Here is a 56,767-nt window from a genome sequence, read left to right as displayed (position 1 = left end):
AGGAACTCAAGATGATGACCCGGGTCTGCGAGCCAGGCGTTCAGGTCAGAGGGCCCCAGCTCAAGCAGATGGCGCGGCTCGCGCACACCGAGTACTTCATCGAGGGGCGAACCGTCAGGGGCATCCCCGACATCCTCCGCGAAACCATGTTCGCCCCGACCGTCACCGGCAGCCCTCTGGAGAACGCATGCCGTGTCATCCAGAGCTATGAGTCCGGTGGCCGCGGCTACTACAGCGGGGTGGCGGCCCTCATCGGACGGGACGGGCAGGGGGAGCGAACCCTGGACTCGTCCATCCTCATCCGCACCGCCGAGATCGACGACGGCGGAAGGGTCAGTATCGGCGTCGGTTCCACGCTCGTCCGTCATTCCGACCCCGTGTCGGAGGTCGCGGAGACCCGGGCCAAGGCAGCTGGGCTGCTCTCGGCGATGGAGCGCGACCAGGGCGGGGACCTCGGTGCGCACCCTCAGGTGCGCGAGGCGCTGAGGCAGCGCAAGGAGAGCATCGCCGACTTCTGGGTGGCGGGCGGGGGCGGTGGGGACGCCGTGGAGTTTCCGGGCCTGAAAGGCCTCCGGACACTCATCGTCGACGCCGAGGACACCTTCACCTCGATGCTGAGCCACCAGTGTGATGACCTGGGTATGTCGGTTACGCTCCGCTCGCACGACGACATCCCGGCCTTCGACGGATACGACCTCGTCGTGCTCGGTCCCGGGCCCGGGGACCCCCGCGACGCCGGGCACCCCCGGATGGCGAACCTGCGGGCAGCCGTGGACTCGCTGCTCGCCCAGCGCAGGCCCTTTCTGGCGGTCTGCCTAAGCCACCAGATCCTGAGTTCGCGGCTGGGCTTCGAGCTCCGGCGCCGCCCGTCTCCCAACCAGGGCGTGCAGAAGGAGATCGACTTCTTCGGGGAGCGGCGGCGCGTCGGCTTCTACAACACCTTCGCCGCGTGGTCCGAGGCGGACGCCGTGGACATCGACGGCGTCGGTGCGCTGCAGGTCTGCCGGGACCAGGAGTCGGGTGAGGTGCACGCCCTGCGGGGGGACCGCTTCTCCTCGATGCAGTTCCACGCCGAATCCGTACTCACCCGCAACGGTCCCCACATCATTGGCTCCTCCGCGGAGAGGACGTTGAGCGCATGACCGACCGTCCGGCCCCCGGGGAGGGGGAACACTCCTATGTCGTCGTCGACGCGTTCACTGACACGCCCCTGAGGGGCAACCCCGTCGCGGTCTTCTTCGGCGCCGAGGACCTGCCCGCCTCGCGCATGCAGGAGGTGGCCAGGGAGATGAACCTTTCGGAGGTGACCTTCGTGCTCCCGCCGGGAGAGGACGGTGACGCACACATCCGAATCTTCACCCCGGTCAACGAGCTGCCCTTCGCGGGGCACCCCCTCCTGGGAACCGCGGTGGCCCTCGCCCGGTCCTTCGGCAAGGACGAACTCCACCTGGAGACGGCGGTGGGAACCGTCGCCTTCCGCATCCGACGCTCCGACGCTGGGACCACCACCGTCGAGATGGGGCAGCCGATCCCCGCCTGGAAGCGGTTCGACCGCGCCGAAGAGCTGCTGGTGGCCCTCGGGGTGCCCGAGCCCGACCTGCCGGTCGAGATCTACACCAACGGCCCCCGGCACGTCCTGGTGGGACTGCGCAGCATTCCCGGGCTCTCGGAGGTCAATCCCGACCACCGCGCCCTCGCCGAGTTCCCCGACATGGCGATTAACTGCTTCGCCGGTACCGGAGCGCACTGGCGCAACCGCATGTTCTCCCCCGCCTACGGCGTGGTCGAGGACGCGGCCACAGGGTCGGCCGCGGGTCCGCTCGCCGTCCATCTGGCCCGCCACGGCCGCGCGCAGTACGGCGAGTGGATCGACATCCACCAGGGAGTGGAGATCGGTCGGCACTCCCTGATGCGCGCCTGGGCCGCAGGGGCAGGCGACACCGTCACCGAGGTCAGGGTCAGGGGCGCCGGAGTCGTCGTCGCGAGCGGGACCATCTATGTCTGACTGGCTACAGGAGCGCGTATGAGCAGTAGGTTCGAGACATTGACCGGGGTTACGGACCGTGGGTTCGCGGAGTACGAGGCACCTCCGGCCGCCCCGATGAGCCTGGTTCGGCAGTGGATCGAAGCGGCACGGGAGGAGAAGGTCCGGGAGCCGCTGTCCCTCGCGCTCGCCACGGCGGACGCCCGGGGCCGCGCCTCCAACCGGATGGTCACCGTCGTCGAGCTCTCCGGGCAGGGGCTGGTCTTCACCAGCCACAGCAGCAGCCAGAAGGGGAAGGAGATCGCGGCCACTGGCTGGGCGTCGGGGCTGCTGTACTGGCGGGAGAACGCCAGGCAACTCATCGTCTCCGGTCCCGTGGAAACCCTCCCGGAGGCCGAGTCGGACCGGTTGTGGGCCGCTCGAGCCGCACCACTGCACCCCATGACCACGGTCTCCAGGCAGAGCGATCCGCTCGACGACGCCGATCGGCTCCTGGCCCGGGCGGGTGAGCTGGCAAAGAACGGGGTTCCCCTGCCCCGGCCCGAGCGGTTCGTCGGCTACCACCTGAAACCGGACGTGGTCGAGTTCTGGGCCGCCGACCCCGGACGACTCCACCGGAGGCTGCGCTACGACCGCACCGCCGAGGGCTGGAGCACGGTGAGGCTCCAACCCTGAGCGGGAGCTCCGCCCGATACGCCCCCATGACGCCCGAGCCCTGGCCCCGTTCTGCAGCCTGCCCCGCAACCTGATCCGGGCCGTGCCGTCTGTGGGCCCGTGCCCTCGACGGCCCCCGCCGATTCCCCACCACCTGGTAACCATCCACCCCCACACCACGAGGAACCGCACTGTGAGCAACAAGAAGAACGCCGACTTCGACGCGATAGTCATCGGTGCCGGATTCGCCGGCATCTACGCGCTGTACAAACTCCGCAACGAACTGGGCCTCTCCGTCCGGGTCTTCGACAAGGCCGGCGGAGTCGGAGGAACCTGGTACTGGAACCGCTACCCCGGCGCGATGTCGGACAGTGAGGGGTTCATCTACCAGTACTCCTTCGACCGCGATCTGCTCCGGGAATGGACCTGGGAGAAGCGTTACCTGTCACAGAAGGAGATCCTGGCCTACCTTGAGAGGGTCGTCGAACGCCACGACCTCTCCGAGGACATCCAGTTGCGCACGAGTGTCGAGTCAGCGGTCTACGACGAGACAGAAGGCCTGTGGACCGTGGCCACCGGTACGGGTGAGGCTTTCACCTCCCGCTACGTGGTGACCGCGCTCGGTCCGTTGTCCACTTCCCATTTCCCCGACTTCAAGGGCCGGGACAGTTTCGAGGGCCGCATCGTCCACACCGGTTCCTGGCCCGACGACCTCCAGATCGAGGGCAAGAGGGTGGGGGTCATCGGCACCGGTTCCACCGGGACACAGTTCGTCTGTGCGGCCGCCAAGGTGGCCGGACACCTTACGGTGTTCCAGCGGACGCCTCAGTACAACGTGCCCTCGGGCAATGCTCCGTTGGACGAGGATTACTTCATCAAGCTCCGGGAGGACTACGACCGGATCTGGGACCAGGCGAAGAAGTCGCGTGTGGCCTGCGGCTTCGAGGAGAGCCAGACAGCAGCGATGAGTGTTTCGGCCTCGGAGCGCCAACGCGTCTTCCAGGAGAACTGGGAGCGCGGGAACGGCTTCCGCTTCATGTTCGGCACCTTCTCGGACCTCATCTTCGACCCCGAGGCCAACAAGGAAGCCGCCGACTTCATCAAGTCGAAGATCGACGAGATCGTTGAGGACCCCGAGACGGCGCGCAAGCTTCAGCCGACCGACTACTACGCGAAGCGGCCGATCTGCAACGAGGACTACTACGAGAGCTACAACCGTGAGAACGTCAGCCTCGTCAGCCTGAAGGAGACCCCGATCCGGGAGATCACTCCGAAGGGCCTCGTGACCGAGGACGGTGTCGAGCACGAGCTCGACGTCCTCGTCTTCGCGACCGGGTTCGAAGCGGTCGAGGGCAGCTACCGGCAACTGGACATCCGAGGCCGGGGCGGGGTGACGCTGGAGGAGCACTGGGGCGACGCGCCTTCCAGCTACCTCGGAGTCAACGTCTCCGGATTCCCCAACATGTTCATGGTGTACGGCCCGAACAGCGTCTTCAGTAATCTGCCGACGGCTATCGAGACCCAGGTCGAGTGGATCACTGACCTGGTCAGCATGGTGGAGGAGCGGGAACTGCCCTCTATCGAACCGACCCTGAAGGCAGAGGAGGAGTGGACCGACCTCTGCGCGGAGATCGCCGGCAACTCCTTGTTCCCCAAGGTCGACTCCTGGATCTTCGGTGCCAATATCCCCGGGAGGAAGAAGAGGGTCCTGTTCTACTTCGCGGGTCTCGGCAACTACCGTCAGAAGCTCCGTGACGTGGCTGAGGCCGACTACGAGGGCTTCCTGCTGGGGGAAGACAGGGAAGCGGTCTCCGCCTGATCGGGCTGCCCGGCTGGAGGAGCCCGCCGGCCGGGCAGCGAGTCATGTCAGCGCGCGGTCGCTTCCCGCCTGTTCAGGCGCTCGGGTAGCTCGGCCATCCGTGACTCCGCCTGGGCCCGGGAGCGCTTGGCCAGATCCTGGAACCGAGCCAGCTCGGGGACGTCCGCGGCCCTGGTCAGCTCGGCGTGGATGATGTGCACGTCCTCTTCCCGGACGCCCATGCCCTCGAAGTACGCGCGTAGGTAGGGCGTCTGAAAGTCGAATGCTTCCTTCGGAGCTCCCGGACCGTAACCGCCTCCCCGCGCTGCGGCTACCACCACCTGCTTCCCCCTCAACAGAGGGCTCCCGGTTTCGGGGTTCGTGAACACCCCGGGGAAAGTGATCCGGTCGATCCAGGCCTTGAGTGAGGGGGGGACCGTCAGGTTGTACATGGGGACACCGAGGAGGAGAGTGTCGGCTTCCAGGACCTCCCTGACCAGGGGAACGGTCCTCGACCACTCGCGTCGCTCGGATGGGGTCCCCGCCAGGGCCGCCACCGCGGCCAGAGGCAACGCACCGTGGCTCTGCACCCTCTGCGCGAAGGAGCAGTAGGCGGAGGTGATCATCGGAACCTGTTCGGCGGCCACGTCCCGGTAACGATAGTCACCGTATCCGTGCAGCTGGCGCCATGCCCGGGCGAACAGGCCGGTCAAGTGTCTGCTCACCGAGTCGTTCGAGTGGCTGGAATCCAGGTGAAGCAGAGACGTCATCGTTCTTCCCCGTCCGGTGAGTGATGCGTTTTCCCTCGTGTCCTGCGGGCACTCCTGCGCGCTTCCTGTGCTGGTGACGGGTGTCTCCCCACAGGTGCGACCGGTGAGCGTCCCTGACCTATTGACGGAGGGCGAAGGCCGGAGGTGACCCGGGTCCGCTTCCACTCGCTGCGAGGGCGCACCCAATGTCACACAATCGGAACTATCCGTTCGTCGGTGTTCGGGTCGGCTCCTCCGCTTCCGTCGGCAAGGAGAGGTCCAGCTTCCCCAGACGCTCCGGGGCGCCGATGATCTCGACCTCACTGACACGGTCACCGCGGATCTCGACCTTCAGCACGAACAGGAGCCGTCCGTTCGGAGCGACGACAGCGCCCGGGGAACCGTCCACGAGCAAAGGCTGGGCGAACCGGGTCCGGTGGGAGTTGCTGGTGGTCTCTTCTGCGACAGGGCGGGCACCGTGAAGGCTCGCGGGCTCGCCTTCACGTAGCGCGAAAGCGTCCGCCCTGCGGACGACGTCCGGAGCCAGGACCCTCAGCAGGCCGTCGAGGTCGCCCGCGCGCGAGGCATTGAGAAAGGCGTGCACGACCTCATATTTGCGGGTGCGATCCGGTTGGCAGGGATCGGTGCCCGACCGTACCCTCTGGCGGGCGCGGCTCGCCATCTTCTTGGTCGCCGCAGGGGAGCGCTCGACGATTTCGGCGATCTCGGCGAAGGGCACCGCGAACATGTCGTGCAACACGAAGGCGACACGTTCGGCTGGTTGGAGCCTGTCCAGGACCACGAGTAGGGCCAGCCCCACGGAGTCGGCCAACACGGCTTCGTCTTCGGGCCCCAGCTCCTGGTGCTGAGAGAGGATCGGCTCGATCTCACTGATCTCCGCGTTCTCCTCGTGACGGCTCCTGCGCGCTCGGAGCATGTCGAGGCAGATGCGCCCGATGATCGTTGTCAGCCATCCCGTCATGTTGGAGATGTCGCTGACATCGCTCCGGTATGCCCGCAACCATGTCTCCTGTAGGGCGTCATCGGCGTCAGCGGCGGAACCGAGCATGCGGAAGGCGACTCCTCGTAGGTGCTCCCGGGATCGTTGGAAGTTCTCTTCGAGCTTGATCGGGTTGTTCATCTCCGGCCTTCCTTTCGCTGTGCCTGCGAGTGCGCTTCGGGTGTCATGAGGAATGGGAAGCGATGCGGTTATCTGAAATGGGTGTTATGTATCTAATTATTGGCTTTTCTTGGCCGGTGGTCTCTTGCGTGTGCCTTCCGGGGCCTGTTGGTGGCGCGTCGAATTGGATACACCCAGGTTAGACGCGCCCAGGGCTATGGCTCGGGTTTTGGGGGAACTGTCGTGAGTTCGTGAGGGCTGGTGATCCAAGTCAGAACGGCGATCGGGCTTCTTCATGTTAAAGGGAGGGTTGAAGTTGTGTCAGGTGGGGCCTTAATAAGGGTGTCTGTGCACTACAGGGCGATATGATGCTTCGCTGGGGTCGCGCCACTTCTCGCGCCTACTGATCTTTGATTAGGTGTTTTGCGGAATGGGCTCGGGATCCAACCCGATCGATCGGATGGACCCGCGCAGCAACCCCGGCCGCCGCTGGGTCGGACGCAGGTGAGGCCTCATCATCCGTTCCAGCTCCTCCAAGATCTGGAACACCCGGTTCGCCAGATGGTCCTTCTGACCACAGCGTCCCGGCCGGGTTCAGCTCAGGGGAGTGTTCGGGCAGGTGCACCACGCTCGACCATGCCCGCTACGACAGTCGCGCTTCCGTTCTGCCCTGCTCTGGTGCCGTCTGGGTCCTGGTCGGACGTGACCTCGCTGATCTGGGCGTTTGCCGGTGGCGGCGATGGCCGGGGCTCCGTGGGTCCACCGCAGAAAGGATCCCCCGCAGTCGGCCGTGAATACTCCGCCTGGCACACGAGGGAGGTCTTCCAGGGGGCGCTGGCAGGGAACCCGGGTTGAACTTGAAGATAACGAAGTGGTATCGATGGGGGGTGCGAGTCGAGAGAGCCCCAGCGGACGGCCAAGCCCCAACCCCCACCGTTCCGGTCACGTCCTGGATGGAGTTCGCCCGCGTCGCCGCCATGGTCGCGGTCATCCTCGTGCACGCCTACTCCCCGTTGGTGAGCACCCTCCAGGCCGAACTCGGCGGTCCCACGTGGTGGACGGCCAACGTCGTGGACGCCGCCGTGCGCTGGTGCGTCGCGGTGTTCGTGATGATCAGCGGCGCGCTGCTGCTGCGCCCGCGTGAGGAGAGCGCGGGTGACTTCTACCGCAAGCGGTGGGCCAGGATCGGTGTGCCCCTGCTGGTCTGGAGCGCCGCCTACCTGCTCTGGCACTACTGGCGCGAGGGCATCGACGCCGCCCAGGCCGCCGCCCAGGCCGCCTCGGGCTCGCCGTCGATCCACCTGTACTTCCTCTACGTCATCGCGGGCCTCTACCTGTTCACCCCGTTCCTGCGCACGGTGGTCGCACACACCTCGCGCACCGGACTGTGGTGGCTGACCGGGGTGGCGTTCGCGGTGGGGGTCGCCGACCAGCTGCTGTCACTGGTCGAAGGGGCCGGCGGGGCGAGCGCCGTCACCCGCTTCCTGCCGTTCCTCGGCTACTACCTGCTGGGTTGGCTGCTGCTGACCACCGACACCGGCCCCCGGGCCACGCGCTACGGGGCCGTCGCGCTCGTCCTGGGGGTGGCCGGCACCGCCGCGGGCGCCGGGACGGCCGCCCACATGGCGGGGGAGTGGGGTCCCGGCGGCACGTACTTCTACGGCTTCCTCTCCCCGCCGATGATCCTCGCCGGGGCGGGCGCCTACCTCGTGCTGCGCACCGCGGGCACCCGGCTGGCCATGGCGCAGAGCCCGGCCGCCGCGGCCACCAGACGCGCCGTCCGGGTGGCGTCCGGACTGAGCCTCGGCGTCTACCTCGTGCACGTCATGGTGCTGTACACGCTGCGCGACCTCTGGGGTGTGCCCGACGGCTTCCTCGCGCTGTTCGCGGCCGCGGGCTACGCGGTCGCGACCGCCGCGATCAGCCTGGTGCTGGTGGCTCTCGCCCAGCGGGTCCCCCTGCTGCGCGTCATCGTCTGATCCGGGCGGCGCCCGCGACCGCTCCCGCGGGCCGGGTCAGCCGTGTCCCGCCTCACGGATCGCGTCGAGGCGCTCGCGGTACTCCTTCGTGTCGATCTCCCCGCGCGCGAAGCGCTCGGAAAGCACCGTTTCGGGAGTTCGAGCGTCCTTCGACGCGGTGGACCGGCTCTCCCGCAGCAGATACTTGGCGAGCGCGACGATCGCGAGGACGATCAGGATCCACAGCAGGATCATTCCGACGGTCATGAAACCGAACGCCCAGCCACCCATTCCTTCGTATCCCCAACCCCAGCCGTGCATGATCGAAGTCCTTTCCGAGGCTTCCCCTCTCCTCACCAGGGTGCGCCTTCGCAGTTCAGGGTGTCCAGTGCCGGAAGACCCCCGCGAGCTGCGGGAACCAGACATACTTGGATGAGACGGCAGAACTCGGCAGATGGGTGCCCGGTGCCGCCGGAGGAGGACACGGTGACAGGTGAGAACGGCTCGCACAGGTCCGGGCCGCGAGTCGGCTCGGCTCCGGAGCAGGCCCTGCACCACGCCACACAGCAGATCCAGGAGCTGGTGCGCGCCCAGGGGCGGATGAACTCCTTGCTTGAGGCGGTGCTGGCGCTCAGCCAGGACCTGGAACTGTCCGCCGTGCTCCGCCGGGTGGTCACCACCGCGATGGACCTGGTGGGGGCCCGGTACGGGGCTCTCGGAGTCCTCCACGAACAGGGTGGGGGCCTGTCCCAGTTCATCCCGGTCGGGTTGAGCCAGGAGGAGATCGGGGACCTGACAGGGATCGACCACCCGACCGGGCAGGGCCTGCTCGGCAGGATGATCCACCAGCGTGAACCGCTGCGGGTCCAGGACATCGGCGCACACCCCGACTCCGCCGGGTTTCCGCCCGGCCACCCGCCCATGCGCACCCTGCTCGGTGTCGCGATCAGTGTGCGCGGACGCGTCTACGGCAACCTGTACCTGTCCACCCGGCACGACGGCCTGCCCTTCGACGTCCAGGACGAAGAGGTGGTCACCGCCCTGGCCGGTGCCGCGGGGATGGCCATCGAGAACGCACGCCTGTTCGAGGAGGTCCGCTCCGGGGCCGAGCGCTTCCAGCGCCTGCTGCTGCCGCGCCTGCCCGACCTGTCGCCCTTCGACGTGGCCGCCGTCTACCATCCAGCCAGTGAGGGCCGCCACCACCTCGGCGGGGACTGGTACGACGCCCTGATGCTCCCCGACGGTGCCTGCGCGGCGGTGATCGGCGACGTGGTCGGCCACGATCTGGTCGCCGCGGCGGCCATGTCCCAGACCCGCAGTATGCTGCGCGCCCTGCTGTACGACCGGGGCACCCCCGCCAGCAGAGTGCTGGCCCAGCTCGACCACACGCTGCACGCCATCACCGATAACCCCGTGACCACGGCTTGCCTGGCCAGGATCGAACCCGCGGACCACGGCTGGGACCTGTGCTGGAGCACGGCCGGCCACCCGCCGCCCCTCCTGCTGGCCCCGGGCCGCGAACCCCGCTACCTGGAGGGGGAGCCCGGACTGCCGCTCGGAGTGGACGCGGCCTTCGACCGCCCGGACCACCGGTGTCCGCTGCCCGCGTCAACGACGGTGGTGCTCTACACGGACGGCCTGGTCGAGCATCCCCGCCACCACCTCGACCGGGGGATGGACGCCCTGGCCGAGGTCGCCGCCAAACACGCGGAGGGGTCCCTGGAGGATCTGTGCCGCGCCCTGGTGGAGAACGCCCCCGGGGACGGTCACGACGACGTCGCCGTCCTGGCTCTGCGCACGCCGGCTGTTGTGCCCGGAGAAGCCTAGGACGCCTCCCGAGCGGGCCCTCGGCGCCTGCCCCCCGCCCGCCACGGAGACGCAGGGAGGCCCCTTGGTACCCTGCGGGGGCCAGTCGTACCACTCAGGTGGTCAGGGAATCCGGTGCGAATCCGGAACTGACGCGCAGCGGTGTGGGGGACGGGCGGGGTACGCGAGCCACTGGGGCACGGGTGCGCGGGCGGCAGCGGCCGCGCGGCACCGCTCCGGGAAGGCACCCCGTCCGGAGGAACCCGAGTCCGAAGACCTGCTGGCCCCTCCGCGTCGAGTGCGCGGAGGCGAACCCGTGCCGGGCTCCGCGTTCGAGCCCCGAACCCGAGGCGTCCCCATGCCGCGTCACGCGCTCCCGTCCTTCGCCCTCCTGCTCGTCCCCGCCCTCGCCCTCACCGCCTGCGGCGGCCCGGGAGACCGGGAAGACGACAGCACCGAAGCGGCCACCGCATCCGGTTACCCCCGTACCATCGACAACTGCGGCCACGAGGTCACCCTCGACGCGCCCCCGGAACGGGTGGTCTCCCTCAACCAGGGTTCCACCGAGATCCTGCTGTCCCTGGGCCTGGAGGACCGGGTGGTCGGCACCGCCACCTGGACCGACCCGATCATGACGGGGCTGGAGGAGGCCAACGCCGACATCCCCCGGCTGGCCGAGAACAACCCCTCCTTCGAACGGGTCCTGGAGGCCGAACCCGACTTCGTGACCGCCTCCTTCGTCTCCACGCTCGGCACCGGCGGCGTCGCCACCCGCGAACAGTTCGAGGAACTGGGCGTCCCCACCTATGTCTCCCCGACCGACTGCGCCGCGGGCAAGGACAACGAGAGCGGCGAGGACGGCTCCCGGAGCGAACCGCTCACCCTGGACTCCGTCTACGGCGAGATCCACGACCTGGCCGAGGTGTTCGGGGTGCAGGAACGCGGGGAGGAACTGGTCTCGCAACTCCAGCTCCGGGTGGACACCGCGACCGGGGACCTGGAGGTCTCGGACGTGAGCCTCATGTACTGGTTCGCCAACTCCCAGTCGCCCTACCTCGCGGGCTGCTGCGGCGCCCCCGGCGCCATCACCGGCGCCGTCGGCGCCCGGAACGCCTTCGACGACACCCACGACGAGTGGCCCCAGATCAACTGGGAGACGGTCGCGGACCGCGACCCCGACGTCATCGTGCTCGGCGACCTGACCCGTGAGTCCCAGACCGCCGAGACCGCCGAGGCCAAGATCGCCTTCCTGGAGACCAACCCGGCCACCCGCAACCTCACCGCGGTGCGGGAGGAACGGTACGTCCTGCTCAGCGGCCAGGCGATGAACCCCTCCATCCGCACGGTCGAGGGCATCGAGCTGCTCGCGGACGGTCTGCGCGAGCTCGGGTACACCCGGTGAGAGGTGCCCGCCCGGCACTGCTCATCACCTCCGGCCTCCTGCTCCTGGCCCTGTCGGTCTCGGTCGCCGTCACCATCGGCCCCGCCGACATCACCCCGGACCAGGTCTGGCGGTCGGTCGCGGCGCGGTTCGGCCTCGGCGAGAGCCCGCTGTCGCAACTGCGCGAGGGGATCGTGTGGAACCTGCGCATGCCCCGCACCCTGCTCGCCGCCGTCTGCGGGGCGGGGCTGGCCCTGTGCGGCGCGGTGATGCAGTCCCTGCTGCGCAACCCGCTGGCCGACCCCTTCGTCCTGGGGGTCTCCTCCGGGGCCTCCACCGGTGCGGTCGCCGTGATCGTGCTCGGCTGGGGCGCCGGTGTGGTCTCGCTGTCGGCGGGTGCCTTCGTGGGCGCCCTGCTCTCCTTCGCCATGGTGATGCTGCTCAGCCACTCCCTGGGCGGCAGCATGGACCGGGTCGTGCTGTCCGGGGTCGCGGCCATGCAGCTGTTCTCGGCGCTGACCTCGTTCACCGTGCTGACCTCAGCGGACGCCGAGACCACCCGCGGGGTGCTGTTCTGGCTGCTGGGCTCCCTCAGCGGCGCGGGCTGGACCGACGTGCTCCTGTGCGCCGCCGTGCTCGCACTGGTGCTCGCCGTCTGCCTGGCGAACACCACCACCCTGGACGCCTTCGCCTTCGGTGAGGAGGCCGCGGCGAACCTGGGCGTCCAGGTGGGCCGGGCCCGGGTACTGCTGCTGAGCGTCACCGCACTGCTCACCGCGGTACTGGTCAGCTCCGCGGGCGCGATCGGCTTCGTGGGCCTGGTCCTGCCGCACGCCGCCCGTGCGCTCACCGGCTCCTCCCACGCCAGGCTGCTGCCGGTCACCGTGCTGGCGGGCGCGGTCTTCCTGGTGTGGGTGGACACGGTCGCCCGGACCGCGCTGGACCCGCAGGAGATCCCGGTGGGGGTGGTCACCTCCCTCATCGGGGTGCCCGCCTTCGTCGCCGTGCTGTACCGCGTGAGGAGCAAGACGTGAACCACCCCGTCCGGACCTCGGAGGAGGGGCTGCGCGCCGACCGGGTCAGCCTCGGAATCGGCGGCCGGATCCTGCTCGACGGCGTCACCCTCGTCCCCCGTCCGGGGGAGACCATCGGCCTGCTGGGTCCCAACGGGTCGGGCAAGTCCACCCTGCTGCGGCTGCTCGCCGGGGTGCTCGGACCCTCCGCCGGCGTGGTCACCCTGGACGGGAGCCCCCTGAACCGGGTCGGGCGCCGGGCCGTGGCGCGGCGGGTGGCCACCGTCCAGCAGCACGCGCACACCCAGACCGAGCTGACCGTCCGCGACGTGGTGGCCCTGGGCCGCATCCCGCACCGCCGCTCCTGGTCGCCCATGACCCCGGACGACCTGGCGGCCGTGACGCGGGCGCTGGAACGCACCGGCCTGACCGACCGGGCCGACCAGTCCTGGCACACCCTGTCCGGCGGGGAGCGCCAACGCGCCCAGATCGCCCGGGCCCTGGCCCAGGAACCCGGCGAGCTCCTGCTCGACGAACCCACCAACCACCTCGACATCCAGTACCAGCTCGACCTGCTGGAGCTGGTCACCGGCCTGCCGGTGACCGCCGTGATCGCCCTGCACGACCTCAACCTGGCCGCTATGTACTGCGACCGCCTGGTGGTGCTCAAGGACGGCGGGGCCGTCGCCGAGGGCACGCCCTCCCAGGTCCTGACCCCCGCCCTCATCGAGGATGTCTACGGGGTCCCGGTCGAGGTCACCCCGGGTTCCGACCACCCGGTGGTCCGCTTCCTGCGCCGGGGGTCCGCCCCACCGGGCCGGACCGGCCCCGACCGGCCTCCCCGCGCCCCTGACCTCCCCGCCGGGGCGGCGCAGGAACGGCCCGGCTAAAGTGTGAATCCTTTGCTCGTGGTACAGGAACCCGGTGCGAGTCCGGGGCGGTTCCGCCACTGTGACACCCCGATCCGGGGTGCAGCCAGACACTGGCCCCGGGCAGTCCGACCGCCGATGGGGCGAGAACCCCGAGGGAGGAGCCCGGCCATGACGGTCCGGATCGCTCTGCTGTCCACGTCCGACACCGACCTGCTGTCCGCGCGGGCCAGCGGCGCCGCATACCTGTGGGCCAACCCGTCCCGCGCCCGTGACGCCGAACTCACCGACACCGTCGAGCGAGCCGACCTCGTGGTGGTGCGCCTGCTGGGCTCCTCGCACGACCTGTGGCCCGGCCTGGCCGCCGTCCGCGAGCGGGGCACGCCCCTGGTGGTGCTCAGCGGCGAGCAGCAGCCCAGCGCCGAGCTGATGGAGCACTCCACCGTGCCCATCGGGCTGGCGACCGAGGCCCACCGCTACCTCGCCGAGGGCGGCCCCGCCAACCTCGCCCGCCTGCACGCCTTCCTGTCGGACACCGTGCTGCTGACCGGCGAGGGCTTCGAACCCCCGGCGGCCCTACCGCTGTGGGGCTTCGCCGAGCGCGAGCGCCCGCGCGATCCGGACCTGCCGAAGGTGGGCATCCTCTACTACCGGGCCCACCAGGCGGGCGGCAACACCGCCTTCGCGCACGCCCTGGCCGACGCCGTCGACGCGACCGGCCGGGCCGTGGGCGTCCCCGTCTTCGCCGGGTCGCTGCGTTCGGCCCCCGACGACCTCTACGAGGCGCTCCGCGGCCTCGACGCCCTGATCGTCACCGTCCTCGCGGCGGGCGGCAGCGTGCCCGCGTCCGCGAGCGCAGGGGGCGACGACGAGGCCTGGGACGTGGAGCGCATGGCCGCCCTGGACGTCCCCGTCCTCCAGGGCCTGTGCCTGACCAGCCCGCGTGCGGACTGGGAGGAGTCCGAGGACGGGGTCACCCCGCTCGACTCGGCCACCCAGATCGCCATCCCCGAGTTCGACGGCCGGATCATCACCGTGCCGTTCTCCTTCAAGGAGATCGACAGCGACGGCCTGCCGCGCTACGTCGCCGATCCCGAGCGCTGCACCCGCCTGGCCGGGGTCGCCGTCGCCCACGCCCGGCTCCGGCACGTGCCGCCCGCCGAGAAGCGGCTCGCCGTGGTCCTGTCCGCCTACCCCACCAAGCACGCGCGGATCGGCAACGCCGTCGGCCTGGACACCCCCCGCTCGCTGGTACGGCTGCTGCGCCGCCTGCGAGAGGAGGGCTACGACCTGGGTGAGCCCGACGCCCTGCCCGGTCTGGACCTGCCCGACGAGACCGAGGCGGGCGACGCCCTGATCCACGCCCTGATCGAGGCGGGCGGCCAGGACGAGGACTGGCTGACCTCCGTCCAGCTCACCGAGGCCCACGTACGCATCACCCCCGAGCAGTACGCCGAATGGACCCGGGAGCTGGACCCGGCCCTGAAGGAGGCGATGACCGAGGCGTGGGGCCCCGCGCCCGGCAAGCTGTACGTGAACGAACAGGGCGAACTCGTGCTGGCCGCGCTCCGGGCGGGCAACGTCGTCGTGCTGGTCCAGCCGCCGCGCGGCTTCGGTGAGAACCCGATCGCGATCTACCACGACCCCGACCTGGCCCCCAGCCACCACTACCTGGCGGCCTACCGCTGGCTGGAGCACGGCTTCGGCGCCCACGCCGTCGTGCACCTGGGCAAGCACGGCTCCCTGGAGTGGCTGCCCGGCAAGAACGCCGCGCTGTCCGCGGCCTGCGCCACCGACGCCGCCCTCGGTGACCTTCCGCTGGTGTACCCGTTCCTGGTCAACGACCCGGGGGAGGGCGCCCAGGCCAAACGCCGCGCCCACGCCACCGTCGTCGACCACCTCATCCCCCCGATGGCCCGCGCGGAGAGCTACGGCGACATCGCCCGCCTGGAGCAGCTCCTGGACGAGTACGCCAACATCGCCGCCATGGACCCGGCCAAGCTGCCCGCGATCCGGGGCGAGATCTGGGCCCTGATGCGCGCCGCCGAGATGCACCGCGACCTGGGCCTGGACGAGCGGCCCGACGACGAGGAGTTCGACGACTTCCTGCTGCACGTCGACGGCTGGCTGTGCGAGATCAAGGACACCCAGATCCGCGACGGCCTGCACGTGCTGGGGGAGGCCCCCGCGGGCGAGGCCCGGGTGAACCTGGTCCTGTCCGTGCTGCGCGCCGCCCAGGTCTGGGGCGGGGTCGGCGGGGCGGTGCCCGGACTGCGGGCCGCGCTCGGCCTGAAGGACGAGGCGCCCACCCACGAGGTCGACGGGATCGAGGCGCTGGCCCGCGGCCTCGTCGAGCGCATGGAGGCCGCGGACTGGGACCCCGCCGCCGTGACCGGTATGCACGACGACCCCCAGGTGCGCAGCGTCCTGGAGTTCGCCGCCGAGCAGGTGGTGCCCCGGCTGGCCCGCACCACCGACGAACTCGACCACGTCCTGCACGCCCTGAACGGCGGTTTCATCCCGGCGGGCCCGTCCGGCTCGCCGCTGCGCGGCCTGGTCAACGTGCTCCCGACCGGCCGCAACTTCTACACCGTCGACCCCCGGGCGGTGCCCTCCAGGCTCGCCTGGCAGACCGGGCAGGCCATGGCCGAGTCACTGCTGCGCCGCCACATGGAGGAGACCGGCACCTACCCGGAGTCGGTCGGCCTGTCGGTGTGGGGCACCTCCGCCATGCGCACCTCCGGCGACGACATCGCCGAGGTGCTGGCCCTGCTGGGCGTGCGGCCGGAGTGGGACGAGGCCTCCCGCCGGGTCGGTCAGCTCGACGTGGTGCCGCTGGAGGAGCTGGGGCGCCCGCGCGTCGACGTCACCGTGCGCATCTCCGGTTTCTTCCGGGACGCCTTCCCGCACGTGGTCGCGATGCTCGACGACGCGGTCAACCTCGTCGCCGACCTCGACGAGCCCGACGAGCAGAACTACGTGCGCGCTCACATGCACGCCGACCTGGCCGAGCACGGCGACCAGCGCCGAGCCACCACCCGGATCTTCGGCTCCGCCCCGGGCTCCTACGGCGCCGGGATCCTCCAGGTGGTGGAGTCGGGCAACTGGCGCGACGACCGGGACCTGGCCGAGGTCTACACGGCCTGGGGCGGCTTCGCCTACGGGCGCGGCCTCAACGGCGTTCCGGCCGCCGACGACATGCGGGCGAACTACCGAAGGATCAAGGTCGCCGCGAAGAACATCGACAGCGCCGAACACGACATCGCCGACTCCGACGACTACTTCCAGTACCACGGCGGCATGATCGCCACCGTCCGCGCCCTCAGCGGGGCGGACCCCAAGGCCTACGTCGGTGACTCCACCTCGCCCGACGCGGTGCGCACCCGCCCCCTCGCGGACGAGACCGCCCGGGTGTTCCGCGCCCGGGTGGTCAACCCCCGCTGGATCGCGGCCATGCGCCGCCACGGCTACAAGGGCGCCTTCGAGCTGGCCGCGACCGTGGACTACCTGTTCGGTTTCGACGCCACGGCCGGGGTCGTGCACGACTGGATGTACGAGAAGCTCGCCGCCGAGTACGTGCTGGACGAGCAGACCCAGGAGTTTCTGCGCCGCTCCAACCCCTGGGCGCTGCACGGCATCGTCGAGCGGCTGCACGAGGCGGCCCGGCGCGGTCTGTGGGAGGAGCCGGACCCGGCCACCATGGAGGCCCTCACCGAGGTCTACCTGGAGGTCGAGGGCGATCTGGAGGAGAAGTCCGAGTGAGGGTGCGGATCCTGGGGATCGGGATGGGTCCCCAGCACGTCACCGGGGAGGCGGCCGAGGCGCTGCGGGGCTGCGACTACGCCGTCGCCGTCCGCAAACGGGACGACGACGGCCTGTTCGCCCTGCGTCAGGAGGTCTGTGACGCCTTCGGCCTGCCGCTGGTGGCCGTGGCCGACCCCGAGCGCGACCGCGACGACCCGGCGGACTACCCGGCGGCGGTAGCCGACTGGCACGAGGCCCGGGTGGCCGCCTTCGAACGGGTGCTGGGCGAGCGCGGCGGCACCGCGGCCTTCCTGGTCTGGGGCGACCCCTCGCTGTACGACTCCACCCTGCGGATCGTGGTGCGGATCGCCGAGCGCGGGAACGTCGCCCTGGACTACGACGTGCTCCCCGGGATCAGCGCACCGCAGATCCTGGCGGCGCGGCACCGGATCGTGCTGCACGGGGTCGGGCGCCCGGTGCACGTCACCCCGGCGCGGCGGCTGCGCGAGGCCGTGGAGGCGGGGCAGGACAACATCGTCGTCATGCTCGGTGGCCGGCACGGCTTCGAGGGTCTGGAGGACTGGTCCCTGTGGTGGGGCGCCAACCTGGGCGCCGACTCCGAGGAACTGGTCGCGGGCAGGCTCGGTGACGTGCTGCCGGAGATCGGGGCGGCCCGGCGGCGGGCCAAGGAGAAGGCCGGTTGGGTGATGGACACGGCGCTGCTGAGGAGGCCCGGGTGAGCGGGCTGCTGGTCGCCGGGACCACCTCCGACGCGGGCAAGAGCGTGGTCACCACCGCCCTGTGCCGGGCCTTCGCCCGCCGGGGCGTGCGGGTGGCGCCGTACAAGGCGCAGAACATGTCCAACAACTCCATGGTCTGCCACGGCCCGGACGGGCGTCCTGCGGAGATCGGGCGGGCCCAGTGGGTGCAGGCGCTGGCCGCCCGCGCCGTCCCCGAACCCGCGATGAACCCGGTGCTGCTCAAACCGGGCAGCGACCGGCGCAGCCACGCCGTGCTGATGGGTCACTCCGCCGGGGACGTGTCCTCCTCGAACTGGGAGAACGGACGGCGCCACCTGGCCGGGGCCGCGCACGCCGCCTTCGACGACCTGGCCGGCCGTTACGACGTGCTCGTCGCCGAGGGTGCGGGCAGCCCCGCCGAGATCAACCTGCGCGCGGGCGACTACGTCAACATGGGCCTGGCGCGGCACGCGGGGATGCCCGTGGTGGTGGTCGGTGACATCGACCGGGGCGGGGTGTTCGCCGCGATGTACGGGACGGTGGCGCTGCTGGAGCCCGCCGACCAGGACCTGATCGCCGGTTTCGTGGTCAACAAGTTCCGGGGCGACCACGGCCTGCTCCGGCCGGGCCTGGACGACCTGGAACGGATCACCGGCCGTCGGGTGTTCGGGACGCTGCCGTGGGACCCCGGGCTGTGGCTGGACTCCGAGGACGCCTTGGACCTGGAGGGGCGGCGGGCCGACGGGGAGGCGGCACTGCGGGTGGCGGTGGTGCGCCTGCCACGGGTCAGCAACTTCACCGACGTGGACGCGCTCGGCCTGGAACCCGGGCTCGACGTGGTCTTCGCCTCCGGGCCGCGCGACGTCGCCGACGCCGACCTGGTGGTGCTGCCCGGCACCCGCTCCACACTCGCTGACCTGGCCTGGCTACGCTCACGCGGGCTGGACGCCGCGATCACCGAGCACGTGCGCCGGGGGCGGCCGCTGCTCGGGATCTGCGGCGGATTTCAGATGCTCGGGCGCACCGTCACCGACCCCGAGGGGGTCGAGGCCGCGCCGGGTTCGTCGGCGGAGGGGTTGGGGCTGCTGGACGTGCGCACCGACTTCACCGCCGAGAAGACCCTGCGGCTGCCCGAGGGCGAGGCGCTGGGCGCGCCCGCCAGCGGCTACGAGATCCACCACGGACGCGTCACCGTGGGCGCGGGAGCGGAGGAGTTCCTGGGCGGAGCGCGTTCGGGCAACGTCTTCGGCACCATGTGGCACGGCAGCCTGGAGGGCGACGCCTTCCGGGCGGCCTTCCTCGACCGGACGCTGGGGCACGGGCCGTCCGGGACGGAGTTCGCCGCCGCGCGCGAGCGGCGGATGGACCTGCTCGCGGACCTCGCGGAGCGCTATCTGGACGTCGACGCGCTGCTGGAACTGGCCCGCGAGGGTGCGCCCGCCGAACTTCCCCTACTCGGTCAGGAGTTCGCCCGATGAGGATCCTGCTTCTGGGCGGCACCTCCGAGGCCCGTGAACTGGCCGCGCTGCTGGTCGAGTCCGGTGTGGACGTGACGACCTCGCTGGCCGGACGGGTGGCCAGGCCGCGCCTACCGGTGGGGAAGGTGCGGATCGGCGGGTTCGGGGGAGTGCCCGGACTGCGCGCGGCCCTGGCCGACTACGACGCGGTGGTGGACGCCACCCACCCCTTCGCGCTCGGGATGACCGCGAACGCGGCGGCCGCCTGCACGGATCTGCCGCTGCTGCGGCTGGAGCGGCCGGGGTGGGAACCGGATCCGGCATGGCACTACGCCGACACCCACGAGGAGGCGGCGGAACTGGCGGCCGGGCTGGGGGAGCGGCCGTTCGTGACGGTCGGCCGCCAGGAGCTGGCCCGGCTCGTGTCCGCCTTGGGCGAGCGCGCGGTCCTGGCCCGGGTGGTGGACGTGCCCGATCTCGAACTCCCGGGTGCCTGGCGGCTGTTGACCAGCCGGGGCCCGTACCGGCTCGAAGGTGAGCTGGAGTTGATGGCTGAGCACCGGGCGGACGCGCTCATCACCAAGGACTCCGGAGGCACCTACACCTGGCCGAAGATGGCGGCTGCCGGGCGGCTCGGCGTTCCGGTTGTGGTGGTGCGGCGCCCGGCCGGGCCGGAGGGTGTGCCCACGGTCCACAGGGTGGCGGACGCCTTCGACTGGGTGACTGAACTGGGGTGAGTCCTCGGGGGATTCCCGAGGAATCCTGGTGTCTGGTGTCTGGTGTCTGGTGTCTGGTGTCTGGTGTCTGGTGTCTGGTGCCCGGTGCCTGCTTGCGGGTGGGGTGTGGGTTGTCCCCCCTTCCCCGCCGCGTGATGGTGGCCGTCTTTCGCTTCGCGCGTCAAGGTCGTACGTCCTCGCTTCGCTCCGGGCGCTCCACCTTGACCCGCTTCGCTGCGACGGCGAGTTGGCGGCTATCGGGGAAGGGGGGAGGGTGGTCGGGGCGGCAGACGCCTCCCGGGCTTCGCCCGGGCAGGCTGAGTAGGCCGGGCCCCGCCGGGGACAGCCGGGACAGGCCGGACAGCCTGGGCCCTGCCGGGCCCGCTGTCCCGGTCTTCGGCTGCACGGCCTTCGGCCTCGGTCCGAGCAACCCCCTCTTCCCCAGCCCGCCGCTCAACGCCTGGGCGTGTCGCGGCCGGTCATTCGCTCCTGCGAAACAGCGGCGGCGGAGTAGCGGCAGAGGCAGGATGTAGGGGCAGGGGCAGGAGCAGGAGCAGGAGCAGCGGTCCGCAGGGCGGATAAGGGCTGTTCGGGCCGGTGAAAGGCCGGGGCCGGTGGCCCGTGGGCCCGAAACCCGCATCTCTGTCTGTCCGCTGCTTCCGAAACCCCTCTATCCCCGGTGATCTTGCTACCAGGGGCAACTTCGGCGCCGAAGTTGCCCCTGGTAGCAAGATCACCGCGGAAAAGGGACCGAATCCGCCCCGAGGACCCGGGGGACGAGCCGCCTCCGCCACCCCCGGGCCGGTCAGCCCGGTGGGACGCGCCCGGCCCCTACCCGGCGGCTCGGGCCCTTCGTCGCCTACCCGTCACTGGATGGGGACGCGCCTGCCGAGAAAGCCAGAGGGATGGGCGGGAATCCGGCCGGCCACGGCCGGACCGGGGTCGGGCGAAGCCCGGGCACCGTTCGCCACCCGACCACACCTCCCCGTTTCCCGATAGCCGCCAACCCGCCGCCCGTGGCGTGCGGGTCAAGGTGGAGCGCCCGGAGCGAAGCGAGGACGTACGACCTTGACGCGTGCGGTGCGGGCGGCCACACTCACGCGGCGGGAAAGGGGGGACCCCAGGCGTGCCCGCCTTGAGAAGGGAAGAAGGTAGGAGCGCCCGGTTGCCCATGGGGGAGCAGCGATAGCCGGGCGCTCCTGCTCTCGGCTGTTCAGGGGGAGAGGGCGGAGTGGAGGAAGGCCGTCCACTCGGAGCTGGGGAAGGGGAGGTGCCCGGCGGTGGGGTGCTTGGAGTCGCGGACGGCGGCACCGCAGGGGAGGTCGGCGACCTCGACACAGTTCTGACCGGCACCGCTGTAGGTGCTCTTCCGGAAGCTGGCGGGGATGTGTGCGACCTCGACGCAGTTCACATCCTGCGCGCTGTAGCTGCTCTTACGGAACTCCAGAATCATCCTTGTTCACCCTCCATCGACGCCTTGACGCTCGCGATGCTCCGCATGGACGCGGTCGACGATAGCGCGATGCCCTGAACATTGCTGAAAGCCATGTTGTAGCGCTTGATGTCGCTTTCTTGTTCAAGATACAGACCGTCTGCGGCTGTACTGACGTAGACGATCGTAGGGTCCCTGGGCTCAGGGAAGTCCAGGATGGTGAATGCGCCTGCCATGCCGAGATGGGCTCCGCTGCTCAAGGGAAGCACTTGGATGTCGATGTTGTGCCGGATCGCAAGGTGTTCCAGGTGCTCCAACTGTTCGATCATGACCTGACGGTTGCCCACAAGGCGGAGCAAGACGGCTTCGTCGATGACCGCTGTCATGTGAGGGGCGTTGACGCGGGAGAGGATCTGCTGGCGCGCGAGTCGAGCTTCGACCTGCCTGCCGATGCTCGGATCTTCGGTGGCTCGACCTCCCTTGAAGATCTCTTCCGCGTAGTCAGGTGTTTGGAACAGGCCAGGGAGCACCTGGGCTTCGTAGGTACGTATCGCCGATGCTTCTGACTCGAAGTCGGGGAGTGTGTGCTCGCTGAAGACATCTTTGTATCGGGACCACCAGCCTTTCTCTTTGGATTCGCGCGATAGCTGGTGAAGTCCCGCACGACTCTCCTCGTCCAGGTTGTAGAGGTCCGCGAGCGCGTCCAGGTCCCGAGTACGGGTTCGCCTGGATTCTGCGGTTTCGATCTTGCCGATGGTTGCCCGGGGTACAGCAGACCGCTTGGCGGCCTCATCGAGGGTGTAGCCGTGCTCTTCACGTAGACGCCGTAGCTCGAAGCCCAGACGCCTGCGACGGATGGTGGGGCTGTAGGGGCGATGCATGGGACCAACCTAGCAAGAATCTTTTCCGAATCTCAGCAAAGCGATTGACAACTGAGATTCGCAGTTTCAATATGGAGATGTAGTCAGTGACCGATGGATCACACAGGGTTCATGTCGGTCAGGCTACGCCTCGCCCGTTCCGCGCCTCAGGTCAACCGCGAACCTCCCCCACGGGCACTCAGCACGACCCCTGCTCATGTACCGCCATGCCTAGGAGTGTGTTCGTCATGCCTTCAACCGCACCCGCCCTCGCGCCCGTACCCGTCCAGGGGGAGGCCACGGTGCCGCTGGCCAGCTTCATCCGGCCCTTCCAGCGGCACTACTTCTCCGGGACGCCAGAGCGCCCCAACTACCGGGCGCGCAGCTACGACTTCGCCGGAACCCCCGCCGTGATGCCGCTGGTCCGCGCCTTCCTGGACACCTGCGCCGCCACCGAATCCGGCGACTACCGCTACCTGTTCACCCTGCTCGGCAGCGAGCTCGCCAACAACGCCATCCGCCACACCCTCTCCGGGCACCCGGGCGGTGGCTACACCCTGCGAGTGCACCGCCACAAGGAGGGCCTGCACCTGACCTGCCGCGACCGGGGCGGACTGCGCACCCGCAACGCACCCCTGGTCCCCGACCCTCGTGGCCTGGACCCCAACACCGAATCGGGCCGGGGCCTGGCCATGATCGACGCCCTGGCCACCGACTGGGGCGACAACGGCAACGCCGAGTACCGCAGCGTCTGGCTCTACCTCGCCCACGACCTGGACCACAGCCGCTGGAACAACACCACCGCCGGGCTCTGAACCAGCAGCCGCCACACATGCCCCGCGCATGAGACGGGCCCAGGAAAGCGCGCCAACGCTTGCCCTGGGCCCTGGACCCCCCAAACCCAACACCGCATATGCAAGGAAAGAGGATCTGATGTCCAACCCTATCCCGAGGCCCCGACGCTCCGACGACTTCCGCCCCCTGCCCCGCCGCCACCCCCTGCAGGGCCCCGCCTGCCCGGTCTGTGATCACCCCTCCTGCCGACAGCGCCGCGCCCAGAACCTGCCCCGCCTGGGCGGCCACCGCTCCGAGTACGCCCGCGAACACGCCCAGGCCGCACAGCTCCAAACCCACCACCGCCACCTGGTCATCTGGTGGGGCGAGGCCACCCAATCGTTCTGGGCCGCCACCCCCACCGGCATGATCGAGGCCCCCGACGTCGACACGCTCCTCCTGACGGTGTGGACGTACACCGCTCCGCCCGCTCCGCCCGCCGCACGTCCCCGGGGCCGGAGCACGGGCCGCGTCCTCGCGGCGGCCTGACCGCGTCCGGACAGCGTCGCGGTGCGGTGCCCCCGGCCTCCGTCAGGGCCGATGGGAGTGCCGCACCGCCGACGACCCGGCCACCGCCCTCACCCGGGTGAGGGCTCCGGAACGGGCCGGACGCTGCGGGGACGGCGAAGGGTCCTGTGGATGACCCACTCGGCCACCGCCATGTTGATCACCCACCCGGCTCCCATGAGCAGCGCCCGGCTGAGCTGGTCGTACTCACCGACCAGGAGCGTCCAGGGAAGGTGGGTCAGCACCTGTGTCCCGGCCCCCATCCCGATCGCGTAGGCGCGGATCATCCAGGCGCCGTGCTGTGCGAACTCCCGGCGCCGCGCCGCCACGAAGCCCAGGACCAGCGCGAGGGCCATGGCCGAACCGAACACCAGCCGCTGCACGGTCAGGAAGCCCGTGTCGATCGCCGGGATCGCGTAGAACAGCGTCATCCACAGCCCCGACAGCGCAGCGACCAGGCCCAGGGGCACGAGTAGTCGGCCGGAGGCCCGGTGCCAGCGGGGACGGCGGCGGCGCAGGGTCGGGGAGAACTGGAGGGCCCCCAACAGGCAGTAGGGGGCCGCGGCGAGGACGTGCAGCACCACGGGCAGGGGTGAGGCGGCGAAGCGGGCGTTGTCGGCGGTGACCGGCGCGCCGGTGGCCAGATCGCCGAGGCGGAAGGCCCCGGCTACGAGGGGCACGACGCTCAGCACGATCAGGAGGGCGATCACGGTCCACTCGGCCCGGGCCGGGGGTTTCACGGTGGTGGTCATGCCCCGATGGTGGCCGCCGGGAGGGGCGCCGGACATCGGAGGATGGGCCCGAACCAGCTCGGCCGAAAGTACGGGTGCCGCACCGTCCTACCGGTCCCGGCCTCCCCGTACACGCCCGGTCTCGTAGGCCCACATGGCGATCTCGACGCGGTTGCGGGCCCCGAGCTTGGCCAGCAGGCTCGTGATGTGTGTCTTGACGGTGCTCAGCGCGATGTGGCACTCCTCGCCGATCTCGGTGTTGGTACGACCGCGCGCCACGGCGGCGAGGACCTGCTCCTCCCGGTCGGTCAGCGGCTGCAGGGGCTGGGCCGGGGGCCCGGTCGGCCCGGAACCGGCGAACGCGTCGAGCAGCCGGGCGGTCACGCTCGGGGCGATGAGCGCCTCACCCTCCGCGGCGGCCCGCACGGCCCGGGTGAGCAGGTCGGTACCCGCGTCCTTGAGCAGGAACCCCCGGGCGCCCGCCCTGAGGGCGGCGTAGACGTACTCGTCGAGGTCGAAGACGGTGATGACGACGACAGCGAGGGGGTCCTCGACCCCGGGCCCGGCCAGGGCGCGGGTCGCCTCCACCCCGTCGAGGACGGGCATCCGGATGTCGAACAGGCACACGTCCGGGCGCAGCCGCCGCCCCAGTTCCACGGCTTCGCGCCCATCGGAGGCCCGGCCGACCACCTCGATGCCGGGTTGGGCGTCCAGGATCATGGACAGGCCGGTACGCACGATCTCCTGGTCGTCCGCCACGACCACCCGGATGTTCACGCGGGCGCCCCCGAACGGGGCAGCACGGCGGTCACGGTCCAACCTCCGTCGGGGTTCGGGGCGGCCTCGCAGCTACCCCCGAGCAGTTCGGCGCGTTCCGCCATGCCGATGATCCCGTACCCCGGCGCGGCGGTCGGCCGCAGGCGGCCGGTGTCACCGTCGTCGCTCACGCTCAGGCGCACCGAGGTTTCGTCGGCGTCCACGCGAACGGTGACGAGGGTGGCGTCGCGGGCGTGGCGCCTGGCGTTGGTGACCGACTCCCGGGCCAGCCGGTGGACGGCGGCCGTGACCGCCGGGGGGAGGCCGTCGAAGGAGCCGGTGACCTCCACCGCCACGGCCGGGCCCGGTCCGGCCCGACAGGCTAGTTCCTCCAGGTCACCGATGCCCGGGCTCGGCGAACGCTCGGCGGGCCCGTCCCGGCGCAGGGCCCGCACCATGGTGCGCATCTCGTCCAGGGCACGGGAGGCCTCGGACTCGATCACCCTGAGGGCCTCGACGGCGGCCTCCGGTCTGGTCCGGGCGACCGTCTGACCGGCCTGGGCGCGGATCGCCATGGCCGAGACGTGGTGGGCGACGGTGTCGTGCAGTTCCCGGGCGATGTGTTCGCGTTCGAGCAGGCGGGCGCGGTCGATCTCGCGCGCTCTGGCCCTGCCCCGGTAGCGCAGCGCCGAGCCGAGGGCGCCGGTGGCGAACAGGACGGCGGCACCGCCCAGGAGGTCCGCCGCCCGCGCCGCGTCGAGGAACAGGTCGGCGGAGGAGGCCAGGAGCACGATCGCGGTCCCCGCCGCGACCTCCCGGCCGGATCCCCACCGCACCAGCGCGTACGGCAGTGCCAGGAAGTACACCGTCGTGTACATCTGCCCGGCCCCTCCGCCGGTCACCAGGGTGAGCAGGGTCGCGCCGCCGAAGACCGCCGTGACCGCGGCCAGCGGGCGGGTCCGGCGCCACAGCAGGGCGGGGGCCAGACCGGCGACCACCGCGACGGTCGGGACCGGCCAGGGCAGATCCGGCCGCAGGGCGCCCTCGGTCAGCGCCGCCAGCGCGCACACCACGACGAGGACCCCGTCCCACCACGTGGGCCCCCGCGCGCCGGGAGGGCGGGGTTCGTTCCACGGGGAACGGAGTAAGCCGTGCACGGCTACAGGCTAGCCGGGCGGTCCTTTCGGCGGATCGGCCGAAAGTCGGAGACGGGGTCGCCCCGCCACCCCGCAGCCTGACGGCGAGGCCTCCGGAGTCACCGAAGCCGTCGGCTGTGACTCCGGGAGGGTGTCACCCGGAGAAACCGCCCGGTCGTACCTTCGCAAGGGCATCGAACAGCTTCCGTGTGGTCTCCGGCGGGCGCACGGCCACCCGCACCCAGGCGGCGTCCAGCCCCGGGAAGGTGTCGGCCCGGCGCACGGCGATGCCCTGCTCGCGCAGCCGCGCATGGACTCCTTCGCCCGCCTTGACCAGTACGAACGGGGCCCGGGAGGGCACGAACTCCAGCCCCGCCCCGCGTAGCCCGGCCTCCAGGTCGGCGCGCCAGCCGTCGAACTCCTTCGCCCGGCGTTCCGCTTCCGCGCCCGCCTCCCCACCCATGCAGGCGACGGTGGCGGCGATCGCCGGCGCCGACACCGACCAGGGCGTCTGCACCCGGGCCAGCTCGCGCACCACGGCCTCGTCACCGACCGCGTACCCGGCCCGGATGCCCGGGACCGACCAGTGCTTGGTGAGACTGCGCAGCACCACCAGCCCCGTGATCCGCTCACCGGCCAGGGATTCCGGTTCCCCGGGCAGGGCGTCCATGAACGCCTCGTCCACCACGACCAGCCGCCCGGGGCGGCACAGCCCGCGCAGCGCCTCGGCCGGGTGCAGGACACCGGTGGGGTTGGTGGGGTTGCCGACCACCACCAGGTCCGCGTCCTCGGGAACGGCGGCGGGGTCGAAGGCGAACCCGTCGCGCTCGGCGCAGAGCACGGTGGTGACGGTGTGCCCGGCCTGCTCCAGGGCGGCGTGCGGCTCGGTGAACTGCGGGTGCACGACGACGGGACGCTTCCATGGACGCAGCCGCGCGACCAGGGTGAAGGCCTCCGCGGCGCCCGCTGTCGGCAGGACCTCGGCGGGCTCCCGGGAGTGCCGACGCGCGACGGCCCCGCGTGCGGGTTCGGGGTCGGGGTAGACGCCCGCGTGGTCCAGGCCCTCCCGCAGCGCCCGGTCGAGCCAGGCGGGCCGCTGCCCCGGGTGGACGTTGACGGCGAAGTCCAGCAGCCCGCCGCGCGCCTCCACGTCGCCGTGGTGGCGGAGCGGGTCGGCCAGCGGCGCGACACCCGCTCCGGTGGTCCGGGCGGCGGGGGAGGGCCCGGGCGCCGGTGCCGCGGCGACGGCCGGGGCGGTGTGCACGGCCCCGGCGAACCTCGCGGCGAGCTCCGGGTGTCCGGCCCAGTGCGTGTGCAGGTAGGAGGCGTGCAGGCTCGGAGAGGCGAACCCCTCCGGCGCACCGTCGATCTCCCAGGCCGGACGATCCCCGAAACCGGGGGCCATGGCCGTGCGGTGGAACTCGTGGCCGGTGACCCGCTCCCCGGCCCGGGTCAGCAGGGTGTCGCCGGGGGAGACCGCCTCGGGGTAGCGCAGGGTGAGCCGCTTCGTCATCCGGGCGTGCGCCGGGATCGCCCCCGCCATGCCGTGGCCGTCCAGCGACTCGGCCAGGTAGAGCAGGCCAGCGCACTCGGCGACGGTCGGGATCCCGCTGCGGACCGCCTCGCGCAGCTCGGCCAGCAGGTTCCGGTTCGCGGCGAGTTCGCCCGCGTACACCTCCGGGAAACCGCCGCCCAGGTAGACGCCCCGGGTGCCGGTCGGAAGCCCGGTGTCCTCCAGCGGGTCGAACGCGACGACCTCGCACCCGGCCGCGGTGAGCAGCTCCTCGGCCTCGGTGTAGCGGAAGGTGAAGGTCCGGCCCCCGGCCACGGCGACCACCGGTCGGTCGCCCCCGGCGGGCGCAGACACCTCCGCTGCCGGCTCCCAGGGGCGGGCGTCCAGCACGGACGCCGAACGGGCTACCTCCAGCAGGGCGTCCAGGTCCACGTGGTCGGCCACGTGCTCACCGAGGCGTTCGACCACCCGGGCCGACCCCTGCCGCTCGGCGGCCGGAACCAGGCCGAGATGCCGGGACGGGCTGGCGATCCGCTCGTCGCGGGGGACCACGCCGAGGACGGGCAGCCCGACCGAACGGGTGATCTCGGCGACGTTGCGGGCCGAACCGGCCTTGTTCAGGATCACGCCGACGACCTCGACCGCCGGGTCGAAGTCCGCCATGCCCCTGACCAGCGCACCCACCGAACGGGACATCCGGGACACGTCCACGACCAGCACCACCGGGGTGCGGGTCAGGGCCGCCACGTGCGCGGAGGAGGCGAACCCGTCGGTGCCGATCCGCCCGTCGTGCAACCCCATGACGCCCTCGACGACGGCCGCGTCCGCGCCCCGGGCCCCGTGCAGGAGCAGCGGCGCCACCCGCTCCGCACCGACCAGGTGCGGGTCGAGATTGCGGCCGGGACGTCCGGTGGCCAGCGCGTGGTAGCCCGGGTCGATGTAGTCCGGGCCGACCTTGTGGCCGCTCACCGCCAACCTGGTGTCTCCCAGCGCGGCCATCAGCCCGGTGGCGATCGTGGTCTTGCCCTGCCCGGTCATGGGCGCGGCGACCATCAGCCTCGGCAGGGGCGTCGGCGGGGTCGCAGGTCGGGGTGGCTCCGTCGGCCCGGGGGCCGCCGGGGTCGTCACCACTCGATCCCCCGCTGGCCCTTGCGGCCCGCGTCCATCGGGTGCCTGACCTTGGTCATCTCGGTGACCAGGTCCGCGGCCTCCACGAGCCCGGGGTCGGCGCGGCGGCCGGTGACCACCACGTGCTGGCGGCCCGGACGGTCCCGCAGGGCGGCCACGACGTCGTCGGCGTCGACCCAGCCCCAGTTGATCGGGTAGGTGAACTCGTCGAGGATGAGCAGGTCGTGCGTCTGCTCGGTGAGCCTGCGCTTGATCTCCGCCCAGCCCTCGGCGGCGTCCGCCGCGTGGTCCTCGGTGCTGCCCTTGCGGCGGCTCCACGACCAGCCCGAACCCATCTTGTGCCACTCCACCGGGCCGCCCTCTCCGGTCTCCTCGTGCAGCTGACCCAGGCGTTCGAGCACGGTCTGCTCGCCGATGCGCCACTTCGCCGACTTCACGAACTGGAACACCCCGATCCGCCAGCCCTGGTTCCAGCCGCGCAGGGCGAGCCCGAACGCGGCGGTCGACTTGCCCTTGCCGTCCCCGGTGTGGACGGCGAGCACGGGCTGGTTGCGGCGCTGCCGCGTGGTGAGCCCGTCATCGGGGACGACGAGCGGTTTGCCCTGGGGCATCAGGCGGCCCTTTCTCTCACGGCGGTGCTCAGCGCGTCGGCGCTGACCTCGCTGACGGGGAGGTGCTCGGCACCCATGCGGGTGGCGAGGGCTGCGGCCAGGCCCAGCCGCATCGGGCCGGACTCACCGTCCACGACGACGGTGGCCACACCCAGTTCGGCGACGTGGTCGGCGGCCGCCAGTGAACGGCCGACCGAACCCCGGCCCCCGGTGGCCCGGCCGTCGGTCACCAGGACGAGCAGCGGACGCTGTCTCGGGTCGCGCAGGCGCTCGCGCCGCAGGATCCGGGCGGCCTCCAGCAGGCCCTCGGCGAGCGGGGTGCGCCCCCCGGCGGGCAGTTCGTCCAGGCGGGCGGCGGCGGTGTCCACCGAACGGGTCGGCGGCAGCACCAGCTCGGCCCTGGTCCCCCGGAAGGTCACCAGGCCGACCTTGTCGCGGCGCCGGTAGGCGTCCAGGAGCAGGGAGAGGATGGCGGTCTTGACCTCGCCCATGCGTTTGCGCGCCGCCATCGAGCCGGATGCGTCCACACAGAACAGCACCAGGTTGCTCTCCTGCCCCTCACGCACCGCGACGCGCAGGTCGCGGGGGAGCAGGCTGACCCGGCCGCCGCCGTGCGGGCGGGAGGCCGCCGCCTTGACGGTCTCGACCAGGTGGAGCGAGCTTCCCGAGCCGCCGCCGGGAGGCTCGGCTCCGATCCGGCGGCCCCGGGTGCCGAGGGCGCGGCTGCGTCGGCCGTCCGCACCGATCCCGGTGCCCCGGGCGGTGAACGTCCGGGGACGGTAGGGGGTGCTCGCCCCGACCGTGGTGCCCGGCGCGGGCTGGTGCCCGTCGCCCTCGGCCCCCTCCGGTCCCTGGGACGATTCCGGGTCCTGGGAGTCCTCCGGGCCCCGGGGCTGTGCGGGGGGCTGGTCCGGCTGGTCAGAACCTGTGTCCGGTTGATCGGGTCCCGTCTCCGGGCCCTGGGAGGGGTCCGCCTCCGGGCCGTCGGTGGCCGGGTCGCCCTCCTCCTCGGGCCCGCCGTCCCGGCCGGGATCGGGGTCGTCGGAGTCGTCGGAGCCGCCCGGCGGTTCCGGGTCGTCCGGCGGCGGTTCCTCGTCACCCAGGATCCGGTCCAGGAGTTCCTCGTCGAGCCCCGGCGCGTCGAACGGGTTCCGTCGGCGCCGGTGCGGCAGGGCCAGCAGGGCGGCGCGCCGGATGTCGGCCCGGGTGACCGAGGTCCGGCCCTCCCAGGCGGCGTGCGCCAGGGCCGTGCGCGCGGTCACGATGTCGGCGCGCAGGCCGTCCACCTCGAACGCCGCGCACACCTGCGCGATCTTCAACAGCGCGGCGTTGGACAGGCGGGCGTGCCGGACGGTCTCCCGGGCCGCCGCGATCCGCTCGGCCAGGGCCTTCTCGGAGGCGCCGTAGCGCTCCGCGAACGCGGCGGCGTCGGAGTCGTAGGCCATCCGCCTGCGGACCACCTCGACCCGGGCGGCCGGGTCGGCGGGCGCGGCCACCTCGACGGTCAGCCCGAACCGGTCCAGCAGCTGCGGGCGCAGCTCGCCCTCCTCGGGGTTCATCGTGCCGATGAGCAGGAAGCGGGCGGCGTGCTCCACCGAGAACCCGTCCCGCTCCACGGTCACCCGACCGGTCGCGGCGGCGTCCAGGAGGAGGTCGACCAGGTGGTCGTGGAGCAGGTTGACCTCGTCCACGTAGAGGAGACCGCGGTGGCTCCGCGCCAGCAGCCCCGGTTCGTAGGCGACCTGGCCGTGCGTGAGCGCCTGCTCCAGGTGCAGGGAGCCCAGGACACGGTCCTCGGTGGCGCCGACCGGGAGTTCGACCAGGCGTACCGGGCGGCTCTCCACGGCCGTGCCCGCCGGGAAGGGACCGTCCGGTGACTCCTGCGCGGGGTCGGCGGGGTCCACGGAGAAACGGTCGCTCCGGTAGACCTCGACCGGCGGCAGCAGGGAGGCCAGGGCCCGGACCGCGGTGGACTTGGCGGTGCCCTTCTGGCCGCGGACCAGGACGCCGCCGATCTCCGGGGAGACGCTGGCCAGAACGAGCGCCAGGCCCAGGTCGTCGAGTGGGTCGGCGTCGCAGCCGACGATCGCGGAGAAGGGGTAGTGGGACGTCCGCAACGGCATGTGAGGCTCCCGCTCGTTTCGCCATCGGTCATGGGCGGGTGCGGGGCCGGTCTTCGGACTTACCGAGTCCTCCTGTCCGGAGGCTCGGCTCACCGCAGCGGGCCTGTGCCGGAATCTCACCGGGCTTCCCAGATTCTCCCCGGGCACCGTCCCCACCGTTTCCGATGGCTGGGCAGCCGGGGCACCTCACACCTTCGGCCGCCACGATAGCGTCCTGCCCATGAAGGTCGAGACGTCCCCTCCTCGAATCACCGTCGTCGGCGTCGGCGCCGACGGCTGGCCGGGCGTGCCCGCGAGGCTGCGCGAGCTGGTCCTGGCGGCCGACACGGTACTGGGCGGGCACCGGCACCTGGCCATGCTGCCGGACGCACCCGGCCAGGAACGCCGCGCCTGGCCCTCCCCGCTGCGCGAGGGCCTGCCGGGACTGCTCGTCTCCCTCGAAGGCCGCGCCGTCGTCGCGCTGGCCTCCGGAGACCCCCTGGTGTCGGGGATCGGCGGCACCCTGGTCGAACTGCTCGGCGCGGACGCGGTGCACGTCGAACCCGCCGTCTCCTCGGTGTCCCTGGCCCGCGCCCGGATGGGCTGGCCGGCGCAGGGGTGCGCGGTGCTGACCCTGGTCGGGCGCGACCCGCGACTGCTGATGCGTGAACTGGCGCCCGGCCACCGCGTCCTGGTGCTCTCCTCCGGCGCCGGCACACCCGGGACGGTCGCCGCCCTGCTGGCCGGTGCGGGTTACGGGGGCAGCCGGATGACCGTCCTCGGCGACCTGGGGTCGACCGCGGAGTCACGGCTGGAGAGCACGGCCCACGACTGGCTCGGCGCCCCGCCCGAGGAGGTCCCCGCACTGCACGTACTGGCGGTGGAACTCGCCGGACCCGCGGGGTACGGGCTGGTCGCCGGACTGCCCGACGAGGCGTTCGAGCACGACGGCCAACTGACCAAACGGGACCTGCGCGCCTGCGCCCTGGCCCGGCTGGCGCCCGCACCCGGGCAGCACCTGTGGGACGTGGGCGCGGGCGCGGGCTCGGTCGGTGTCGAGTGGATGCGCGCCCACCCCTCGTGCACGGCCACGGCGGTGGAGGCCGACGCCGGACGCGCCGAGCGGATCGGGCGCAACGCGGGACGGCTCGGCGTCCCGGGCCTGCGCGTGGTCACCGGCCGGGCACCGGACGCGCTGGCCGGGCTGGGCGCCCCCGACGCGGTGTTCGTCGGCGGCGGTGCCACCCGGCCGGGCGTGCTCGACACCTGCCTGGACGCGCTGGGGCCGGGCGGCCGACTCGTGGTGCACGGGGTGACGTTGGAGACCGAGCAGCTGCTCGCGGACGCCTACCGGCGCCACGGCGGGGAGCTGACCCGGATCGCGGTGGAGACCACCGCGCCCATCGGCACCTTCACCGGCTGGACCCCCGCCCGCACCGTCACCCAGTGGTGCCTGACCGTGCCCGACCGGTGACGTTCGGAGTGAGCCGGTCGGTCCCGGCTCCCGGAATTTCCACCACGGGCGTGCCCGTGCTCCCTCCCCGGCGTTATTCTGGCCGTGTGGAGGGTCCCGAACCACCGCGCTCGGCGACTTCCTCGACGAGCCACCGAACGCTCGTGCCGGAGATCGCGTCCGTGTCGTCACCACCCGCCACCGGCATCACTCAGGGGGCCACATGACCGTCACAGAGCACCACCCGCCGCCCGGTATGCCGACGTTCCCCATGGGGACCGACCTGTTCGAGCACCTCGCGGAACAGGCGTTCGAGGCCGACCGTGTTCGTATGGAGATGTTCAACGGGAAGGTCTGGGTCCACAAAGTGACCGACGGAGCCCACGCGGGGATCCTCACCTGGCTGATGCGTGAGTTCATGGCCCACCGTCCCGATCTGGACCTCCTCACCAGCGGGCTGGGCATCAAGGTCGATACTTACCGCAACGGTCGCGCCCGCCCCGACGGTGTCCTCGTTCCGATCGGTCACTTCGACCAGGCGGGGGAGTGGGCCGAACCGGACGGCGTCCTGGCCGTGGTCGAGGTCACCTCCTGGGATGCCGACACCCACGCCCGCGACCGTGTCGAGAAGCCCGCCGCCTACGCGGAGACCGGTATCGGCGTCTACCTGTTGGTGGACCGCGACGCCAACGCCGTGGTGGTGCACAGCCGCCCTGTCCGTGGCCAGTACCTGGACCGAAGCGTCCACCCCTACGGTGAGGCCGTGCCGATCCCCGGGACCGGAGTCACCCTGGACACCACCGGGCTCAAGCGCTTCACCCGCTGAGGCGGCCGCCCCGGAACTGTGCGGGGATCAGCGGGGCCGGGCCGGGTCGTACAGGTAGGACTCGCCGCCTTCGGTGTCGAGCGCCCGCCCGACCAGCACCACCGCGGCCTGCCGCAGCCCCGCCTCCGCCACCAGGTCGGCGATGGTGGCGACGGTGCCGCGCAGCACCGCCTCCTCCGGCTGGCTGGCCCGGTAGACGACCACGACCGGGCAGTCCACGCCGTACTCGGGCTCGATCTCGGCCATGAGTTCACGCACCCGCCGGATCGCCAGGTGCAGCACCAGCGTGGCGCGGGTCGCCGCGAACGCGGCCAGCGACTCGGTCTCCGGCATCGCCGTCGAACGGGCACTGGTCCGGGTCAGCACCACCGACTGGGCCACCAGCGGCACGGTCAGCTCCCGGCCCACCAGCGCCGAGGCGGCCGCGTAGGCGGGCACCCCCGGGGTGACGTCCCACGGCACACCGTGTGAGTCGAGGCGGCGGGTCTGCTCGGCCAGTGCCGAGTACAGCGAGGGATCACCCGAGGTCAGCCGTACGACGTCCCGTCCCGCGCGGTGCGCGGCGACCAGCCGTTCGGTGATCCGGTCCAGGTCCAGGCCCTGGGTGTCCACCAGTTCGGCCCCGGGCGCGCAGTGGGTGAGGACCTCCGGGTCCAGGTACGTGCCGGGGTAGAGGACCACGTCGGCGGCGTTGAGCATCCGCGTGGCGCGGACGGTGAGCAGGTCGGCGGCTCCGGGCCCCGAACCCACGAAGTGCACGGTCACGGCTTCACCCACCTCGGTGTCCACACCCGGCCCGACCGGGAGACGCGGGTACCGGAGGCACCGACGATCAGCAGGCAGCGCATGTCGATGTCCGCGGGGTCGAGCTCACCCAGCGTGGTCACCGTCAGGGACTCGCCGTCCCTGCCGACGTTGCGGCCGACGACCACCACGGTGTCGGGCTTGCGGTGCTCCAAGAGGACCTCGCGGGCGGTGGCGACCTGCTCGGTCCGTGACCGCGAGGCCGGGTTGTAGACCGCGAGCACCATGTCCGCCTCGGCGACGGCGCGCAGGCGGCGCTCGATCACCTCCCAGGGCTTGAGCCGGTCCGACAGGCTCAGCACTGCGAAGTCACCGCCGACGGGGGCGCCCGCCCGGGCAGCGACCGCCTGAACGGCGCTGACACCCGGCAGGACCCGGACCGGAACGTCCGAGTAGGCGGGGTCCTCGGCCGCCTCGAACACGGCGGTGGCCATGCCGAACACACCGGAGTCCCCGCCGGAGACCACGGCCACGCGCTCACCGTCACGGGCGAGTCCGAGGGCGAGGCGGGCGCGGTCGATCTCGACGGTGTTGCCGGAGGCGTGCCGGGTCAGGCCGGGGCGCTGCGGGACGCGGTCGACGTAGGGGCCGTAACCCACCACGTGGTCCACCTCGGCCAGCGCGGCGGAGGCCTCGGGGGTGAGCCAGTGGTCGGGGCCCGGGCCCAGGCCGACGACCAGCAGTTCGGCCGCCCTGTCCTCGGCCGCCGCGGCCGCGGGCTCCGGCCCCGACACGGGAGCCGGCACCGCCCGGTCCCGGGACCTCCTGCCGTTGCGGCTGTCCCCGGTGACCAGGATCAGTGAGAAGTACGGCACCGTCGCCGGGTCGACCTCGGCGACCGGCAGCCGCCGCTCCCCGGCCATGGAGGCGCGCTCCACGTACACCGCGTGCTCCAACCGCCCGGCCGCCTCCAGGGCGCGGCGCACCGCGGGGAAGGTCCGGCCCAGCTTCATGATCACCGCGGCGTCGGTGCCCGCCAGACGGCGGGCCAGTTCCGGCTCGGGGAGGGTCCCGGGCAGCACGGTGAGCACGTCGGTCTGCCGGACCAGCGGTGCCGCCGCTGCCGCGGCGGCCGCGCCGAACGCCGGGACCCCGGGGACGATCTCGGTCTCGTACCGTTCGGACAGCCGGTCGTGCATGTACATGTACGAGCCGTAGAACAGCGGGTCGCCCTCGGAGAGCAGGACGACGTCGCGTCCGGCGTCCAGGTGGGCGGCCAGCCGCGCGGCGGACTCCTCGTAGAAGTCGGCCAGCGCCCCCGCGTACCCGCCCGGGTGGTCGGTCGTGCCGGTGGTCACCGGGTAGGTGAGCTGTTCCTCGACCGCGGAGGCCGGGACCAGGTCCTCGGCGATGCGGCGGGCGTTGGACCGCTTGCCGACCCCGGCGTGGTAGGCGACGACGTCGGCCGCGCGGATGAGTCGGGCCGCCTTGAGGGTGATCAGTTCGGGGTCGCCCGGACCCACACCGACCCCGTGGAAACGTCCGGTCACTCCTCCTCCTTGGCGAGTGCGTTCAGAGCTGACGAGGTCATCGCGGACCCTCCGCGACGGCCGCGGACCGTCACGTACGGGATGTCGGTCCCGTGCCGGTCAGCGAACTCGGTGAGCGCCTGTTTGGACTCGGCGGCACCGATGAAACCGACCGGGCAGCCGACGATCGCGGCCGGTCGCGGCGCCCCGTCGACCAGCATCTCCAACAGGTGGAAGAGGGCGGTGGGCGCGTTGCCGACAGCGACCACGGCACCCTCCAGCAGGGGTTCCCACAGGGACACCGCGGCTGCCGTCCGGGTGGTGCCCCACTCCCGTGCCAGATCGGGGACCCGTGCGTCGCCGAGGAAGCAGAGCACCTCGTTGTCGCCGGGCAGGCGGCTCGCGGTCACCCCGGCGGCCACCATGCGTGCGTCGCACAGGATCGGCGCGCCGTCCTCCAGGGCCGCGCGGGCCGCCGGAACCAGGTCGGGGTGGACCACCAGGTCGTCGGCGAGGCCGACCTGGCCGGTGCCGTGGATCATCCGCACGGCGAGCCGTTCGGCGTTGCCCGGCAGGTGCCCCAGCCGGGCCTCGCGACGGATCGTGGCGAAGGAGTCGGTGTAGATCGCGGGGCCGTCGTCGACGTACTCGTAGTGCCGGTTCGGCCGGCGGGGGGCGGTCATCGGACCTCCCCGGGCACCAGAACTCCGCGCCAGGGCGTGACGACGAGCTCTCCGTGGCCCGCGGCGGTCGCCCGCTCGGCGAGATCCTCCACGGCGGAGCGGTCCAGTCCCCGGTCGGTGACCCGCAGGTGCAGTCCGCCCCCGGGCAGCGGCCCGTACGGCAGCGGAGGCGAGGGTCGTGGCAGCCGAGGGTCGGCGGCCGCCGGAGCGGCCAGCGGCGCCGGGAGTTCGGCGACGTGCCAGGGCGCCGTGGGGCCCTGACCGCGGCGTTCCAGGAACTCGTCCGCGAACCGCAGCAGCGCGGCGGGCGCCTCGTCGAGCGGTACCACCGGCCCCCAGCGCCCGCCGACCCTCAACTGTGCGGTCCTCTCGTCCAGGGCGACGAGCCCCAGGTCGCAGGGGCGATCGATGAGGTCCCCGGCTCCGTCGTCCAGCACGAACAGGAACCGCCCGGGCAGGTCCGCGCGGCGCGGCACGGAGCACAGCATCGTGTCCAGGGCCGAGGCGACGGGCCGCAGGTCGGCCCGCCCGCCGCCCGGTACGGCACCGTCCGGGCGTGCCGGGTCCTTCGGCCCCGTGCACGGGGAGACCATCACGTTGCGTACCAGTTCGTGGCTGGCCGAGGGCAGCAGACCGGTCGCCTCCAGGTCCCGGAGCACCTCGGACCCCAACCGTCCCGTGTTCCCGGGCAGGGCGCGCAGTTGCAGGTTCGCGCGGCCCGTGACGTGGACGCGGCCGCTGCCGTGCCGTTCGGCCACGGCGGCCAGAGCCCGCAGTGAGCGGGCGCGGAGCCGGCCGCCGATGAGCCGGAGCCGGACCAGCAGACCGTCGTCGGCGGCCCAGGGCCTCAGCGCGCCGGGGCAACGGTCGCGCCGGGTACGGCTGTGGGGGGTTCGGGCGGAGGGCGGGGTGCCGGGCAGGGACATGCACGTCTTTCGGGTCAGGGGCTTGTTCGCGGGCCCGCGGATGACTCGGCGGAGGTGTCCGCCGCTACCGGCAGGTCTTCGGACTCGGAATCGACCGGTACGGGGCGCCTTCCCGGAGTTCTACTCCAGTGGCTGTCCGGGGGAACACCCCGGACGTGCCCGTCCGTCATCCTCACCGCTGCGCGTCAGTCCCGGAGTCACACCGGGTTCCCTGCCCCACGGACGTGGGGTTCGACCGGTCCGACGAGGGTATCGTGCCACCTCGCGGCTCGTTCCGGCGGACCGTGCCCGGGCGCTCTCTCCGCCCCCGCGCCTCCGGCCCGCCCACTGAGCACGCCCTGTTCCAGGTCGGCGGGGAGCCGCCGGGTGTCTGGTGGGCATGTCGGGCATACCGCCTCCTCGGGTGCGGGAAGGCCAGTATCGGGGAACACGCTGGGTTACCGACGGGTTTCCGCCGACTTGATCTCTCGGGAGTGTGGGGGTCGCCAGCCCGGGAATGTCAGTGGTTCGCGTCATGCTCGGAGCATGCTTGATCACCTCGGTATCCAGGTCGCCGACCCCGAAGCCAGCGCCGTCTTCTACGACGCCGTCCTCGCTACGTTGGGGCACCGGCGCATGCTCCAGTACGGGCCGGTCATCGGCTACGGCAGTGATCACCCTCGGTTCTGGATCTCCCCGAGCGAGACCGGCGATCCGGCGCGGGAGTCGCACGTCGCCTTCGCCGCCGCTGACCGGGCGATGGTCGGAGCCTTCTTCGCAGCCGCGGTCGCTGCGGGGGCGGAGGTACTGCACGAGCCGAGGGTCTGGCCTGAGTACCACGAGCACTACTACGGGGCCTTCGTACGAGATCCTGACGGCAACAACGTCGAGGCGGTCAGCCACGCCCCTGCCTGACCCGACGGTCAGTTCCTCTCCGCCGGACCGCCGAGGTTCTTGAACCACGGACCGCTCGCGAGCAACCAGTGCGGTACGAGCTTGACGGGAAAGGGCAGGTCGGTTTCGAAGACCTCCTCCCCGTAGACCTGGGTGACCACCTGGTACTGGCCGTCGAGCAGCCGTAGTTCCAGCAGGCCGATCTTGTCGGCCAGCGGGTTGATGATCCAGTAGGAGGCGATGCCGAAGGCCGCGTACTCCTGGCGCTTGATGTGGTTGTCCCGGAACACGCTCTCCGGGGAGACGATCTCCACGGCCAACAGGGGAGGTACGTCGAAGTACTTGCCCTCCGGCATGTCGCAGTCGAAGACGGCCAGGTCCGGGATGCGGTGGGTGGTCCGCTCCGAGTTGAGATTGACCCCGGGACCCTCCCCGATCTCGAACTCGCCCTGGCAGAGGTTGTTGAGGTAGGTGTTGAGACGGCTGGCGACACGGAAGTGTGTGTTGGTGGGGGCGGGAGACACGTCAAGCCTCCCGTCGACCAGCTCGTACCGCTGCCCGTCGTCCGGTGTGTTCTCCAGGTCGTCCGCGGTCAGCCGTCGTTCGGGTACGTCCGGGTGCCTGGTGGTCATGACAGACATACTGCCTCCTCGGGTGCATGAAGACCAGTATCGATGGTCACTTTGGGTTACCGACGGGTTTCCACAGGCCCGGATCCACCGGAATCCGCGCCGCCCCCGGCCACGACGGTGACGTCCCTATGTCCGGGACGGGCCGATCGCCCGCAGGCGCGACATCTTGTCCGGGTTGGCCACCATGTACACGTGCCGGGCCCGGCCCTCGAAGACGTCCAGGGTCAGCACGGTGATCGGAACCCCCTCCACCGACAGGACCGCGGCGGGGCCGCCATTGACCCCGGTGATCTCCATGTGCACCGGTGCCGCGGATGCCAGGCCCAGGGACCGGAGGAAGCGCGAGGTGTTGCGTTCCCGGGACACCGCGGCCAGGAAACGCCCCACCTTGTCGGCACCGCGGATCACCCGCAGGGGCGCCGGGGTCCTGCCGCCGCCGTCGCTGACCAGGGTGGCGTCCTCGGCCAGCAGCCCCTTGAGCCCGTCCAGGTCGCCCTCCGCACAGGCCCGGAGGAAGCGTTCGGTGATGCGGCGGCGCGCCGCCCGGTCGGCCTCGAAACGGGGGCGGCGTTCCCGAACGTGGTCCCGGGCCCGCCGGGCCAACTGCCGGGTGGCCGCCTCGTTCCGGCCGATGACCCGGGCGATGTGCGTGTAGGGCAGTTGGAAGGCCTCGTGCAGCACGAACACGGCCCGTTCCAGAGGGCTGAGGGTCTCCAGCACCACCAGGAGCGCGAACTCCACGGAGTCGGCGAGCTCGGCCCGCTCGGCCGCGTCGGGCAGGTCGCTGACCGGCTCGGGCAACCACTCGCCCACGTAGGACTCGCGCTGGGCACTGGCTTTGCGCAACCGGTCGATGGACAGCCGGGACGCCACGGTCACCAGGTAGGCGCGTGGGTTGTCGATCCCGTCCGGATCCACCCGGGACCAGCGCAGCCACGCCTCCTGGACCACGTCCTCGGCGTCGTCCGCCGTTCCCAGGATTCGGTAGGCGACCCCGTTCAGCAGGGGGCGGTGTTCCTCGAAGACCTCTGTTGCCCTCATGTCGGGGAAGACGTACCACAGTGCGCCTGGTGTGACATGCCCCTGACCGGTTCCGGACAGGGCCGTGTCCTCGGGCAGGTGTGACCAGGAGGGGCGGCCGGCCGGCGGACGGAGGGCGGCCGCCGGTACCGGCAAACGGCTTGCACCGCCCCCGGTGCGGTTCTAGGTTGGCGCGACCCGAGCTGTCAGTGAGAGGGGCTGTGGTTGTACCGAGTACGGGAGTGGAACCGGGGCGACGCCGACCGGCTGTTGACGGCCTTCGCCTGGGAGGAGTTGGCCAGGCAGGAGAGCGACGTGCCGCGGACCCGGGACGAGGCTCTGGAGTGGATCGCCGGGCGGGCGGTCCTGGCCAAGGAGCGGGACGTGCACGGGTTCGTGGTGGTCGACGGCCAGGACAGGGCCCTCGGGCACGTGCAGGTCTCGGTGTCCAGCCGCAGGCACGACTTCGGCTGGCTGGCCTACTGGACCCACCCGGCCGAGCAGGGACGGGGCGTGGCCTCGGCCGGGGCCCGGCTGGCCACGGAGTTCGCCTTCGACCGACTGGACCTGTTCCGGGTGGAGACGGGGCACCGGCTGAACAACCCGGGGTCGTGCGTGGCCGCGCGGCGGGCGGGTTTTCGCCCTGAGGGGATCGAGCGGGCCAAGCTCCGCTACGGGACCTCCCGTTACGACACGGGGATGCACGCGCGGCTGGTGACGGACCCGGTGGAAGGCGTCCCGGAGGGTGTCTGCGGCGGGTGACCGGAGGACCGTGCGGGTGTACACGCCCGGCCTGTCCGCTCCACCGGGGTGAGACGACGAACGCGGGGCACGGTGTACGAACACCGTGCCCCGCGTCATCCGCGCTCTGGGAGTGCGGACTACCAGTTCTTGACGGAGATGCCCGAGGTCTCGGTGATGCTGGTGACGTTGCAGCCCTCGGAGCTGAAGCCCGCGAAGGAGATGACGTCGGCGCAGATCGGCACGGTGATGTTCTGGATGTGGGCGTTGTTGTCCGCGGCGGCGGTGCCGGTCATGGCGCCCAGGGCGAGGCCGGTGGCGAGGACGAGGCCGGAGACGGCGGTGATGCGCTTCATGGTGTGCTTCCTTTTCGATTCGTTGTGTGCGTTTGGTTCTGGCAGGTCTGACGGGCGGCCGCGGCGACCGGGTGCTAGTCGTGGACGGAGATGCCCGAGGTGGAGTTCCAGTCGACGACGTTGCAGCCGCTGGCGCTGAAGCCGGAGGCCTTCAGGACGTCCAGGCAGACGGGGACGGTGATGTTCTGGATCTGGGCGTTGTTGTCCGCGGCGGCGGTACCGGTCATGGCGCCCAGGGCGAGACCGGTAGCGAGGACGAAACCGGAAACCTTGGCGATACGGGTCATGGTGGTTACCTTTCGGAAGTGCAAAACAGGTTGGCTGCGGCCGCCGGAATTAACTTAGCGTAGCTGGGCGCGTGCTCGAAGTAGTTTTGGGGAAGATTCCAGAGATCGCAAGGAATTTCTTCGGCTTCACGACAGACATGACGGACATGTCGTCTCTTCGCTCCTGGCTGAGTTACACAACCGAAAGCATGTCCCAGACATGCTCCTGGCGAATGCATCGGAATCACGCACTGTCCGACATGGCTCGCCGTGGGCGCACGAAACCGGACATAGAAAAGGGCCCGCACGGTGTCCGTGCGGGCCCTGCGTTCGCGAACGGGTTCGGTTACCAGCCCTGCTGCTGTCCGTAACCCGGGTACGGCTGCCCGTAGCCGGGCTGCTGGCCGTATCCCGGCTGCTGCTGCCCGTATCCCGGGTACTGCTGCGGGTCGTAACCGGGGTACGGCTGCTGGTGCTGTCCGTAGCCCTGGCCGTAGCCCGCGTACGGGTCCTGCTGCTGAGCACCCGTCGGGTACTGCGGGTAGGGCTGCTGCTGCCCGGACTGGTCCGGCTGATGGGGCTGCTGGTGGTGGTGGGGCTGCCTGGCCTCGGCCTGCTCGTTCCCCGCGCCCTTCGCGGACTCGTCCGGACGGAAGATGAACAGGCGGGCGGCCGCGGACTCACCGGTCTCACTCGGGGTGATCAGTTCCAGGCGCCATCCGGCCTCCTCGATGCCCTCGAGGATGCGGGTCAGTCCGGGGCGCAGCTTGCTGGAAGTCTCGTCGTAGGCGTTGACCTCGAGCTGGATGATGAACATCCGGCGCTTCTGCTGCGCGGCGACCTTGGCGTGCTCGACGACCGTGCTGTCCCGCACGACCTGTGTGACGCTCATGAATAACCGTACCCATCTGCTCTGCGGAGCTGCTTCACCCGTCGGGGTCGTTCCCGGTCGCCCGCGTCCACCGTGACGGGATCCTGCCGGGCTCCGCCCCCATCATGCCTCCTATGGGGGTATCTGGCCACAGAGGACCGGAACCCCCGAAAAGGCTGGACAGGCCCCACCCGCCAGGTCGGGGCGCCTACGCCCGCGGCCGGCCCGCGACGGCGCGAACGGCCTCGACGACGGGTGTCCTACCGTTCACCAGGTTGAGAACCCGCTTGGCCGTACCCGGTTCGTCCAACAGGGCAACGATCACGGCGGCCACGTCGTCCCGCGTCACCGAGTCGCGCTCCACCTCCTCGCCCAGGTCCACCTGGCCGGTTCCGGCCTCGTCGGTCAGCCGCCCGGGCCGCAGGATCGTCCAGTCCAGGTCGAGGTCGTGCTCACGGAGCTCGTCGTCCGCGGCCTTCTTCGCCGCCACGTAGGCGGCCCACACCTCGTCGGTGCCCTCCGGCACCGGCTGGTCCACGTTGATCGCGGAGACCTGCACCAGGCGGCGCACCCCGGCGAGCGCGGCGGCATCGGCCGTCAGGGAGGCGGCCTTGTGGTCCACGGTGGTCTTGCGGGCCACACCGCTGCCCGGTCCGGCACCGGCGGCGAACACCACGGCGTCAGCGTCCATGATCTTCTCGGTCAGTTCGGTGACCGTCGCCTGTTCCAGGTCGATGAGGACCGGCTCGGCCCCCGCGTCGACGACGTCCTGGCTGTGGTCGGGGTTGCGGATGAGGGCGACGGGCCGGTCACCGCGGTCGGCCAGGAGCCTGGCCAGCCGTAGAGCGATCTTCCCGTGTCCTCCGGCAATGACGATACGCATGGGGGAAGCGTATTGCCTGGAGCCCGGCGATCCCCTGAGGAGACCCGGGCGGCGCCGGTGAACTTCACGACGCCGCCCGGGGGGAATACCCCCGGCCGGAGGGCACCGCCCTCCGGCCGGCCTTCAGCCGACAGTCCGGCTACTCGACCGTCCAGGTGTCCCCGCTGGCCAGCAGCTCGGCCAGCTCGCCGTCGCCGCGCTCGGCCCGCGCGTCCGAGATCTGCTCGTTCACCAGACCGTCGTAGGTGGGGCGGCGCACGTCCCGGAACACCCCGATCGGCACGTGCTCGAAGGCCGGGTGGTCCAGACGCGACAGCGCGAACGCGTACCCCGGGTCCTGCCGGTGCGCGTCGTGCCGGATCAGCCGGTCCGCGCCGACCGAGTCCACGTCCACGACCTCCAGACCGCCGAACTCGCCCGTGACCACGCCCCGGTCCTCGCCCAGCCGCAACGGCTCGCCGTGCTCCATCCGGAGCAGCCGCAGGTCGCGTGCGGTCGGGTCCTTCAACGGCTCGAAGGCGTCGTCGTTGAAGATCGGGCAGTTCTGGTAGATCTCCACGAACGAGGCCCCGGGGTGGTCCGCCGCCGCCCGCAGTACCGACGTCAGGTGCTTGCGGTCGGAGTCCACGGTCCGCGCCACGAAACCCGCCTCGGCGCCCAGCGCCAACGACACCGGGTTGAACGGCTGGTCCAGCGAACCCACCGGCGAGGACTTGGTGATCTTCCCCGCCTCCGAGGTGGGGGAGTACTGACCCTTGGTCAGCCCGTAGATCCGGTTGTTGAACAGCAGCACGTTGATGTTGACGTTGCGGCGCAGCGCGTGGATGAGGTGGTTTCCACCGATGGACAGCCCGTCGCCGTCCCCGGTGATCACCCACACCGACAGGTCGGGGCGGCTGGTCGCCAACCCCGTCGCGATCGCCGGGGCGCGTCCGTGGATGGAGTGCACGCCGTAGGTGCTCAGGTAGTACGGGAAGCGCGAGGAGCAGCCGATCCCGGACACCATCACGATGTTCTCGCGCGGCACGCCCAGCTGCGGGAGGAAAGACTGGAAGGCCGCCAGGATCGCGTAGTCACCGCAGCCCGGGCACCAGCGCACCTCCTGGTCGGACTTGAAGTCCTTCATCCTGTACTCGGTGTCCGACTTGGGCACCAGCCGCAGGCCGGCCAGCTCGCCCTCGCGGCTCGCGTTCTCAGTCACGGTCGATGACCTCCTGCAGCACGTCCGCGAGCTCCTCCGCCTTGAAGGGCAGTCCGCGGACCTTGTTGTAACCGATGACGTCCACCAGGAACCGGCCGCGCAGCAGCAGCGACAACTGGCCCAGGTTGATCTCCGGGACCACGACCCTGTCGTAGCTCCGCAGCACCTCACCGAGGTTGGCCGGGAAGGGGTTGAGGTGGCGCAGGTGCGCCTGGGCCACCCGGCCGCCAGCGCGCCGCACCCGGCGCACCGCGGCGGTGATGGACCCGTAGGTGCCTCCCCAGCCCAGGACGAGGACCTTCGCGTCACCGGTGGGGTCGGACACCTCCAGTTCGGGGATGTCCCGGGCGATCGCGTCCACCTTGGCCTGACGGGTCCGGACCATCAGGTCGTGGTTGCCGGGCGTGTACGAGATGTCGCCGCTCTCGGCGTGCTTCTCGATCCCGCCGATACGGTGCTCCAGCCCCGCGGTGCCCGGCACCGCCCACGGGCGGGCCAGCGTCCGCTCGTCACGCAGGTACGGCAGGAACTCGCCGTCCGGACCGTTGGGCCCGTCGGCGAACGCGGGGTCGATCGTCGGCAGCTCCGACACCCGGGGCAGCTGCCACGGCTCCGAACCGTTGGCCAGGTACCCGTCGGAGAGCACCACCACCGGGGTCCGGTACTCCACTGCCAGCCTGGCCGCCTCCAGCGTCGCGTCGAAGCAGTCGGCGGGGGAGGCCGGGGCGACCACCGGGACCGGGGACTCGCCGTTGCGCCCGTAGAGCGCCATCAGCAGGTCCGTCTGCTCGGTCTTGGTGGGCATGCCGGTGCTCGGCCCGGCCCGCTGCACGTCGATGATCAGCAGGGGCAGTTCGGTCATCACGGCCAGGCCGACGGCCTCCTGCTTGAGGACCATGCCCGGGCCCGAGGTGGTCGTCACCCCGAGCGAGCCGCCGAACGACGCGCCCAGGGCCGCGCCGACCCCGGCGATCTCGTCCTCGGCCTGGAAGGTGCGCACCCCGAAGCGCTTGTGCCGGGAGAGCTCGTGCAGGATGTCCGAAGCCGGTGTGATCGGGTACGAGCCCAGGAACAGGGGCAGCCCCGAACGCTGGGAGGCGGCGATCAGCCCGTAGGCGGTCGCCAGGTTCCCGGTGATGTTCCGGTAGGTGCCGGCGGGGAGGCGCGCGGGCTTGATCTCGTAGGAGACCGCGAAGTCCTCCGTGGTCTCACCGAAGTTCCACCCGGCCTGGAACGCCGTGAGGTTGGCGGCCAGGATGTCCGGCTTGCCGGCGAACTTCGACTTCAGGAACGAGGTCGTCCCCTCCGTCGGCCGGTTGTACATCCAGGACAGCAGCCCCAGGGCGAACATGTTCTTCGCGCGCTGGGCGTCCTTCTTGGAGATGTCGGAGTCGGCCAGGGCCGCCACCGTCATCGAGGTCAGACCCACCGCGCTGACCTTGAACGCGTCCAGCGTCCCGTCGGTGAGCGGGTCGACCGCGTACCCGACCTTGGCCAGGCTGCGCTTGGTGAACTCGTCGGTGTTGACGATGACCGTGGCCCCCCGCGGCAGGTCGCCGAGGTTGGCCTTGAGGGCGGCGGGGTTCATCGCGACCAGCACGTCCGGAGCGTCCCCCGGAGTCATGATGTCGTGGTCGGCGAAGTGCAACTGGAAGCTGGAGACGCCGGGGAGGGTGCCCGCGGGGGCGCGGATCTCCGCCGGGAAGTTCGGCAGGGTCGACAGGTCGTTGCCGAACGACGCGGTCTCCTGGGTGAAACGGTCACCGGTCAACTGCATACCGTCGCCGGAGTCCCCGGCGAAGCGGATGATGACCCGGTCGAGTTGTTCGATCTGTTTGGCCACTGAGATCGACGACCTCCTTGGTGAGCCGCCGGTCATGACGGGCGGCGGCGCTCGGTTGTCTGCCCCCGGTCCTGCCGCACCGTTGCGGGCCGGGTGTGGGTCGGGGACAGGAGGACGGCGTGGCCCCCCGCACGCACTGGGTGCGCCAACCCAGCGCGGCGTTCGGCGGTCCGGAACCGCGACCGGGCCGTGCGGCTGCCAACCTACGACGGCACGGTCCTCCGCTCACCTCGGCGGGGCATCCCCTCCTCGGCCCGCGGAGTGACAAGGGCCACGTTCGCACTATAGGTCTTCGGCCCCGGCCAGGGGCGGGGCGGGTGGCCATTGTCACAGGGGGTTCCGCCGCGGGGCCCGCCGCCGCCCCGGAAGCGGGATGTGACGGACAGCTGGTCACATGGGGAACGCAAGACGCCGACCCGCACGTTTGTCACCATGTACGCATCCAAAGCCGGGCAGCGGCGAACAGCGGAGGGAGGGCGCGTGCACGTCAACGCGATCCGCGCGGTCGGACTGTTCGCCGGCGTCTCGGCGGCCGCCGTCGTGATCGGCTGGCTGTGCGGCGCGGGGAAGGGCGTCCAGCTCGCGGTCGTGCTGGTGGCCTGTGCCGGAATCCTGGTCTACCTCTTCGGGGACACCCTGGCGCTGCGGGCGATGCGGGCCCGACCGGTCAGCGAGATCGAGCGCCCCGAGCTCTACCGGATGGTCCGTGAACTGGCCACGACCGCACGCCAGCCGATGCCGAAGCTGTACCTGTCCCCGGTGCGCTCCCCCAACGCCTTCGCCGCCGGGAGCACTCCGCGCCGCGCCGCCCTGTGCTGCACCACCGGTCTCCTGCGCACCCTCAACGAACGCGAGCTCCGCGGGGTCCTGGCCCACGAGCTGGCGCACATCCGCGCGCGCGACACCCTGATCAGCTCGGTGGCGGCGACGCTGACCACGCTCATCACGGCCCTGACCGCGATCTCCTTCCTGATCCCGCTGGGGGACTCGGAGGAGACGGACCTGCCCGACCTGCTGGGCGGCCTGATGGTGGTCCTGCTCGCCCCCCTGGCGGCGGTGGTCGTCCACTGCGGGGTGGGCCGCGCGCGGGAGTTCCGGGCCGACCAGAGGGCGGCCGAGATCACCGGCGACCCGCTGGGGCTGGCTGACGCGCTGCGCAAACTGGAGTCGGGCAACCGGGCCCACCCGCTGCCCAGGGAGCGCGTCCTGCTGGCCGCCGCGCATCTGATGACCGCGAACCCCTTCCCGGGCGGGGTGGGCCGCATGTTCGCCGCGCACCCGCCGGTCCAGGAGAGGATCCACCGACTGCGGGAGCTGCGCCGCCGCTGGGACATGGGCTGAGCCGCGCGGGGCCCGCACGGGTGGGTACGGGCCCGGACAGCGCTGCGGCCGCCGGCCCCGGGAGGGGCGGGCGGCCGTTCGGCCCCTCGGGAGGGGCTAGCGGTAGTTCACGAACTGGAGCGCCAGGTCGAAGTCCTTCTCCTTGATGAGGTTCATCACGCCCTGGAGGTCGTCCTTCTTCTTGGAGCTGACGCGCAGCTCCTCGCCCTGGATCTGGGCCTTGACGCCCTTGGGCCCCTCGTCCCGGATGAGCTTGGAGATCTTCTTGGCGTCCTCGGAGGAGATGCCCTCCTTGAGGTTGATCGGAAGGCGGTACTCCTTGCCGGAGGGCTTGGGCTCCTCGGCGGCGTCCAGGACCTTCAGGGAGATCTTGCGCTTGATCAGCTTCTCCTTGAAGACCTCCAGGGCGGCGGCGGCGCGCTCCTCGGAGCCGCTCTTGATCTCGATGCCGTTCTCACCCTGCCAGGCGATGGTGGTCCCGGTGCCCTTGAAGTCGAACCGCTGGGCCAGCTCCTTGCCCGCCTGGTTCAGGGCGTTGTCGACCTCCTGACGGTCGAGCTTGGACACCACGTCGAAACTGGATTCGGCGGCCACGTACTCTCACACCCCGCTACTTCTCATGGGTCACGGGCGCCGACGGGCGCCCGTGCGCGTCTCGTTCGGCCCGGTCCGGGCCGGGTTCAGAGCTTAGCTGCGCACCGTCCGCCCCGTCCGGGAGAGCCTGCCGGGAACGCGCCGGGTTTATCGATTTCAGGTTCGGGCCGATCATCCGCTATGGTCGTTCATGCACGGCGACGCCAAGCGTCGCTGCAGCCCAGGCAGGTTGCCCGAGTGGCCAATGGGAGCGGACTGTAAATCCGTCGGCTTAGCCTTCGAAGGTTCGAATCCTTCACCTGCCACAGGGGAGCGAAGCCCCCGGTACCCGAGGTACCGGGGGCTTCGTCGTGTCCGGGGGCAGTCTGACCACCCTGCGGCCCTCTTCACTCCGCGTGTCCCCCATCACGGAGAGTCAGGTGATTCGGGCGATTGCGGGAGTGTCACGCTCCGGACACAGAAAAATCACTCTGAGTGAGGATCGTCCGCCGTCCCATCCTCCGAGTGTGCCGATAAATCACAGCATTGTCCTATTTGGTTTATGGGGCGAATGGAATTCCTCCGGCAATTTGGACAAACTGCACTCCGGGTTTCGGCGTTGACAAAAACTGGGGGGCGGATGATGATTGCATCAGTCCACCGCGACACAGGTGCAAAAGCGCCTGCGTCTTTTTCTGTCAATGCCTCGCCTGATTTCCGGGGGAAACATGATCAAGAAGCTGACCGCTGCTGGCCTGGTCGCTGGTGCCGCGATGGGTGCGCTCCTCATGGGGGCTCCCGCTCACGCCTCGCACGGTGGTGACCAGCAGTTCAACCAGAACCTCCAGCTCGTTCCGGTGCAGTCCTGCAACCTGACCGGCAGCGTTGGCCTGGTCGCCGTCACCGTCCCGATCCTGTCGCCGCAGACCACCGGCGACTGCGTCAACGGCCCCGTCGGCACCAACATCAGCTAGTTCCGGCAATTAGCTTGACCGAGACAATATCTCAAACTTTTTCGAAGGGTAGTTCAATGCTGCGTAAGCTCGGTGTTGCCGGCCTCGTTGCTGGTGCCGCTTTCTCCGCCGTTCTGGCCGCCACGCCGGCCTCCGCCTCGCACGGCGGCGACCAGCAGTACAACCAGAACCTCCAGGCCATTCCGGTCCAGCTGTGCAACACCAGTGCCGCCGTGGGCCTGGTCGGTGTGAACGTGCCGATCCTGTCGCCGCAGACCACCGGCGACTGCGTCAACGGCCCCATCAGCACCAACATCGACTAGGAGAACCCCACAATGCGTAAGTTCACCGCTGCCACCGCCATCGCCGGTGTCGCCCTGGGCGCCATCCTCGCCGCGGCGCCCGCGTCCGCCTCGCACGGCGGCGACCAGCAGTACAACCAGAACCTTCAGCTGGTTCCGGTTCAGCTGTGCAACACCGAGCTGGCCGTCGGACTGCTCGCCGGTGTGAACGTGCCGATCCTGTCGCCGCAGACCACGGGCGACTGCGTCAACGGCCCGGTCAGCACCAACATCGACTAGGGGGTCCGAAGATGCTGCGCAAGTTCACCGCCGCCACGGCGATCGCCGGTGTCGCGCTCGGCGCGATGCTCGCGGCCGCTCCGGCCTCCGCGTCGCACGGTGGCGACCAGCAGTTCAACCAGAACCTTCAGCTGGTTCCGGTTCAGCTGTGCAACACCGAGCTGGCCGTGGGTCTGGTCGGCGCCAACGTGCCGATCCTGTCGCCGCAGACCACGGGCGACTGCGTCAACGGCCCGGCGGGTACCAACGTCAGCCACGACCGTGCAGACCACGGTCACGGCTACTGACCACCCCGGTGTGGTGACGGGGCCCTGAGGCCCCAGTGACGGAAAAGAGCGGGACCGAGGCCCCCCGGCAGCTGCCGGGGGGCCTCGCCGCTGTCCGCGACCGTTCTGGTCGCAATCGAGGAGTCGAGATGAAACGCACACTCTTGGCCGGGGCGGTGCTGGCACTGGCGGTGTCGGCCTGCGGACAGGCCGAGGAGCCCGAGGAAGACGGCACCACGGCCGGCGGCGACTCCCCGGAGGCGGACGGTTCCCCCGAGGGGACGGCCACCGACAGTGGTTCGGGTGACACCGCCGCCGACGGCGGTACCGCGGACGGGGAGGAGGTGTACGTCCTCAACCTGTACGGCGACGAGGAGGGCTTCGACGACCAGCGGCCTACGGAGTACGTCGCCTCCGAGTTCACGACCTTCTCCGACATGGAGTGGGACGAGTGGAGCGGGGCCGGCGCCCGGGGCGGGGGAGAGGTCCTGGGCACCTGGTGCATGGACCAGGGGTGCCAGGACGACCCCTACGACGTCGAGATCGAGCTCGGGGAGCCGGTGGAGGCGGACGGCACCCGGTACTTCTCCGCGTACACCGTCACCGAGTACGACGAGGACATGCCCGAGGAGCAGCGGGACGCGCTGGAGCAGGCCGACGGCGGACGCCTCAACGTCCCCGCCCGGCCCCGGTGACACGGGTACGACACCGGAGCGCGGCCTGGCCGTCACGGGCCGGAGGTGTGCGGGACCGGACGTGAGTTTCGACTCCCGCCGCTCCCCGCCGAATCCTTGCAAAGTTCAGAAAAGGAACAAAAGTCCTGTTCAGAGTGGCTGTCCGGGTCGGTTTACCGGGGTCGGAGAGAGCCGAATCGGGCGTGGCGGGCTCCGGAGGTCTCTAGTCTGCTGAGTTGTGGGACTCAACCAGCGGACGGACGACCGCGCGGACGACGGACAGGGCACCGGTGACCGGCCGGTGCCACGGCACGGCCGCGCTGCCCTGCTGCGCCTGGCCACCTGGTTCGAGGAGGCCGAACCCGACCGGGCCGACGAACTGGCCGCGGCTGCCTTCGCCCTCCACCCAGCCCGCCACATCGAGGGGCGCGTCGACGACACCGTCGCGGCGACCACCAGCTGGTGGCAGGCCGAGCCCGACCGAAGCACCGTCACCGAACACCCCGGCACCCGGCTGCCCGAACCCGTACGCGACCACCGCGCCCAGCAGGCCCGGCTGCGGGACGCCGCCGAGTCCTCCGCCCACTGGCGTCGCGCCGGGGCCGAGCAGATCCGCTCCCTTCTCACCCGACCCACCGGGGACCACGCCCGCCTGGACCTGTCCGGCGCCGGGATGGAGGTCCTCATGGAACTGCTCACCGCGGCCCTCGGCTCCGGCGACGCCTCCCGCCGGCCGACCTCCGCGGGCGACCTGGAGTTCGGACTGCGCCTGCACGTGTACGCCGCTCCCGGGGCCGAGGTCACGGTCCGCGGCGAGGGCGGCGACCTGACCCTGGAGGGGCTGCGGCTGCGGGTCACCTCCTACGAGCAGCACACGCTGGACACCGAGCCCCCGTCCGGGAACCCGACCCGGCACGAGGAGGCCCCGTCCGCCGTCGCGCCGGTCAGCGCCGGGAACGACCCTGTCGGTGGACCGGCTCCCACCGGTACCCTCCCCGGACCGGAAACGTTCGCGGAACCGGAACCGGGCGCAACCCCGGAGCAGGAGGCGGCTCCGCAGCGGGAGGCGACCCCGGACCCGTTCCCGGAACCGGAAACCGCCCCGGAACCGGACCCAGAGCCGGAGCCGGAACCGGCCCAGGAGCCGGGTGCGGATGCCTCTCCGGAACCGGACACGGCCCCGATCCGGATTCCGGACGCGTTCAGGGAAGCGGAGACAGCACCGGAACCCGAACCGGACGCGTACCCGGAACCCGAACCCGAACCCGACCAGGACCGGAACCAGGACCCCGACACGGAGACCACCGGTCCCATCGAGATCACGACGCAAACGCCCTGGACGCGGAGGTGGGGGTGATGGAGACGAACACCCACACGGAGGACGCCGCCCTCATCGGTGAGCGTCAGGCCGCCGCACGCACCCTCATGGCCCGCCCCCTGCTCACCCGGCGCACCCACCCCGCCGAGTTCTCCCTCGTGCGCTCGCACGCGGAATGGCTCGTCCAACGCTTCCAACGGGTCCTCGGCTACCGCCTCACCGTGGCCGACGACCACGCCCGGCTGGTCAAGCGCGGCCTGGTCAGCGAGGTGGTCCGGCCCCTCACCCGCCCCACCGGCTCCCGCTTCACCCCCCGGACCCACACCTACCTCGCCCTGGCCCTCGCGGTCCTGGTCGAGCGGACCGGGCCCACCACGGTCCGCTCCCTCGCCGCGCAGGTCCGCGCCGCCGCCCGGGAGGCCGGGATCGACGCCGACCCCGCACGCGGCCTCGGCGAACGCCGGGCCTTCTGCGCCGCACTGCAGCACCTGATCGGCCTCGGGGCGCTCACCGAGACCTCGGGCACGGTCCGCGAGCACCAGGCCGACGCCGCCGTCGACGCCGGGCTCCTCCCGGACACCGACGTCCTGCGTTCGGTGGCCGCACATCTGCCCAGGGCCGGCGACGACCCCGAGTCCTTCCTCGCCGACACGGTCGACCCGGACCCGGAGAGCGACCAGGCGGGCGAGGTCGCCCTGCGCCGCCTCCTGGCCGAGACCGCCGTCGTCCACCGGGAGCGGCTCCCGGACCGCCAGCGCGACCGCCTGGCCGCCCACCAGTGGCGAGCAGCCGCCGCGCTCGGCAACCTCCTCGGCTGCGACACCGAGATCCGAGCCGAGGGTGTGGCGCTCGTCATGCCGGACGAGGCCGCGGCGACCCCGTGCTTCCCCTCGGACGACCCCGTCGGGCACACGGCCCTCGCCCTGGTCCGCCATCTCTCCGGACGCCTGCACCCCGGCCGCCCCACCACCTCCGTCCCCGTCCCCGAACAGGAACTGCACGCTGCGCTGGAGGCCTTCGGCGGTGCTGACGCCCCGGCCCGCTCCGAGTGGGCGCGTACCGCCGGACCCGAACTCCCCGGCCCGGACCGGCTGTCCGCTCTCGTCCTGGAGCTCCTCAGCGGCCTCGGTCTGCTCACGGGCAGACCGGGGGAGCGGCTCCTCAGCGCGGCGGCGGCCCGCTTCGGCGCCGATGTGGACGATCGCGTCCCCCGGATCCAGGACAATGACGAAGACAGCCGGACACACCCCGCGCAACCGCGTGGTTCCGGTCACGGTGGGCCCGACGCCCAGGCCGACCCCCGCGGCGACCTCGACCGGGTGGCGTCCGTGCTGCAAGCGGTGGCGAACGAGAAGGTGAGCGCGACCAGTGGTGACACAGGAGACGATCGAGGCCCCCGGGACGGCTCCGGCTGATCCTGCCGACACCCCCCGTTACCGCCTCGAACGCGCGGGAATCCGGAACGTCTGGCAGTACGACGACCACGTCCTGGACTTCGCCGAGGGGCGGCTTCTGCTGCGCGGCCGCAACGGCGCGGGCAAGTCCAAGGCGCTGGAGATGCTGCTCCCCTTCCTGCTGGACGGGGACGTCCGGCGGCTGGACACCACCGGGACCAACCGCACCAGCCTGCGCTGGCTCATGGCCGACGACCCCCGGGCCTCCCGCGGGCCCGACGAGGAGGACACCGGCCCCGACCTGCTGGGCGGACCCGTCCAGGGGCCCGAGTCCCCCGCGGGCCAGGACACCGGGGACGAGTCCGGGCCCGCCACCCGCCTGGGCTACCTGTGGGTGGAGTTCACCACCGCCCGCGGCGACCGCGGCCTGGACTCCGCCGCCCGCTTCCCCACCGGGCCCGGCTCCGCGTCGGCACTGCTCACCGCATCCGCCCCGGCCACCGGCCCCGAGGCCGCGGACGCCGCCTCCCCCGCGGACTCCGCACAGGACGGGGCCGACGCCCCGCCCCGGCACCTCACCCTGGGCGCCGCCGTCATGGCGGTCGGCGACGCCGACCCCCGCTGCGTGTACTTCGTGACCGACCGCCGCGTCGGACACGACCTGGAACTGGTCACCGACGGCCGCCCCAAACCCGTGGACCGGCTGCGTTCGGAGATCGGCGCCGACAACTGCTTCACCAGCGCCGTCCCCTACCGGGCCCGGGTGATGCGGAGCCTGTTCGGCATCGAGGACTCCGTCCGCTACCGCAACCTCATCCACCTGCTCTACCGCCTGCGCCGACCCACCATCGGTGACCGGCTGGAGGCCGGTGAGCTGGTCAGCGTCCTCTCCGAGGCGCTCCCCCCGATGGACGAGTCCATCCTGGACGAGGTCGCCCGCAACATCGCCGACCTCGAACAGGCCCGCACCGACAAGGACGAGCTCACCGAGGCCGGGGCCGGCGTCACCGCCTTCCTCGCCGACTACCACGGTTACCTCCTGCACACCCTGCGCACCCGCGCCGCCGAGGTCCGGGAACAGCTCGACTCGTGCACCCGCCGCACGGAGGAGACCGACCGCCTGCGCGCCGAGCTGGACGAGCTCATCACCGCGGAGAGCCAGGTCGCCGAGGAGCGCGACCAGGCCCGCCGCACCCGGGACACCGCCAACGCCGACGACGGCACCCTGGCCACCGCACAGAACGACGCGGCCACGGCCACCACCAACGAACGCCGCGCCTACGACGCCGCCGTCGGCGCCTACATCCGTGCGGCGGAGGCGGCCTGGGCCGCGGCCGAACACGCCGTGACCACCGAGACCCACGCCGTGGACCGCCTGGGCGAGGACACCGCAGCCATCGAGCGCGCGCTGGAGGTCCTCCGCCAGACCCACGTCGAAGCCTCCCGCGCGGCCACCGCGGCGGGACTCGACCCCAGGGCCCTCGGCCAGGTCCCCGACGCGACCACCGCGGTCCACGCGCCCCGGGAGAACACCACCCGGGTCGACCTCCAGGGGCTGGAACAGGCCGTGGAACGCGCCCCGGTCGACGGCATCGACCTCACCGACCTGCGCGAACACCTCGGCCTCCTGCACGACCAGCTCACCGGTGCCGCCGACGCAGCGGCCGACCGCACCGACCTCGCGGTCCGGCTGACCGGCCTCACCACCGCCGAGGCGGCCGCGGACCGCCGTCTGGTCGCCCTGACCAGCGAGGCCGAGAGCGCCGAGGCCGTCCTGGAGCGCGCCCACACCCGTGAGCAGGAGGCCATCGACGACCTGCGCGCCGAAAGCACCGCCTACGCCGACGGGGTCCGCTCCTGGGCGGCCGGCCTGCGCGACTCCAACCACGCCCACGCCCTCGGTGAGACCATCCACGAACTGGAGGGCAGCGTCGAACTGCCCATCACCGACTCCCTGCGTGTCCTGGACCCCGGGGTTCCGGCCACCGTCGCCCGTCTCGCCCACACCGCCGTCGACCCGCTCCTGGAGGAGCTGCGCGCCCGGCGCGACGTCGCCGTCAACGAGGAGGGCCAGCTCTCCGACGAACTCGCGGACCTCGCCGCCCGCCGGGCCCGGAACGCCGACAGCGCACCCGAGCGCCCCGCATGGGCCACCTACCCGCGCCCGGAGGAGGACGGCGTCCCCTTCCACCTGGCCGTCGACTTCGCCGACGGGCTCAGCCTCCGCGAACAGGCCGGACTGGAGGCGGCACTGGAGGCCAGCGGCCTGCTCGCCGGGTGGGTCCGCGCCGACGGCAGCCTCCACGACCCCGGCAGCCGCGACCTCATCGTCACCCCGGCCCGCACGGCCAAGGGCCGCACCCTCCTCGACGTCCTCGTCCCCGTGCCGGCCCCCGACCGCAGTGTGCACCACGACAACCTGCGCGCACTCCTGGCCTCCGTCGCCCTGCACTCCGAGGACTCCCAGACGCCCGCCGGCACTGACGACACCGAGGCCAAGCACCGCCGGGACAGCTCCGTGGCCACCGTCAGCTCGATGTCGCTCTCCGGCGGCTGGCGGCTGGGCGTGGCCTCCGGAGCCCACCACAAGAACGAACCCGAGTTCATCGGCGAGGCCGCCCGCAAACGCGCCCGCGACCGCCAGGCCGCCAACACCGACCGCCGGATGGCCATCGCCGAGGCGCTCCTGGCCGAGGCGGGCGAGCGCCGCTGGGCGGTCGAACACTCCTACGCCGAGCTGCTCGACGTCTCCCGCTCCCTGCCCGACTCCGCTCCGCTCGTCCGGGCCTGGGCCGCCCTCGACGTCGCCCGGGACGACGTGGCCGCGGCCCGGCGCGCGCACGAGACCGCCCAGGAGGCCGCCGGGGCCGCGCGCACCGAACTCCTCGACATTCGCTCCCGCCTGGCGGAGGCGGCCGGTGACGAGGGCCTGCCCACCACACGGGCCGGACTCGACAGCGCCCTGCGCGCACTGGACCACCTGCGGGTCCTCATCGCCTCGGGCCTGCGCGACCTCGAAGTCCTGGCCTGGGTGCTCGCCGACCACGAACGCCACGTGGCCGCCTGGTCCCGGACCCGGGCCGCCCGCGTCCTGGCCGAGGACGCCCGTGCCGCGGCGATCGACGACATGATCACCGTGCGCCGCCAGTTCGAGCTCGGCGACCGCGCCCGGGGGGTGGCGGCCGAGCAGATCGACGCCGCCCGCGAACAGGTGCGGGCCC

General features: G+C 71.5%; 52 protein-coding genes, 1 tRNA gene and 4 riboswitches (2 of these 57 only partly in view). Of the genes, 29 read left to right on the top strand and 24 right to left on the bottom strand.

Going from position 1 to position 56,767, the window contains the following annotated elements; genetic code table 11:
• The 4 genes from IE195_RS01015 to IE195_RS01000 all read left to right on the top strand — a co-directional run.
• Positions 1–1,142, top strand: the 3' portion of a protein-coding gene (locus IE195_RS01015; RefSeq protein ID WP_191266885.1) for an anthranilate synthase family protein. It extends 784 nt beyond the left edge of the window; only the last 1,142 of its 1,926 coding nucleotides appear in the window; its start codon lies off the left edge, out of view; it ends in the stop codon at positions 1,140–1,142.
• The gene (locus tag IE195_RS01010) at positions 1,139–2,005 is read left to right on the top strand and encodes a PhzF family phenazine biosynthesis protein (protein WP_191266882.1); all 867 of its coding nucleotides are present in this window, start codon (positions 1,139–1,141) and stop codon (positions 2,003–2,005) included. The genes IE195_RS01015 and IE195_RS01010 overlap by 4 nt, the downstream gene beginning before the upstream one ends.
• 18 nt (positions 2,006–2,023) lie before the next feature.
• Positions 2,024–2,659: a phenazine biosynthesis FMN-dependent oxidase PhzG gene (gene phzG, locus IE195_RS01005; RefSeq protein ID WP_191266880.1), complete on the top strand. Its 636-nt coding sequence runs from the start codon at positions 2,024–2,026 to the stop codon at positions 2,657–2,659.
• Positions 2,660–2,831: 172 nt separating this feature from the next.
• Positions 2,832–4,457: a flavin-containing monooxygenase gene (locus IE195_RS01000; RefSeq protein WP_191266872.1), complete on the top strand. Its 1,626-nt coding sequence runs from the start codon at positions 2,832–2,834 to the stop codon at positions 4,455–4,457.
• A 47-nt stretch (positions 4,458–4,504) separates the two neighbouring features.
• Here the strand turns inward: IE195_RS01000 and IE195_RS00995 are convergent, their stop codons facing one another.
• Both IE195_RS00995 and IE195_RS00990 read right to left on the bottom strand, forming a co-directional pair.
• Positions 4,505–5,206 (bottom strand): FMN-dependent NADH-azoreductase, encoded by a 702-nt coding sequence (locus tag IE195_RS00995; RefSeq protein WP_191266870.1) that lies wholly within the window; start codon positions 5,204–5,206, stop codon positions 4,505–4,507.
• Between the two features lie 202 nt (positions 5,207–5,408).
• Positions 5,409–6,326 carry a sigma-70 family RNA polymerase sigma factor gene (locus IE195_RS00990; RefSeq protein WP_191266859.1) on the bottom strand — a complete coding sequence of 306 codons (918 nt, stop codon included), beginning with the start codon at positions 6,324–6,326 and terminating at the stop codon, positions 5,409–5,411.
• A 932-nt stretch (positions 6,327–7,258) separates the two neighbouring features.
• Between IE195_RS00990 and IE195_RS00985 the strand changes: the two genes are divergently transcribed.
• Positions 7,259–8,284 (top strand): acyltransferase, encoded by a 1,026-nt coding sequence (locus IE195_RS00985; RefSeq protein ID WP_191266855.1) that lies wholly within the window; start codon positions 7,259–7,261, stop codon positions 8,282–8,284.
• Between the two features lie 36 nt (positions 8,285–8,320).
• Here IE195_RS00985 and IE195_RS00980 read toward each other — a convergent pair whose 3' ends face one another.
• Positions 8,321–8,584, bottom strand: a complete 264-nt coding sequence (locus IE195_RS00980; RefSeq protein ID WP_225942550.1) for an SHOCT domain-containing protein — start codon at positions 8,582–8,584, stop codon at positions 8,321–8,323.
• 165 nt (positions 8,585–8,749) lie between these two features.
• Between IE195_RS00980 and IE195_RS00975 the strand changes: the two genes are divergently transcribed.
• From IE195_RS00975 to IE195_RS00940, 8 genes are all read left to right on the top strand, one after another.
• Positions 8,750–10,090, top strand: coding sequence for a PP2C family protein-serine/threonine phosphatase (locus IE195_RS00975; RefSeq protein WP_229826042.1), 1,341 nt, complete (start codon positions 8,750–8,752; stop codon positions 10,088–10,090).
• 65 nt (positions 10,091–10,155) lie between these two features.
• A riboswitch (cobalamin riboswitch) is annotated at positions 10,156–10,368 on the top strand.
• 59 nt (positions 10,369–10,427) lie between these two features.
• Positions 10,428–11,471, top strand: a complete 1,044-nt coding sequence (locus tag IE195_RS00970) for an ABC transporter substrate-binding protein (RefSeq protein WP_191266853.1) — start codon at positions 10,428–10,430, stop codon at positions 11,469–11,471.
• Positions 11,468–12,484 (top strand): FecCD family ABC transporter permease, encoded by a 1,017-nt coding sequence (locus tag IE195_RS00965; RefSeq protein WP_191266851.1) that lies wholly within the window; start codon positions 11,468–11,470, stop codon positions 12,482–12,484. The genes IE195_RS00970 and IE195_RS00965 overlap by 4 nt, the downstream gene beginning before the upstream one ends.
• Positions 12,481–13,353, top strand: coding sequence for an ABC transporter ATP-binding protein (locus IE195_RS00960; RefSeq protein ID WP_191266849.1), 873 nt, complete (start codon positions 12,481–12,483; stop codon positions 13,351–13,353). Before IE195_RS00965 ends, IE195_RS00960 begins: the two co-directional genes overlap by 4 nt.
• Positions 13,354–13,355: 2 nt before the next feature.
• Positions 13,356–13,468: riboswitch (cobalamin riboswitch) on the top strand.
• A gap of 35 nt (positions 13,469–13,503) precedes the next feature.
• Complete coding sequence (locus tag IE195_RS00955; protein ID WP_191266847.1) at positions 13,504–17,094, top strand: cobaltochelatase subunit CobN; 3,591 nt, start codon at positions 13,504–13,506, stop codon at positions 17,092–17,094.
• Entirely contained in the window at positions 17,091–17,816 is a 726-nt protein-coding gene (gene cobF / locus IE195_RS00950) for a precorrin-6A synthase (deacetylating) (protein ID WP_191266845.1), read from the top strand. Before IE195_RS00955 ends, cobF begins: the two co-directional genes overlap by 4 nt.
• Positions 17,777–19,294 (top strand): cobyric acid synthase, encoded by a 1,518-nt coding sequence (locus IE195_RS00945; RefSeq protein ID WP_225942549.1) that lies wholly within the window; start codon positions 17,777–17,779, stop codon positions 19,292–19,294. The genes cobF and IE195_RS00945 overlap by 40 nt, the downstream gene beginning before the upstream one ends.
• Positions 19,291–20,010, top strand: a complete 720-nt coding sequence (locus IE195_RS00940; RefSeq protein WP_191266843.1) for a cobalt-precorrin-6A reductase — start codon at positions 19,291–19,293, stop codon at positions 20,008–20,010. The genes IE195_RS00945 and IE195_RS00940 overlap by 4 nt, the downstream gene beginning before the upstream one ends.
• Positions 20,011–21,202: 1,192 nt before the next feature.
• Here the strand turns inward: IE195_RS00940 and IE195_RS00935 are convergent.
• Positions 21,203–21,442 (bottom strand): DUF397 domain-containing protein, encoded by a 240-nt coding sequence (locus IE195_RS00935; RefSeq protein ID WP_191266841.1) that lies wholly within the window; start codon positions 21,440–21,442, stop codon positions 21,203–21,205.
• Positions 21,439–22,302, bottom strand: coding sequence for a helix-turn-helix domain-containing protein (locus IE195_RS00930; protein WP_191266839.1), 864 nt, complete (start codon positions 22,300–22,302; stop codon positions 21,439–21,441). The genes IE195_RS00935 and IE195_RS00930 overlap by 4 nt, the downstream gene beginning before the upstream one ends.
• A 227-nt stretch (positions 22,303–22,529) precedes the next feature.
• On the opposite strand from IE195_RS00930, the gene IE195_RS00925 reads away from it, so the two are divergent.
• Positions 22,530–23,096 (top strand): ATP-binding protein, encoded by a 567-nt coding sequence (locus tag IE195_RS00925; protein WP_191266836.1) that lies wholly within the window; start codon positions 22,530–22,532, stop codon positions 23,094–23,096.
• A gap of 118 nt (positions 23,097–23,214) precedes the next feature.
• The gene (locus IE195_RS00920; RefSeq protein ID WP_191266833.1) at positions 23,215–23,604 is read left to right on the top strand and encodes a hypothetical protein; all 390 of its coding nucleotides are present in this window, start codon (positions 23,215–23,217) and stop codon (positions 23,602–23,604) included.
• A gap of 89 nt (positions 23,605–23,693) precedes the next feature.
• Here IE195_RS00920 and IE195_RS00915 read toward each other — a convergent pair whose 3' ends face one another.
• The 6 genes from IE195_RS00915 to IE195_RS00890 all read right to left on the bottom strand — a co-directional run bounded on the left by IE195_RS00915 (position 23,694) and on the right by IE195_RS00890 (position 31,620).
• The gene (locus IE195_RS00915; protein WP_191266831.1) at positions 23,694–24,374 is read right to left on the bottom strand and encodes a DUF2306 domain-containing protein; all 681 of its coding nucleotides are present in this window, start codon (positions 24,372–24,374) and stop codon (positions 23,694–23,696) included.
• Positions 24,375–24,461: 87 nt separating this feature from the next.
• A complete protein-coding gene (locus IE195_RS00910) occupies positions 24,462–25,130 on the bottom strand; it encodes a response regulator (RefSeq protein WP_191266828.1) in 669 nt (222 codons plus the stop codon).
• The gene (locus IE195_RS00905; protein WP_191266824.1) at positions 25,127–26,266 is read right to left on the bottom strand and encodes a sensor histidine kinase; all 1,140 of its coding nucleotides are present in this window, start codon (positions 26,264–26,266) and stop codon (positions 25,127–25,129) included. The genes IE195_RS00910 and IE195_RS00905 overlap by 4 nt, the downstream gene beginning before the upstream one ends.
• A 133-nt stretch (positions 26,267–26,399) precedes the next feature.
• A complete protein-coding gene (cobBC, locus tag IE195_RS00900; protein WP_191266821.1) occupies positions 26,400–28,811 on the bottom strand; it encodes a bifunctional hydrogenobyrinic acid a,c-diamide synthase/histidinol phosphate aminotransferase CobBC in 2,412 nt (803 codons plus the stop codon).
• 71 nt (positions 28,812–28,882) lie between these two features.
• Positions 28,883–29,497 (bottom strand): cob(I)yrinic acid a,c-diamide adenosyltransferase, encoded by a 615-nt coding sequence (cobO, locus tag IE195_RS00895; protein WP_191266818.1) that lies wholly within the window; start codon positions 29,495–29,497, stop codon positions 28,883–28,885.
• Positions 29,497–31,620, bottom strand: coding sequence for a VWA domain-containing protein (locus IE195_RS00890; RefSeq protein ID WP_373295622.1), 2,124 nt, complete (start codon positions 31,618–31,620; stop codon positions 29,497–29,499). Before IE195_RS00890 ends, cobO begins: the two co-directional genes overlap by 1 nt.
• Before the next feature lie 28 nt (positions 31,621–31,648).
• Positions 31,649–31,786: riboswitch (cobalamin riboswitch) on the bottom strand.
• A gap of 54 nt (positions 31,787–31,840) precedes the next feature.
• Here IE195_RS00890 and cbiE point away from each other — a divergent pair.
• A complete protein-coding gene (gene cbiE, locus IE195_RS00885) occupies positions 31,841–33,073 on the top strand; it encodes a precorrin-6y C5,15-methyltransferase (decarboxylating) subunit CbiE (RefSeq protein WP_191266815.1) in 1,233 nt (410 codons plus the stop codon).
• Positions 33,074–33,275: 202 nt separating this feature from the next.
• Positions 33,276–33,878: a Uma2 family endonuclease gene (locus tag IE195_RS00880; protein WP_191266813.1), complete on the top strand. Its 603-nt coding sequence runs from the start codon at positions 33,276–33,278 to the stop codon at positions 33,876–33,878.
• A gap of 27 nt (positions 33,879–33,905) precedes the next feature.
• Here IE195_RS00880 and cobM read toward each other — a convergent pair whose 3' ends face one another.
• Genes cobM through IE195_RS00860 form a run of 4 tightly spaced genes read right to left on the bottom strand, consistent with a single transcriptional unit; the run spans position 33,906 to position 37,760 of the window.
• Positions 33,906–34,655 (bottom strand): precorrin-4 C(11)-methyltransferase, encoded by a 750-nt coding sequence (cobM, locus tag IE195_RS00875; RefSeq protein ID WP_191266811.1) that lies wholly within the window; start codon positions 34,653–34,655, stop codon positions 33,906–33,908.
• Positions 34,640–36,172 (bottom strand): precorrin-2 C(20)-methyltransferase, encoded by a 1,533-nt coding sequence (locus IE195_RS00870; RefSeq protein ID WP_191266809.1) that lies wholly within the window; start codon positions 36,170–36,172, stop codon positions 34,640–34,642. The genes cobM and IE195_RS00870 overlap by 16 nt, the downstream gene beginning before the upstream one ends.
• The gene (locus IE195_RS00865) at positions 36,169–36,834 is read right to left on the bottom strand and encodes a precorrin-8X methylmutase (protein ID WP_191266806.1); all 666 of its coding nucleotides are present in this window, start codon (positions 36,832–36,834) and stop codon (positions 36,169–36,171) included. Before IE195_RS00865 ends, IE195_RS00870 begins: the two co-directional genes overlap by 4 nt.
• A complete protein-coding gene (locus IE195_RS00860) occupies positions 36,831–37,760 on the bottom strand; it encodes a ferredoxin-like domain-containing protein (protein ID WP_191266803.1) in 930 nt (309 codons plus the stop codon). Before IE195_RS00860 ends, IE195_RS00865 begins: the two co-directional genes overlap by 4 nt.
• Before the next feature lie 52 nt (positions 37,761–37,812).
• Positions 37,813–38,014: riboswitch (cobalamin riboswitch) on the bottom strand.
• Between the two features lie 271 nt (positions 38,015–38,285).
• Between IE195_RS00860 and IE195_RS00855 the strand changes: the two genes are divergently transcribed.
• Entirely contained in the window at positions 38,286–38,654 is a 369-nt protein-coding gene (locus tag IE195_RS00855) for a VOC family protein (RefSeq protein ID WP_191266801.1), read from the top strand.
• Positions 38,655–38,662: 8 nt separating this feature from the next.
• Here IE195_RS00855 and IE195_RS00850 read toward each other — a convergent pair whose 3' ends face one another.
• Positions 38,663–39,265 (bottom strand): Uma2 family endonuclease, encoded by a 603-nt coding sequence (locus IE195_RS00850; RefSeq protein ID WP_191268020.1) that lies wholly within the window; start codon positions 39,263–39,265, stop codon positions 38,663–38,665.
• Between the two features lie 126 nt (positions 39,266–39,391).
• Entirely contained in the window at positions 39,392–40,306 is a 915-nt protein-coding gene (sigJ, locus tag IE195_RS00845; RefSeq protein ID WP_191266798.1) for an RNA polymerase sigma factor SigJ, read from the bottom strand.
• 204 nt (positions 40,307–40,510) lie between these two features.
• Between sigJ and IE195_RS00840 the strand changes: the two genes are divergently transcribed.
• The gene (locus IE195_RS00840) at positions 40,511–41,047 is read left to right on the top strand and encodes a GNAT family N-acetyltransferase (protein ID WP_191266775.1); all 537 of its coding nucleotides are present in this window, start codon (positions 40,511–40,513) and stop codon (positions 41,045–41,047) included.
• A 119-nt stretch (positions 41,048–41,166) separates the two neighbouring features.
• Here IE195_RS00840 and IE195_RS00835 read toward each other — a convergent pair whose 3' ends face one another.
• The 6 genes from IE195_RS00835 to IE195_RS00810 all read right to left on the bottom strand — a co-directional run bounded on the left by IE195_RS00835 (position 41,167) and on the right by IE195_RS00810 (position 46,446).
• Positions 41,167–41,382: a hypothetical protein gene (locus IE195_RS00835; RefSeq protein ID WP_191266773.1), complete on the bottom strand. Its 216-nt coding sequence runs from the start codon at positions 41,380–41,382 to the stop codon at positions 41,167–41,169.
• A gap of 74 nt (positions 41,383–41,456) precedes the next feature.
• Positions 41,457–41,669, bottom strand: coding sequence for a hypothetical protein (locus IE195_RS00830; RefSeq protein ID WP_191266771.1), 213 nt, complete (start codon positions 41,667–41,669; stop codon positions 41,457–41,459).
• A gap of 325 nt (positions 41,670–41,994) precedes the next feature.
• Positions 41,995–42,540, bottom strand: a complete 546-nt coding sequence (locus IE195_RS00825; protein ID WP_191266767.1) for a hypothetical protein — start codon at positions 42,538–42,540, stop codon at positions 41,995–41,997.
• Positions 42,541–42,727: 187 nt separating this feature from the next.
• Positions 42,728–43,402, bottom strand: a complete 675-nt coding sequence (locus IE195_RS00820) for an NAD(P)H-binding protein (protein ID WP_191266764.1) — start codon at positions 43,400–43,402, stop codon at positions 42,728–42,730.
• A gap of 139 nt (positions 43,403–43,541) precedes the next feature.
• Entirely contained in the window at positions 43,542–44,528 is a 987-nt protein-coding gene (locus IE195_RS00815; protein ID WP_225943585.1) for a 2-oxoacid:ferredoxin oxidoreductase subunit beta, read from the bottom strand.
• A 67-nt stretch (positions 44,529–44,595) separates the two neighbouring features.
• Complete coding sequence (locus IE195_RS00810; protein WP_191266756.1) at positions 44,596–46,446, bottom strand: 2-oxoacid:acceptor oxidoreductase subunit alpha; 1,851 nt, start codon at positions 46,444–46,446, stop codon at positions 44,596–44,598.
• A gap of 480 nt (positions 46,447–46,926) precedes the next feature.
• Between IE195_RS00810 and IE195_RS00805 the strand changes: the two genes are divergently transcribed.
• A complete protein-coding gene (locus tag IE195_RS00805; protein WP_191266753.1) occupies positions 46,927–47,787 on the top strand; it encodes a M48 family metalloprotease in 861 nt (286 codons plus the stop codon).
• A 96-nt stretch (positions 47,788–47,883) separates the two neighbouring features.
• Here IE195_RS00805 and IE195_RS00800 read toward each other — a convergent pair whose 3' ends face one another.
• On the bottom strand, positions 47,884–48,381 hold the full coding sequence (locus tag IE195_RS00800) for a YajQ family cyclic di-GMP-binding protein (RefSeq protein ID WP_191266749.1): 498 nt from the start codon (positions 48,379–48,381) through the stop codon (positions 47,884–47,886).
• A gap of 223 nt (positions 48,382–48,604) precedes the next feature.
• Here IE195_RS00800 and IE195_RS00795 point away from each other — a divergent pair.
• From IE195_RS00795 to IE195_RS00755, 9 genes are all read left to right on the top strand, one after another.
• A tRNA-Tyr gene (locus tag IE195_RS00795) sits at positions 48,605–48,686 on the top strand.
• 402 nt (positions 48,687–49,088) lie between these two features.
• Positions 49,089–49,334, top strand: coding sequence for a hypothetical protein (locus IE195_RS00790; RefSeq protein WP_017578673.1), 246 nt, complete (start codon positions 49,089–49,091; stop codon positions 49,332–49,334).
• Positions 49,335–49,390: 56 nt separating this feature from the next.
• On the top strand, positions 49,391–49,636 hold the full coding sequence (locus IE195_RS00785; RefSeq protein WP_191266743.1) for a hypothetical protein: 246 nt from the start codon (positions 49,391–49,393) through the stop codon (positions 49,634–49,636).
• Positions 49,637–49,648: 12 nt separating this feature from the next.
• Positions 49,649–49,894 carry a hypothetical protein gene (locus tag IE195_RS00780; protein WP_191266741.1) on the top strand — a complete coding sequence of 82 codons (246 nt, stop codon included), beginning with the start codon at positions 49,649–49,651 and terminating at the stop codon, positions 49,892–49,894.
• Between the two features lie 11 nt (positions 49,895–49,905).
• On the top strand, positions 49,906–50,181 hold the full coding sequence (locus IE195_RS00775) for a hypothetical protein (RefSeq protein WP_191266739.1): 276 nt from the start codon (positions 49,906–49,908) through the stop codon (positions 50,179–50,181).
• A 128-nt stretch (positions 50,182–50,309) separates the two neighbouring features.
• On the top strand, positions 50,310–50,855 hold the full coding sequence (locus tag IE195_RS00770; protein WP_191266736.1) for a hypothetical protein: 546 nt from the start codon (positions 50,310–50,312) through the stop codon (positions 50,853–50,855).
• A 217-nt stretch (positions 50,856–51,072) separates the two neighbouring features.
• Positions 51,073–52,191: a DUF2397 family protein gene (locus IE195_RS00765; protein ID WP_191266734.1), complete on the top strand. Its 1,119-nt coding sequence runs from the start codon at positions 51,073–51,075 to the stop codon at positions 52,189–52,191.
• The gene (locus IE195_RS00760) at positions 52,191–53,567 is read left to right on the top strand and encodes a TIGR02678 family protein (RefSeq protein ID WP_191266732.1); all 1,377 of its coding nucleotides are present in this window, start codon (positions 52,191–52,193) and stop codon (positions 53,565–53,567) included. The genes IE195_RS00765 and IE195_RS00760 overlap by 1 nt, the downstream gene beginning before the upstream one ends.
• On the top strand, positions 53,521–56,767 hold the 5' portion of the coding sequence (locus IE195_RS00755; protein ID WP_191266730.1) for a TIGR02680 family protein. The gene runs 1,373 nt beyond the window's last position; 3,247 of the gene's 4,620 nt are visible here — the first part of the coding sequence; it begins with the start codon at positions 53,521–53,523; the stop codon falls past the right edge of the window. Before IE195_RS00760 ends, IE195_RS00755 begins: the two co-directional genes overlap by 47 nt.

Origin of the sequence: Nocardiopsis terrae (assembly GCF_014651695.1) — a bacterium.
Classification (GTDB): Bacteria; Actinomycetota; Actinomycetes; order Streptosporangiales; family Streptosporangiaceae; genus Nocardiopsis; species Nocardiopsis terrae.
This window is presented reverse-complemented; position numbering and strand designations above follow the sequence as displayed.

Coding starts and splice junctions, on each gene's coding strand:
- IE195_RS01010 (WP_191266882.1), top strand. CDS start 1,139: ATGACCGACCGTCCGGCCCCCGGGGAGGGGGAACACTCCTATGTCGTC.
- phzG (WP_191266880.1), top strand. CDS start 2,024: ATGAGCAGTAGGTTCGAGACATTGACCGGGGTTACGGACCGTGGGTTC.
- IE195_RS00995 (WP_191266870.1), bottom strand. CDS start 5,206: ATGACGTCTCTGCTTCACCTGGATTCCAGCCACTCGAACGACTCGGTG.
- IE195_RS00990 (WP_191266859.1), bottom strand. CDS start 6,326: ATGAACAACCCGATCAAGCTCGAAGAGAACTTCCAACGATCCCGGGAG.
- IE195_RS00985 (WP_191266855.1), top strand. CDS start 7,259: ATGGAGTTCGCCCGCGTCGCCGCCATGGTCGCGGTCATCCTCGTGCAC.
- IE195_RS00980 (WP_225942550.1), bottom strand. CDS start 8,584: ATGCACGGCTGGGGTTGGGGATACGAAGGAATGGGTGGCTGGGCGTTC.
- IE195_RS00970 (WP_191266853.1), top strand. CDS start 10,428: ATGCCGCGTCACGCGCTCCCGTCCTTCGCCCTCCTGCTCGTCCCCGCC.
- IE195_RS00955 (WP_191266847.1), top strand. CDS start 13,504: ATGACGGTCCGGATCGCTCTGCTGTCCACGTCCGACACCGACCTGCTG.
- IE195_RS00940 (WP_191266843.1), top strand. CDS start 19,291: ATGAGGATCCTGCTTCTGGGCGGCACCTCCGAGGCCCGTGAACTGGCC.
- IE195_RS00935 (WP_191266841.1), bottom strand. CDS start 21,442: ATGATTCTGGAGTTCCGTAAGAGCAGCTACAGCGCGCAGGATGTGAAC.
- IE195_RS00930 (WP_191266839.1), bottom strand. CDS start 22,302: ATGCATCGCCCCTACAGCCCCACCATCCGTCGCAGGCGTCTGGGCTTC.
- IE195_RS00925 (WP_191266836.1), top strand. CDS start 22,530: ATGCCTTCAACCGCACCCGCCCTCGCGCCCGTACCCGTCCAGGGGGAG.
- IE195_RS00920 (WP_191266833.1), top strand. CDS start 23,215: ATGTCCAACCCTATCCCGAGGCCCCGACGCTCCGACGACTTCCGCCCC.
- IE195_RS00915 (WP_191266831.1), bottom strand. CDS start 24,374: ATGACCACCACCGTGAAACCCCCGGCCCGGGCCGAGTGGACCGTGATC.
- cobBC (WP_191266821.1), bottom strand. CDS start 28,811: ATGGTCGCCGCGCCCATGACCGGGCAGGGCAAGACCACGATCGCCACC.
- cobO (WP_191266818.1), bottom strand. CDS start 29,497: ATGCCCCAGGGCAAACCGCTCGTCGTCCCCGATGACGGGCTCACCACG.
- IE195_RS00890 (WP_373295622.1), bottom strand. CDS start 31,620: ATGCCGTTGCGGACGTCCCACTACCCCTTCTCCGCGATCGTCGGCTGC.
- cbiE (WP_191266815.1), top strand. CDS start 31,841: ATGAAGGTCGAGACGTCCCCTCCTCGAATCACCGTCGTCGGCGTCGGC.
- IE195_RS00880 (WP_191266813.1), top strand. CDS start 33,276: ATGACCGTCACAGAGCACCACCCGCCGCCCGGTATGCCGACGTTCCCC.
- IE195_RS00865 (WP_191266806.1), bottom strand. CDS start 36,834: ATGACCGCCCCCCGCCGGCCGAACCGGCACTACGAGTACGTCGACGAC.
- IE195_RS00860 (WP_191266803.1), bottom strand. CDS start 37,760: ATGTCCCTGCCCGGCACCCCGCCCTCCGCCCGAACCCCCCACAGCCGT.
- IE195_RS00855 (WP_191266801.1), top strand. CDS start 38,286: ATGCTTGATCACCTCGGTATCCAGGTCGCCGACCCCGAAGCCAGCGCC.
- IE195_RS00850 (WP_191268020.1), bottom strand. CDS start 39,265: ATGACCACCAGGCACCCGGACGTACCCGAACGACGGCTGACCGCGGAC.
- sigJ (WP_191266798.1), bottom strand. CDS start 40,306: ATGAGGGCAACAGAGGTCTTCGAGGAACACCGCCCCCTGCTGAACGGG.
- IE195_RS00835 (WP_191266773.1), bottom strand. CDS start 41,382: ATGAAGCGCATCACCGCCGTCTCCGGCCTCGTCCTCGCCACCGGCCTC.
- IE195_RS00830 (WP_191266771.1), bottom strand. CDS start 41,669: ATGACCCGTATCGCCAAGGTTTCCGGTTTCGTCCTCGCTACCGGTCTC.
- IE195_RS00825 (WP_191266767.1), bottom strand. CDS start 42,540: ATGAGCGTCACACAGGTCGTGCGGGACAGCACGGTCGTCGAGCACGCC.
- IE195_RS00820 (WP_191266764.1), bottom strand. CDS start 43,402: ATGCGTATCGTCATTGCCGGAGGACACGGGAAGATCGCTCTACGGCTG.
- IE195_RS00815 (WP_225943585.1), bottom strand. CDS start 44,528: ATGAAGGACTTCAAGTCCGACCAGGAGGTGCGCTGGTGCCCGGGCTGC.
- IE195_RS00790 (WP_017578673.1), top strand. CDS start 49,089: ATGATCAAGAAGCTGACCGCTGCTGGCCTGGTCGCTGGTGCCGCGATG.
- IE195_RS00785 (WP_191266743.1), top strand. CDS start 49,391: ATGCTGCGTAAGCTCGGTGTTGCCGGCCTCGTTGCTGGTGCCGCTTTC.
- IE195_RS00780 (WP_191266741.1), top strand. CDS start 49,649: ATGCGTAAGTTCACCGCTGCCACCGCCATCGCCGGTGTCGCCCTGGGC.
- IE195_RS00775 (WP_191266739.1), top strand. CDS start 49,906: ATGCTGCGCAAGTTCACCGCCGCCACGGCGATCGCCGGTGTCGCGCTC.
- IE195_RS00770 (WP_191266736.1), top strand. CDS start 50,310: ATGAAACGCACACTCTTGGCCGGGGCGGTGCTGGCACTGGCGGTGTCG.
- IE195_RS00760 (WP_191266732.1), top strand. CDS start 52,191: ATGGAGACGAACACCCACACGGAGGACGCCGCCCTCATCGGTGAGCGT.